31 protein-coding genes and 4 pseudogenes are annotated in these 41,755 nt (G+C 49.1%); 22 read left to right on the plus strand and 13 right to left on the minus strand.

The window, feature by feature from the left end; translation table 11 throughout:
* The 19 genes and pseudogenes from JCM12259_RS16730 to JCM12259_RS07225 all read left to right on the plus strand — a co-directional run.
* The coding region (locus tag JCM12259_RS16730) for a DUF6261 family protein (RefSeq protein WP_025065937.1) at positions 1–448 on the plus strand (448 nt) is incomplete at its 5' end.
* Positions 449–565: 117 nt separating this feature from the next.
* Positions 566–4,125, plus strand: a pseudogene (gene ileS, locus JCM12259_RS14380) (isoleucine--tRNA ligase).
* Positions 4,126–4,450: 325 nt separating this feature from the next.
* Complete coding sequence (locus JCM12259_RS07150) at positions 4,451–4,831, plus strand: TraR/DksA family transcriptional regulator (RefSeq protein ID WP_025065938.1); 381 nt, start codon at positions 4,451–4,453, stop codon at positions 4,829–4,831.
* A gap of 21 nt (positions 4,832–4,852) precedes the next feature.
* A complete protein-coding gene (locus tag JCM12259_RS14385; protein ID WP_036888708.1) occupies positions 4,853–5,485 on the plus strand; it encodes a lipoprotein signal peptidase in 633 nt (210 codons plus the stop codon).
* Complete coding sequence (locus JCM12259_RS07160; protein ID WP_081784169.1) at positions 5,482–6,417, plus strand: DUF4296 domain-containing protein; 936 nt, start codon at positions 5,482–5,484, stop codon at positions 6,415–6,417. Before JCM12259_RS14385 ends, JCM12259_RS07160 begins: the two co-directional genes overlap by 4 nt.
* Positions 6,414–6,632 (plus strand): hypothetical protein, encoded by a 219-nt coding sequence (locus tag JCM12259_RS07165; protein ID WP_025065940.1) that lies wholly within the window; start codon positions 6,414–6,416, stop codon positions 6,630–6,632. The genes JCM12259_RS07160 and JCM12259_RS07165 overlap by 4 nt, the downstream gene beginning before the upstream one ends.
* Before the next feature lie 16 nt (positions 6,633–6,648).
* The gene (locus tag JCM12259_RS17625) at positions 6,649–7,050 is read left to right on the plus strand and encodes a M23 family metallopeptidase (RefSeq protein ID WP_309546414.1); all 402 of its coding nucleotides are present in this window, start codon (positions 6,649–6,651) and stop codon (positions 7,048–7,050) included.
* A gap of 676 nt (positions 7,051–7,726) precedes the next feature.
* Positions 7,727–8,295, plus strand: a pseudogene (locus JCM12259_RS17635) (hypothetical protein).
* 15 nt (positions 8,296–8,310) lie between these two features.
* Positions 8,311–9,978, plus strand: a complete 1,668-nt coding sequence (locus JCM12259_RS07175; protein ID WP_036888710.1) for a dipeptidase — start codon at positions 8,311–8,313, stop codon at positions 9,976–9,978.
* A gap of 462 nt (positions 9,979–10,440) precedes the next feature.
* Positions 10,441–10,644, plus strand: coding sequence for a hypothetical protein (locus JCM12259_RS07180; RefSeq protein ID WP_025065942.1), 204 nt, complete (start codon positions 10,441–10,443; stop codon positions 10,642–10,644).
* Positions 10,645–10,683: 39 nt separating this feature from the next.
* Positions 10,684–12,300 carry a hypothetical protein gene (locus tag JCM12259_RS14395; protein WP_051559234.1) on the plus strand — a complete coding sequence of 539 codons (1,617 nt, stop codon included), beginning with the start codon at positions 10,684–10,686 and terminating at the stop codon, positions 12,298–12,300.
* 316 nt (positions 12,301–12,616) lie between these two features.
* Positions 12,617–13,534 (plus strand): DUF6261 family protein, encoded by a 918-nt coding sequence (locus tag JCM12259_RS07190; protein ID WP_036888712.1) that lies wholly within the window; start codon positions 12,617–12,619, stop codon positions 13,532–13,534.
* Positions 13,535–13,710: 176 nt separating this feature from the next.
* Positions 13,711–14,985 (plus strand): nucleoside permease, encoded by a 1,275-nt coding sequence (locus tag JCM12259_RS07195; RefSeq protein ID WP_025065944.1) that lies wholly within the window; start codon positions 13,711–13,713, stop codon positions 14,983–14,985.
* Positions 14,982–15,533, plus strand: a complete 552-nt coding sequence (locus tag JCM12259_RS07200; protein WP_025065945.1) for a bifunctional nuclease domain-containing protein — start codon at positions 14,982–14,984, stop codon at positions 15,531–15,533. The genes JCM12259_RS07195 and JCM12259_RS07200 overlap by 4 nt, the downstream gene beginning before the upstream one ends.
* A 5-nt stretch (positions 15,534–15,538) precedes the next feature.
* Positions 15,539–16,261, plus strand: a complete 723-nt coding sequence (locus JCM12259_RS07205) for a 16S rRNA (uracil(1498)-N(3))-methyltransferase (protein ID WP_025065946.1) — start codon at positions 15,539–15,541, stop codon at positions 16,259–16,261.
* Between the two features lie 12 nt (positions 16,262–16,273).
* On the plus strand, positions 16,274–17,632 hold the full coding sequence (locus JCM12259_RS07210; RefSeq protein ID WP_036888713.1) for a DUF4836 family protein: 1,359 nt from the start codon (positions 16,274–16,276) through the stop codon (positions 17,630–17,632).
* A 19-nt stretch (positions 17,633–17,651) separates the two neighbouring features.
* Positions 17,652–18,296: an ATP-binding cassette domain-containing protein gene (locus JCM12259_RS07215; protein ID WP_025065948.1), complete on the plus strand. Its 645-nt coding sequence runs from the start codon at positions 17,652–17,654 to the stop codon at positions 18,294–18,296.
* Positions 18,293–19,492 carry a transporter gene (locus JCM12259_RS07220; RefSeq protein ID WP_025065949.1) on the plus strand — a complete coding sequence of 400 codons (1,200 nt, stop codon included), beginning with the start codon at positions 18,293–18,295 and terminating at the stop codon, positions 19,490–19,492. The genes JCM12259_RS07215 and JCM12259_RS07220 overlap by 4 nt, the downstream gene beginning before the upstream one ends.
* Before the next feature lie 251 nt (positions 19,493–19,743).
* Positions 19,744–21,270 (plus strand): PAS domain-containing protein, encoded by a 1,527-nt coding sequence (locus tag JCM12259_RS07225; RefSeq protein ID WP_025065950.1) that lies wholly within the window; start codon positions 19,744–19,746, stop codon positions 21,268–21,270.
* A 2-nt stretch (positions 21,271–21,272) separates the two neighbouring features.
* On the opposite strand, the gene JCM12259_RS07230 is transcribed toward JCM12259_RS07225, so the two are convergent.
* Positions 21,273–22,625, minus strand: a complete 1,353-nt coding sequence (locus JCM12259_RS07230; RefSeq protein ID WP_025065951.1) for an MATE family efflux transporter — start codon at positions 22,623–22,625, stop codon at positions 21,273–21,275.
* Between the two features lie 101 nt (positions 22,626–22,726).
* On the opposite strand from JCM12259_RS07230, the gene JCM12259_RS07235 reads away from it, so the two are divergent.
* The 3 genes and pseudogenes from JCM12259_RS07235 (at position 22,727) to JCM12259_RS07245 (ending at position 25,657) form a co-directional block, all read left to right on the plus strand.
* Positions 22,727–23,647 carry a M48 family metallopeptidase gene (locus JCM12259_RS07235; RefSeq protein ID WP_025065952.1) on the plus strand — a complete coding sequence of 307 codons (921 nt, stop codon included), beginning with the start codon at positions 22,727–22,729 and terminating at the stop codon, positions 23,645–23,647.
* Positions 23,648–23,657: 10 nt separating this feature from the next.
* Positions 23,658–24,766: pseudogene (locus tag JCM12259_RS14400) on the plus strand (UDP-N-acetyl glucosamine 2-epimerase).
* A gap of 111 nt (positions 24,767–24,877) precedes the next feature.
* Complete coding sequence (locus tag JCM12259_RS07245; RefSeq protein ID WP_025065953.1) at positions 24,878–25,657, plus strand: SDR family NAD(P)-dependent oxidoreductase; 780 nt, start codon at positions 24,878–24,880, stop codon at positions 25,655–25,657.
* Positions 25,658–25,966: 309 nt separating this feature from the next.
* Here the strand turns inward: JCM12259_RS07245 and JCM12259_RS15830 are convergent, their stop codons facing one another.
* The 12 genes and pseudogenes from JCM12259_RS15830 to JCM12259_RS14425 form a co-directional block, all read right to left on the minus strand.
* Complete coding sequence (locus tag JCM12259_RS15830; RefSeq protein ID WP_081784170.1) at positions 25,967–27,310, minus strand: TlpA family protein disulfide reductase; 1,344 nt, start codon at positions 27,308–27,310, stop codon at positions 25,967–25,969.
* Positions 27,311–27,360: 50 nt separating this feature from the next.
* A complete protein-coding gene (locus tag JCM12259_RS07255) occupies positions 27,361–28,866 on the minus strand; it encodes a PKD-like family lipoprotein (RefSeq protein ID WP_081784171.1) in 1,506 nt (501 codons plus the stop codon).
* 29 nt (positions 28,867–28,895) lie between these two features.
* A complete protein-coding gene (locus JCM12259_RS07260; protein WP_025065956.1) occupies positions 28,896–29,732 on the minus strand; it encodes a DUF4843 domain-containing protein in 837 nt (278 codons plus the stop codon).
* Positions 29,733–29,754: 22 nt separating this feature from the next.
* Positions 29,755–29,943, minus strand: a complete 189-nt coding sequence (locus tag JCM12259_RS17290) for a hypothetical protein (protein WP_234396576.1) — start codon at positions 29,941–29,943, stop codon at positions 29,755–29,757.
* Positions 29,940–31,166 (minus strand): RagB/SusD family nutrient uptake outer membrane protein, encoded by a 1,227-nt coding sequence (locus JCM12259_RS14410; RefSeq protein WP_234396577.1) that lies wholly within the window; start codon positions 31,164–31,166, stop codon positions 29,940–29,942. Before JCM12259_RS14410 ends, JCM12259_RS17290 begins: the two co-directional genes overlap by 4 nt.
* Before the next feature lie 18 nt (positions 31,167–31,184).
* A complete protein-coding gene (locus tag JCM12259_RS17295; RefSeq protein WP_051559237.1) occupies positions 31,185–31,613 on the minus strand; it encodes a hypothetical protein in 429 nt (142 codons plus the stop codon).
* 5 nt (positions 31,614–31,618) lie between these two features.
* Complete coding sequence (locus JCM12259_RS14415) at positions 31,619–34,318, minus strand: SusC/RagA family TonB-linked outer membrane protein (RefSeq protein ID WP_051559240.1); 2,700 nt, start codon at positions 34,316–34,318, stop codon at positions 31,619–31,621.
* A 336-nt stretch (positions 34,319–34,654) separates the two neighbouring features.
* A complete protein-coding gene (locus JCM12259_RS07275) occupies positions 34,655–35,908 on the minus strand; it encodes a DEAD/DEAH box helicase (RefSeq protein WP_025065957.1) in 1,254 nt (417 codons plus the stop codon).
* A gap of 6 nt (positions 35,909–35,914) precedes the next feature.
* Complete coding sequence (locus JCM12259_RS07280) at positions 35,915–37,192, minus strand: LptF/LptG family permease (protein ID WP_025065958.1); 1,278 nt, start codon at positions 37,190–37,192, stop codon at positions 35,915–35,917.
* Positions 37,193–37,250: 58 nt separating this feature from the next.
* Positions 37,251–38,377: pseudogene (tgt, locus tag JCM12259_RS14420) on the minus strand (tRNA guanosine(34) transglycosylase Tgt).
* Positions 38,378–40,852 carry an endopeptidase La gene (gene lon / locus JCM12259_RS07290; RefSeq protein WP_025065959.1) on the minus strand — a complete coding sequence of 825 codons (2,475 nt, stop codon included), beginning with the start codon at positions 40,850–40,852 and terminating at the stop codon, positions 38,378–38,380.
* Positions 40,853–41,215: 363 nt separating this feature from the next.
* Positions 41,216–41,647, minus strand: a complete 432-nt coding sequence (locus tag JCM12259_RS14425; protein ID WP_036888716.1) for an HU family DNA-binding protein — start codon at positions 41,645–41,647, stop codon at positions 41,216–41,218.
* Positions 41,648–41,755 lie beyond the last annotated feature (108 nt).

Consider the following 41,755-nt stretch of genomic DNA (forward strand, 5'->3'; position numbering starts at 1 on the left):
CGACAAATGCTTCCAAGCGCGCTTCAAAAAGACGATCCCCACCGGCACGTTCGACATCAAGCAGCTCCGCGCCGCCACCGACCGGGCGCTCAACGCCGTGCTGCGCCGCATCGATTCGCTCGACGACCTCGAACCCAGCGCGAAAATTACGGCCCTCATCAACGAATACAATGCCGTGGTCGACAATCGTCACACGTTGTTGGCCAATCGTGCGGCCACCAACAAAGCCCGCGCCGAGCGCCAGCTCGAGGAGCTTCGCAAAGAACTCGACCCGCTGATCCGCAAGTTTGAGCAGGAAAACGGCATCGCCCCCAACGTCCTCGTCTTCACCGGCAAGACCAAAGGCACCGGCAAGAGCAAGGCCTATGAATTGGCTTACAGCACTGATCCGAAGCGGACGATGTGGGTTGTGCGCGAAAAGGATGAGCTGAAAGAAGTGAAAAGGTGAAGAAGTAAATAGGATAGCGCCTTGCACTTATCTTTTTATGATCGGTTAACAAACATCTGTTTGCTAACCGATCATTTTTTCGTACCTTTGCGCGCAAAATTCTATAAAGTAAAGAAAATGGCTAAGAGATTTGCCGAATACAACGGTCTGGATCTGACCAAGATCAATAACGATATCCTGAAAGAGTGGGAGAACAACGACGTCTTCCGCCGATCAATCGCCGAACGGGAAGGCTGCCCGCAATTCGTCTTCTTCGAGGGTCCGCCGTCGGCCAATGGTCATCCCGGAATCCACCACGTGCTGGCGCGCTCGATCAAGGACGCTTTCAATCGATACAAGACTATGAAAGGCTTCCAGGTGTATCGCAAAGCCGGATGGGACACCCACGGACTGCCTGTGGAGCTGGGCGTGGAGAAAGAGTTGGGCATCACCAAGAAAGATATCGACAACCGGAAATCGCCCAAATATATCTCGGTGGAAGACTATAACCGCAAGTGCCGCGAAAATGTAATGAAATTCACGGAGGAATGGCGCAAGCTGACAGAAAAGATGGGCTATTTCGTCGACTTGGATCATCCTTACATCACTTACGACAATAAGTACATCGAGACGCTCTGGTGGTTGCTGAAACAACTCCATAGCAAAGGCTTGCTATATAAAGGCTATACGATTCAGCCCTACTCTCCGGCTGCCGGAACCGGGCTCAGTTCACACGAGCTGAATCTGCCGGGCTGTTACCGTGATGTGAAAGACACCACCGTCACGGCTCTATTCAAGGTGCTCAATCCGCGGGATGAATGGACCAAATGGGGCACTCCTTATTTCACGGCCTGGACCACTACGCCATGGACGTTGCCCTCAAATACGGCGCTGTGCGTGGGTCCGAACATCCGATATGCGGCCATCGAAACCTATAACCCCTACAACGGTGAACCGATCACGGCGATCATAGCTGAGAGCCGGCTCGATGCTTACTTCAAGCCCGAAGGTAGGGATCTGCCGTTGGAAAGCTATCAACACGGCGATAAGACGGTACCTTACCGCGTGATCGGAACTTACAGCGGAACCGAACTCGTGGGGCTGACCTATCGCCAATTGATGCCTTGGGTAAAACCCTCAGCCAAGTTGGATGTCAATGCGCCTGAATTTGTCCATCGTTATGCAGCCGCACACCCCGAGAAGACTTTCATGGGCGAAAACGGTAAGGACAAGTTTGTGGAAATGGCAGAATGCGCTTTCCGCGTGATCCCCGGCGACTATGTCACCACCGAAGATGGTACGGGTATTGTGCATATTGCCCCGACTTTCGGTGCAGACGACGCCAAGGTGGCCAAAGACGCCGAAGTGCCATCGCTGTTTCTGATCAACAAAAAAGGCGAAACGCGCCCAATGGTGGATTTGCAGGGAAAATATTATCTGACGGATGAACTGGACAACAACTTCCGCACTGCGTGCGTGGATGCCAAAGCCTACGGTCATCATGCCGGCGACTATGTCAAAAATGCCTACGATCCGCGCTTCAACGTAGACGGATACGACGAAGCGGCTGCCAACAAAGCCGAAGATCTCAACATCATCATCTGCATGGAGATGAAACAGGAGGGCATCGCACTCAAAATCGAGAAACATGTGCACAACTATCCGCACTGCTGGCGGACAGACAAGCCGATCCTGTATTATCCCCTGGATAGCTGGTTTATCAAGAGCACGGCAAGGAAAGAGCGGATGGTGGAACTCAATAAAACCATCAATTGGCAACCCGAATCAACGGGTACAGGACGCTTCGGCAACTGGCTCGAGAACCTCAATGACTGGAATCTCTCCCGTTCGCGCTTCTGGGGTACGCCGCTGCCTATCTGGCGCGACGAAGACGGCAAGGAAATCTGCATCGGCAGCATAGAAGAACTCTATACCGAAATTGAGAAGAGCGTTGCAGCCGGAGTGATGTCATCCAACCCGATGAAAGACAAAGGATTCGTGCCCAATGACTTCGACAAAGAGAATTATGACAAGATCGACCTGCATCGCCCCTATGTAGACGACATCGTACTGGTGAGCGAGAGCGGCAAACCGATGCACCGCGAGACCGACCTCATCGACGTGTGGTTCGACTCCGGTTCGATGCCCTACGCCCAAGTGCATTATCCGTTCGAGCATCGCGATGCGATCGACAAGCGCACGGCATTCCCCGCAGATTTCATCAACGAGGGCGTGGATCAGACACGCGGCTGGTTCTTCACGCTGCATGCCATCGCTGCGATGGTCTTCGACAGCGTGGCATTCAAGAACGTGATTTCGACGGGACTCGTGCTCGATGCCAAAGGCAATAAGATGAGCAAACACGTGGGCAACGTGGTCGATCCTTTCGAGATGATCGACCAATATGGCGCCGATTCCGTGCGATTCTACATGATGACCAACTCCGAGCCGTGGGACAACCTGAAATTTGATGCCGGCGGTGTAGACGAAGTGCGCCGCAAATTCTTCGGCACACTTTACAACACCTACTCATTCTTCGCCCTCTATGCCAACGTAGACGGATTCGACCCGACAGAGCCTCAGATCAAGCTCGAAGATCGGCCCGAAATCGACCGCTGGATTCTCTCGTCGCTCCACACATTAATAAAAGGTGTAGATCACGAACTCCAAAGCTATGATCCCACCCGGGCCGGCCGACTCATTGACACCTTCGTCAACGACGATCTCAGCAACTGGTATGTGCGGCTCAACCGCAAACGCTTCTGGGGCAAAGAGATGAGTGCCGACAAGCGTTCTGCATACCAGACGCTCTACACCTGCCTGATGACCGTGGCCAAACTGCTGGCGCCATTCACACCGTTCTATGCCGATCAGCTGTGGAAAGACCTCGGCGGCGAACAGGCCGACAGGACCTGCTCCGTGCATCTGGTTAAATTCCCCGAAGCCGACGAACAGGCTATCGATCGCGAGCTTGAAGCGCGGATGGAGATGGCACAGAAGATCACTTCGATGACCCTGGCACTGCGCCGCAAAGTCAATATCAAAGTGCGCCAACCCCTCCAACAGATCATGATTCCCGCCATAGACACCACCCAGAAACGCCATATCGAAGCCGTAAAAGATCTTATCATCAGCGAAGTCAACGTCAAAGAACTGAACTTCGTCGAGGGTAATGGCGTGCTAATCAAGAAAGTGAAATGCAACTTCCGCACCATGGGTAAGAAGTACGGCAAGCTGATGAAAGACATCGCTGCCCAATTGAGTGCGCTCGACCAAGATCGCATCGCTGCTTTCGAGCGCAATGGGAAAATGGATCTCAACATTGCCGGCCAATCCGTAAGCGTAGATATCACCGATGTCGAGATTATCAGCGAGGATATTCCGGGATGGTTAGTGGCCAATGAGGCAATCTCACCGTAGCATTAGAGGTGGAACTCACCGATGAACTTCGCCATGAGGGAATGGCCCGCGAACTGATCAACCGCATTCAGAACATCCGTAAGGAAAGCGGGTTGGAAATCACCGACCGCATCCGTGTCACCCTTTCGCCCCATCCGCAGATCGAGGCAGCCGTGACCCGCTACGATGAATATATTCGCACACAAGTGTTGGCCGACCGAATCGACCTCGCCGATAATGGGGGCGTGGAAGCCGACTTCGATGGGTTCAAACTCCATATCGAGATTGCGAAGATCTGATGCGAAATAGAACATCCGCCACTTGGGAAAATCTGTTTTGAGCAAAAAGAAGGCTTCCCAAACATGGGAAAATCCATTTTGAACGAAAATAAGGTTTCCCAAACATGGGAAAGTCTATTTTGAACGAAAATAAGGTTTCCCAAATATGGGAAGAGCATTTTTGAACGAAAACAGAGTTTCCCAAACATGGGAAGAGCATTTTTGAACGAAAACAGAGTTTCCCAAACATGGGAAAGCTGATTTTGAACGAAAACAAGGCAAAACCTCCGAGTTACGCCGACTATTGAATAAAGAGAGTAGAAAACCATTAAACAACAAGACAACTATGGCAGAGAAAACAAGGTATAGTGATGAGGAGTTGGAAGAATTCAACGACATCATTAACGAAAAACTGAAACTGGCGCGCCGCGACTATGAGTCGATGATGCGCACACTCATGAACCAAGACAGCAACGATGTGGACGACACATCGCCCACCTATAAGGTCTTAGAGGAAGGCAGTGCCACACAGACCAAAGAAGAACTGGTGCAACTGGCCAACCGGCAGCAGAAGTTTATCCAAGGATTAGAGGCTGCTCTCATCCGAATCAAGAACAAGACCTATGGTATTGATCGGATGACAGGCGAACTGATTCCGAAAGAACGCCTACGCGCCGTGCCACACGCCACATTGAGCGTTGCATCGAAAAACGCCCGCAAACGTTAAGCACATCAAGGTCGGATATACATGAAAAGATATCGAGAGTTTTTCACCGACGGCCGCTTGTCGGTACTCATCATTGCAGCGATCTTGGTGATCGATCAGCTCATCAAGATCGCTGTCAAAACTAATATGAGCTTGGGCGAATCGATCCGTATCACCGACTGGTTTTACATCGATTTCGTTGAGAACAAGGGAATGGCTTTTGGGATGACCTTCATCAACAAACTATTTCTGAGTGTGCTGCGGCTATGCGCCATCAGCCTAATCAGCTGGTATATCTACAAACAAGTGAAAGCAGGCGCACGTACACGCTATATCGTACTGCTGTCGATGGTGGTGGCCGGTGCAGCCGGCAACATGCTGGACTCGATGTTTTACGGACTGACTTTCAGCGCATCATCACCTTTCACCGTGTCCGAATGGGTGCCTTTCGGCACAGGTTATGCAGGATTCCTGACCGGCAAGGTCGTGGATATGTTCTACTTCCCATTGATCGTCACTACGTGGCCCGAATGGGTTCCCTATTGGGGCGGCCAGGAATTTGTCTTTTTCAGTCCCGTGTTCAACTTCGCCGACTCCTGCGTGAGTGTAGGTTTTGTAGCGTTGCTCCTCTTTTGCAGACAAGAGTTGGGACAAATTTCGTTTAAGAAATCATGAAGCATCTGTTCTCCCATATCGCTCTGATCATTCTGTTGGGGAGTATATTGTCTCTGACTGTCGGTTGCAAACCCGGTGTCCCGAGTGAATATATCCAGCCGGGAGACATGGAAGACATCCTCTATGACTATCACGTCGCCGACGGAATGGCGACACAGAAATCGGGTAATCACGACTTTTACTTGCGTGCTTATCGATTGGCTGTTCTCAAAAAGCATGGTATTACGGAAGCGGAATTAGACTCTTCACTGGTATATTACACACGCCACACCGAATTGTTGCACCAAATCTACGAACACCTGGCCAAACGCTTGAGCGACGAAGCCGTAGCCCTCGGTGCGTCGGCAAGCGGTATAGACAGATACAACACGCTTTCGACAACTGGCGATACGGCCAGCATCTGGAAAGGAGAGAGTTCGGCAGTCTTCGTTCCTAAACCGCCATTCAATCAACTATCGTTTTCCGTCAAGGCCGACACGACATTTCATAAAGGCGATGTTATTTTGCTGCATTTCCGGGCACAGTTTATCTATCAAGACGGAATACGTGATGGCGTTGCTGTTTTAGCCGTTCGGTTCGGCAACGATAGCATAACCTCGCAGATGATGCGCGTCACCAGTTCGGATTCATACACTTTGCAGGTGCGAGACGACAACCATCTCGGCATCAAAGAGGTCAGCGGGTTTATCATGCTAAACAAGAGTTTGTCGCCCGACCAGCCGTCGACCACTTTACAGATGATGGCTGTCAACCGCCTGCGATTGATTCGGATTCACGAGCAAAAGAACAAAAAAGCGGATAAGGCGGCTGCCGATTCGACCAAAACCGACTCCGTACCGAAACATCAGGAGCTGCCGGCAGAACCGGCATCTTCCACAGAAGTACCTCCCGCAGAACCTTCGTCACTTCCTAACGAAATCCCCACCCGATGAGCCAAACATTTCGACGTATCGGAGCTAACAGGATCGTTGACGACAAACGCGTGCTTAAACAAGCCGTCGTAGAGATTACCCACGGACGCGTGACGAACTATTACACATTCAAAGACGAGTTGCCCGCAACGGAATGGTTAGGAGGAACCATCCGACTCCGTCAAGACACCGACGGCATTTTACGAGCTTACAGCAATGACACAGTATTAGAATAAACTCAGCATACAATCAATGAGTTGGTTGCTCAGCATACTCCTCGCGACAAATGTCGCTTTCAGTTCACCAGTCAACTATGAAATAGCTTTGGCTGGCAACTTCGGCGAACCTCGTCCGAATCATTTCCACGGCGGAGTAGACATCAAGACGGGCGGCGTCGAGGGCAAACCCATCTTCTCCATAGGCGATGGTTACATATCGCACGTGTCGGTAGGCATCGGTGGTTTCGGCAATGCGGTCTATGTACATCATCCGGAAGGCTACACAAGCGTGTATTGTCACTTGAAAAAATTCGTCCCGCAGATTGCCGCAATGGTGCGAAAATGGCAGTATGCACATCATTCTTATGTCGGCGATATGCACTTTGCTCCCACCGATCTACGTTGCCAAAGGCCAACTCATCGCCGTCAGTGGTAATTCCGGTTCATCCCAGGCCCCGCATTTGCATCTCGAAATCCACAACACACGCACATGGGAGATGCTTGATCCGCTCGACTTCATCGGTGTTGCGGTCAAAGACAAACTGCCTCCGATGGCTCATGGCTTCATGGTTTATCCCCAACCGGGAGAAGGAATGTTCTGCGGCGGAAGTTCCAAACAGTCGTTTCCGTTCACAAGTCATGACCTAACGCGCAAATTCACGGCCTGGGGCAAGGTGGGATTCGGCATCTGGGCCAATGATTATATGGAGATAACGTATAATCGTTACGGCGTTCGGAAGACCGAACTCTTCGTTGACGACCACCTCGTTTTCAGTAGCGACATCAGTCGTGTGCCTATGGAAGACAACAGAATGGTCAATGCTTGGGGCGACTATGAGCATTTCCTGCGTTACAACGTATGGTATATGCGCTCCTTCATTTCCCCTGGCGTCACACTTCCTTGCATGTCGGCCGACAGCAACCGCGGCTTGATCGACTTCAATCAAGAGCGCGATTACCACATCACTTATTCGTTGACCGACTTCAAAGGAAACAACAGCCGCTACACATTCACCGTCACCGGTAAGCGAACGGCAATCGCTCCGTCACCAGAACGCCATCCGCTACGCACGCTGTATTGGAATCAGACGAATTACGTTCAGCTTCCCGGCATGCAAATCGTGATTCCGTCGGGCTGTTTGGCCGATCATTGTGAAGTGCATCCGAAGATCGGATTCCGCCCCGGCGCACTCTCCGACGATTATCAACTGATGCGAGATCATTTCCGCTGTTCCATTATGCCAAGATCAGTCTGCGTCTGAAACACGCCGTGAAAGATCCTTCCAAACTTTACATCGTCAGCCGTTGGGGAACGGATCGATACATGGGCGGAACCTATCAGGATGGATGGATTACAGGGCATGCGCAAGAGCTTGGTGCAACTTACCGTCTTTCATACGACGAAACACCGCCAATCATCACGCCGATAACGGTTAATCGCTGGGCAACTAACCATATCTTGCAAATCGGTTTGCAAGACAAAGAGAGCGGCGTGGCTTCTTATGAAGGATACATCGACGGCAAATTTGTTCTTTTCGAGGAAGTTCCCAAAAGCCCGTGGGTGCGTTGTGATCTTGCGCAGACACCCATCAAGAAAACGGGGCAGATGCATCGCCTGACGTTTATTGCCACAGACAATCGGGCAAACAAACGCGTTTTCACCACACAAATCAAGTATTAACCTAACCAATTAGATATGAATAAACGTTCAGTACACAAGTCAAGAGTTCTGTTTTTGCTCGTTGCGGCCCTGTTTTTGTCCGTTAAGGCGAGCGCTTGTACCAATTTCATCGTGGGCAAAAAGGCCTCGACAGACGGTTCGGTCATCTGCACCTATAATGCCGATGACTACGGCATGTTTATCGGCCTTTGTCATTTCCCCGCTGCCAAACATGCGAAAGGAGAAATGCGCAAAATCATCGACTGGGATACCAAGGTGTATCATGGTGAGATTCCCGAAGCTCCCGAAACCTATAATGTCATCGGAAACATCAACGAATATCAGGTGACCATCGGCGAAACCACTTACGGCGGACGTGATGAAATGGTCGACACAACCGGCATCTTAGATTACGGCTCGCTCATTTATGTGGCCCTGCAACGCTCCAAAACAGCCCGCGAAGCCATCCGTGTGATGACCACTCTCACCCAGAAATACGGCTATTGCAGCGGTGGCGAAACCTTTACCATCTGCGATCCCAACGAGGCTTGGATCATGGAAATGATGGGGAAAGGACCTGGTTCGAAAGGAACAGTGTGGGTGGCCATGCGCATTCCCGACAACGCCATCTGCGGTCATGCCAACCAAAGTCGTATCGGCAAGTTCAACATGAAGGACAAAAACAACGTGCTTTATGCCAAAGACGTGATCTCTTTTGCGCGTAAGATGGGTTGGTTCACAGGCAAAGACGCCGACTTCTCATGGAAAAACACGTATGCAAAACCCACATTCGGCGGTCGCCGCTTCTGCGATGCACGCGTGTGGAGCTTCTTCCGCCATTTCGATGACGGCTTCGACCGTTATCTCCCGTGGGCTTTGGGCAAAGATCCCAATGCCGAAGACATGCCGTTATGGATCATTCCCAACCGGAAAGTAAGTGTGCAGGACATCGAAATGTGTATGCGCGACCACTACGAGGGCACGGCTTTGGCCATCGACAGTGCCGACATCGGTAGCGGAATCTGGCAAATGCCCTATCGCCCCACCCCACTGTCATTCACCTACAACGGCAAGAAATATTTCAACGAGCGCCCCACCAGCACGCAGCAAACCGGTTTCTCCTATGTCGCACAGATGCGCGCATGGCTTCCGAGACAGATCGGAGGCGTGCTTTGGTTCGGAAATGACGACGGAAACATGGTTGCTTACACGCCGATTTATTGCGGCAACACCACGCAACCCGAGTGTTACAACACGCCGGGAGCCGATGCGCTGACATTCTCCGACAAAAATGCTTACTGGGTTTGCAACTGGGTGAGCAACATGGTTTATCCCCGTTATGCACAGATGTTCCCCTCGTTGCGCGAAGTTCGCGACAGTCTTGAACAGTCCTATTTCGCCAACCAGTCGGCCGTGGAAGAAAAAGCGCGCAGCCTTTATGCCACCGATCCAGCTGCCGCCATCAACTATCTCAACGATTACAGCAACGAGCAAGCGCAGCAAATGTTGGTTCGCTGGAAACAACTCGCCATTTATCTCATCGTGAAATACAACGATATGATCATCAAACCCAGCCACAACGGCGTCTTCGAACGCACGTCCACAGGTCTCGGAACCAAGGTGACGCGTCCGGGTTATCCCCAAGCCTTTGCCAAAAAACTCATTGAATCCACCGGCGATAAGTTCGCTTATCCTGCCGAATAAACTCGTCTGAGACAATCCATGATGCGCAATGAATTTCCATTGCGCATCATTTTTTTCAATAGAATCTTTGTTCATTTAAGAAACTTTACTTACCTTTGCCCCCAGTTTTTCACCTTCGCCTCCTAAGTTAGGGGGATGGGGGTCTGAACAATTAAGTAGAGATGATTAAACAAGCAAATATAAACAGCCGTAGCGCGATGCAAAAGAACACCAATTCTCTTGCATCTTTTAACGCTTTATATTTGCATATCTCGGAAAAAGTCTTAACACACACACACACACACACACTCTTACCTGGCGTAGACACCTTCACGGCTTTATCTTACGCGCGCGCGTAAGGCATGCGCTAACCCCCAATAAACAAAGGGCTTCTCGGAGTTCCCTTTGTTTCCTTTTTATGCCCTTTTGCCAACCGAGCAAGAGGAAAATAAGCACGATTTATTCACTCAAAACATAGCGATTATGAACAGAAATCAATTAGAGAGTAGGGCTTATGCGAAGCCCGCAGTTGAGGCCATCCGCTTGGAGGCTCACAATGAACTGATGGACACCTCGTTCCCCAACAGTGGCGGACACAACAAGGCCGGCGACGACGGCGACGATCTGAGCGCCAAGCAAGGTTGGTTTGACGAGGAAGAAGAGGCTCCACAACAATGGGGTATTTAACAAACAAGAGAGTATAAAAATTAAAAAAGAACAAACAAGATGAAGACAAACATTTTATCATTGCTCGCCATCGCCGGCCTACTCACTTTTGCCAGCTGCGCTAACGACGATACAGCAAATAAGGACAACAACGACCAAGAGCCGGGCACCGAAGGCTTGACCAGTTTCGTTGAAGAAGACCAGACAACCCGTACTACGGGCGAATATGACGGCTCTGGCCTCAACTTCTATTGGACCGAAGACGACCGCCTATGGGTTAACACCGGCACCGCTCTGGCTCCCGTGTTAACACAAGACAGTAAGAACAATATCAACTCGACACTCGTCAACAATCCTGCAAATCCCTCTGCGGTGAAGCGGGTAGACAAGGCCAAATTCTATTTTGCCGGAACCTTCACGGCATCGAGCTATCCTGTGCGCTACACTGGTAAGAATGGAGCAAAAGATAAAGTGACGATCAAAGCTGCGCAGTCACAGACTGTGCCCAACGACGCCAGCCATATCGGTGAAGACGGCGACTTCGGGGTAGCCACAGCTACCAAGCCCGCGGGCGGAGATAAATATCATTTCACGCTCGACCACAAGGCCGCCTACATCACTTTTATGCCTTACACGACACAGGGCGTAGTAGCCGGTGCTAAGATCCAGAAGATTCGCGTCTTCACGGGCAATACATCCGACGCCCTCGCCGGCACGTTCGACTTGGCCGACAATGGTACATTAAGCAACCCGGCAGCTACTTCAAACAGCGTGACGCTTACCGTCCCCAACTTCTCTATCCCTAATACAGAAACTTACGCCACCAACGCCGCCACGATGGTTGTCAATCCCGGCACTTACAACAACGTCAGTATCGAATACACGCTTCACGACCCTGTAACATACGTCACTGGCACCATCACTAAGACTTACCCCAGCGTTACTTTCACTGCCGGCCGAAATAAAAAGGTACATACAGACTTGCAAGTAACGGAATACCCGAGCGATGATTATTACATGTGGGACGCTGCCCTTAACCAGCATTATTGGGCAGGGCACACAAGCGAGCAACCTAAAACCAATCATAAATCGGGCGATCCAACACCAACAGGCTATCCTCAAAACAACAGCGACAGTAGGTGGTATAACGAGGTGCAGGGTTACAGCGATGTCACCGGTGCTTCTCCTGCCGTCAAGGCTGAACACTCTTGCAAAGATTGTCCTAACATCAACGAACTCCTCTGGTACGTCCATAAGGATTACGGCGATCCTCATTGGGACGCGACGAGCTTTGGTCTACCATGGGTCATTTATATAAAGGTGGTATGTGGTTCAAAAAGAAAGCCGCTATTGGTAGCAGTTTTAATCCCAATCAGGCACCCGACGGAAGAGACTATACGAAGTCTACAAGCTACGTTGGTTTCTATAAACCGTCCCCAGCATTGCCACCGAGCCGCTCAGCAACCCTTCCGATTACTTCTACCTTCCGCGCTTGGCCGCTACTACAGCGGCTCGCTCAACGCTGTGGGCTGGGACGGTCTCTATTGGTCGAGTACACCCTACCCGTTTGACACGGGCTTCGCGTACGACCTGTTCTTCAGCTCGGGCTTCGTGAACATTGGCAACGGCTACATCCACAGCCGCGACTACGGGTTGAGGCGATGGGTGGCCGAGTAGCTCCCGTATTGCTTTATTGTTCGCTCCCGCCCACATGAGCCGCGCGATGGATTAAGCAATCTGTCGGGACTCCCCGACGAGCTTAAAATCAGAAAAACAGCTCGTCGGGACTCCCCGATGAGCCGTCCGGAGAGAAAATGGGCTGTCGGGGAGGCCCGAAACCCGAAAAATTGAAAATATGACGCGTCGGGGCACCCCGACGAGCAAAAAATCGAAAAAACAGCGTTTCGGGGATCCCCGACGAGCAAAAAATTAGAAAATTGCCCCGTCGGGGCACCCCGACGCTCATTTTTATAACCTAATAACAAAAAATCGAATGATGAAGACTTTGCAAAAAGATCGGCTCCAAAACATGGAGCACTTCCAGTTCGCCGGCCACGTGCTGGCCATGTGTAAATCGGCTAACATCGAGAAGCTCAATCCGCTGCTCGCACCCCTCGAAGCGGCCATCGCCAAGGAGGACGAGGCGCTCAATCTGCCGCAGAAAATGGAGGGTACGCGCGAGTTGAGCGAACTCGACAGCGCCCGCGACAAGGCCTATCGCGTGCTCACGCTGCTGCTCGACGCCTGCCTGCTCGACACCAACAAAAACATTGCGGGTCCGGCACAAATGCTGCGCGACATCCTCGATCGCTACCCCGACACGGCCGCGCAAAACTATGCCAAGGAAACGGCCATGATCCAAAACCTGCTCACCGATCTGAACACGCCCGAAGCCAAATTAAGCGTCGGCCGCACGAATCTGCAAGGCGCCGTGGCTCGCCTCACAGCCGCCAACGCCGCCTTTGACAAATGCTTCCAAGCGCGCTTCAAAAAGACGATCCCCACCGGCACGTTCGACATCAAAGCCCTGCGCGCCGCCACCGACCAGGCGCTCAACGCCGTGCTCCGCCGCATCGATTCGCTCGACGACCTCGAACCCAGCGCGAAAATTACGGCCCTCATCAGCGAATACAATGCCGTGATCGACAATCGTCACACGCTACTGGCCAACCGCGCGGCCACCAACAAAGCCCGTGCCGAGCGCCAGCTCGAGGCGCTCCGCAAGGAACTCGCCCCGTTGATCCGCAAGTTTGAGGAAGCCAACGGCATCGCCCCCAACGTTTTACAGTTCACCGGCAAGACCAAAGGGACCGGTAAGAGCAAGGCCTATGAATTGGCTTACAGCACTGACCCGAAACGCACGATGTGGGTTGTGCGCGAGAAGGATGAACTGAAAGAAGTGAAAGAATGAAAAGGGGAAAAGAGTGAATTAGATCGGGAAGGGTGAAAGGATGTTGAGACATGCTTTTCACCCTTTTACTTTGTCGGGGGACGGATAGGTGCGGGGAAGGTATTAAAAAAGGTGAGTTTATTTTGTGTTAAGCGTGATTTGCACTATCTTTGCACGGAATTATTTAGGGAAAAGATATGAATTTGAAGATTCGTTTGGCTTTGATGAACTTCCTGGAATTTGCTGTTTGGGGAGCTTATCTCACTTCAATGGGAACCTATCTTGTGCAGATCGGCATGGGGTCTGAGATCGGTTGGTTTTATGCTATTCAAGGAGTTGTGTCTATTTTTATGCCGGCGCTGATGGGGATTATTGCCGATCGCTGGATTCCTGCACAAAGGCTGTTGGGGATATGCCATCTTTTGGCTGGCGTTTTGATGTTTTTGACGGCCTATTTTAGCGTTAGAGCGACTGGGGTTAACGGTGTTTTAGCGAGTGATGGTTTTGAAGGCTCGATGATTTTTCCGATTTATTCGTTGAGTGTAGCATTTTATATGCCGACGCTGGCGCTGACTAATTCGGTGGCTTATACGGGTCTGACGCAGGCGGGAATGGACACGGTGAAAGATTTTCCGCCGATCAGGGTGTTTGGAACGATTGGTTTTATTTGTACGATGTGGCTGGTGGACTTAATGGGTTTTCAGTCTACGCATAATCAGTTTGTCACGTCGGGTGTGATGAGTCTCATCCTTTTCTTATATAGCTTTACGCTTCCGTCTTGTCCGGTGAATCGCAGCGGCGAGAAGAAGAGTCTTGTCGATGCTTTTGGGTTGCGGGCTTTTGCGCTGTTTAAGCAGAAGAAGATGGCGATATTCTTTATTTTCTCGATGTTGCTTGGTGTGAGTTTGCAGATCACCAATGGGTTTGCCAATCCTTTTATCACCAGTTTCAAGAGTATTCCCGAGTATGCGGGGACATTTGGTGTGAACCATGCGAATATTTTGATTTCGCTTTCGCAGATCAGTGAGACGTGTTGTATTCTTTTGATTCCGTTTTTTATGAAACGTTACGGCATTAAAAACGTGATGCTGATTGCGATGTTTGCATGGGTGCTTCGGTTTGGCTTGTTCGGCACGGGCAACCCGGGCAGTGGCGTTTGGATGTTTGTGCTCTCGATGCTGGTGTATGGTGTGGCATTTGATTTCTTTAATATTTCGGGTTCGCTTTTCGTAGACAATGCGACGGACGAGCATTTGCGATCGAGCGCTCAGGGATTGTTTATGCTGATGACGAATGGAATCGGTGCAACGGTGGGCACTTTGGGTGCGCAGGCTATTGTCAATGCGCACACGGTGAACGGGCAAACCGACTGGCAATCTTGCTGGTTTATCTTTGCGGGTTATGCGTTGGTTGTGGGTGTTTCGTTTGCTTTGATATTCCGTCCGCGTAAAGGAAAAGTGGCCGTATCATGAGTAGAGTTAGACTTTTATTCAAGAATGCTTCCGAGATTGTGGGTACGACGGATATCGGATTGCTGATTTTGGTGGATGAATTGCGGCAAAATCAGTTGACGATTCCTTGTGACAAGTCTCTTCTTGATCAGTTTGAACTGCGGATCAATCGTGCTCCCATTGTCAGCAAATTGCTGCCGGAAGCCCTTTGGAATGTCATTAGTTCGCAGACGGATTTGCGTTTTGAAATCGTTATCGATCATATTATAGACGGGCAATATCACGCCATTCTCTATAATTCGGAGACTTTGCAGCCTGTTGCCATGCGTGCCAGCGACGCCGTTTTGTTGGCTTATCTGGCTAAGATTCCTCTTTATGCAGAAGACAAATTGATGCGAAGTCAGAGCATGCCGTATAATAGCAACACGCCGGATGTGTCTTTGCCGGTCAACACGGTTGACGATGCGATGCTGCAAGAGGCGCTCGACAAGGCGATCAAAGATGAAGACTATGAGTTGGCTTCGAGCCTGCGCGATGAGATTTTGAGGCGTAGAAAGCAAGGAACATAAGATTAATGAAAGAGAGTCGATACTTTTACGTGCCCGATGCAGCCCATCAAACGGAGTTGCCGATGGAAGAAGCGTTGCATGCTTTGCGTGTGTTGCGTCTGCAAAGCGGCGATGAGTTGTTTCTGATGGATGGTGAGGGAACTTTTTATCGTGCAGAAGTGACCATTGCTGCAACCAAACATTGCATGTATGAAATCAAAGAAACGCTGCCGCAAGAGAAGTCATGGCGCGGCCGTATTCATTTGGCTATTGCGCCGACCAAGATGATCGACCGCATCGAATGGATGGCAGAAAAAGCAACGGAGATTGGTTTTGACGAACTCTCGTTTCTGAATTGCAAGTTTTCGGAGCGTAAAGCTATACGTGTTGTGCGTTTGAATAAAATTATCGTTGCAGCAGTCAAACAGAGTCGAAAGCCTTGGAAACCGAGGCTTACGCCGATGATTTCGTTCAAAGAGTTCATCGCTCAGCCACGTGTTGGGCATAAATTCATCGCCCATTGTTATCCCGAATTGCTTAGAAAAGATTTGTTTACCGAATTGCAGGAGCTTACCGATGATGCACCCGTTACCATCTTGATTGGTCCGGAGGGAGATTTCTCTTTGGAAGAAGTAAAGATGGCCGAAGAGAAAGGTTATCAATCTGTCACTCTCGGGAAGAGTAGACTGCGCACAGAAACGGCAGGGCTGATGGCTGTTAGCATGGCTCAGTTGGTGCTCCGTAAATAAAAGGATTTTGTTATGAGAATAAAGCGTATCATATTATTTGTTCCCTTGTTGTTGCTGGGAGTGTTGTTGTGCTTGACTTCGTGTTCTGATTCAGACTATATCAATGCCATTCCCGAAGGAAGCACAGCATTGATTTCGGTGGATCCGCTGAAAGCCGGCGTGAAAGCCAACCCCACATTGCTAAAAAGTTTATTGCGAATCAATGATCCGACCGACTGTGGTATAGATTTGACGAGCAAACTCTTTCTTTTTGAATCACCCGAAGGCAACTTAGGATTGTGTGCTAAGGTGAGCCGTGATAACAAACTTGCAGATCTGTTTGAGAGGCTTGCCAAGCAGAAGATATGCCAACCCGTGAAAGAACGTCGTGGTTTTCGCTTTACGGTATTGAAAGAATCGTGGGTCGTTGGATTTTCGGATAAGGCCCTGCTTGTGATGGGACCGGTAACGGCTTCGGCTCAGTCGGAATTGCAAAACACGATGGCCAAATATTTGAAGCAAACCGAAAGCGGTGGCATAAAGGGTACGCCCATGTTTGATAAACTGGATTCTATCGCAAGTCCGATGGCTATGGTGATTCAGGCACAAGCTTTGCCCGAGAAGATCGTGGCTCCGTTTACGATCGGAGCACCCAAAGATGCCGATGCTTCGGAGGTCTTGATAGCTGCTGCCATCAATATAGATAAAGGTTGTCTGGACATAGAAGGCGAAACATTTTCATTCAATCGGGATGTAGACAAGGCTTTGAAGAATGCCCTTAAAGACTATCGTCCGATCCGGGGACGCTATGTGAAGTCGATGTCGGTGAATGCTTTGATGGGTTTGTTTATCAATGTCGACGGGAAGAAATTTATTGATTTGTTGCACAATAATAAAGGTTTGCAGGCGTTGCTCACCGGAATCAATGCAGCGATCGATATGGATAATATCATCCGAAGCATTGATGGCGACATGTCGATTGTCATACCTCAATATACGAGCAACGATCTGAACTTATCGTTGGCAGCCGAACTCTCTAACGCTTCGTGGCTCTCCGACGTATCTTATTGGATGCGATCGTGTCCGAACGGCAGTCGAATCGTTTCGTGGGGAAAGGATGCTTATTGCTACACCAGCGGTAAAACAGCATTTTATTTCGCCGTGTCGCCAGATAAACAATTCATGAGCGGCAATAGCAAAGAGCAGGCTTTGGCTTCCATTCAACCTGCTCAACAAAGTATTCCGGCGTTGTTGCAACAGAAGATTATCGGTAGCAAACTGGCGATGGTCATTCAATTGGCCGCTGTCGAGAATGAACAGACGGCCGTTTTTACCGAAATGCTGAAACCTCTTTTCGGTCAAGTAAGCTCGATTGTATATCGGATTAAATAATCCACACATAGTTTTATAGATGGAAACGATCATTTTTCGTTCGGTTCTTCCACATGTCTTCGCTCAGAGGAGCGACTTAAATTCAGAAGTTTGGAAAGCCGATGTGAGTTTCAAACGCGGTCATCTCTATTTGATAGAGGCAAACAGCGGAAAAGGAAAAAGCACTTTTTGCAGTTATATTGTCGGTTACCGACACGATTACAGCGGTCAAATTTGCTTCGATGAGCACGATGTTTCGACTTTCAGCGTTCGCAATTGGGTAGACATGCGCAAGTCGCATATCAGCACATTGTTTCAAGAATTGCGTCTATTTCCTGAACTAACGGCGATGGAAAACGTTGAAATCAAGAATCGACTCACAGGTTTCAAATCGCGCCAAGAGATTGTTGCGTGGTTTGAACAATTAGGTATTGCCGACAAACTCGATGTGAAAGCAGGGCTGATGTCATTCGGACAGCAGCAGCGTGTGGCGATGATGCGCGCATTGGTACAGCCGTTTGACTTTCTGTTGGCTGATGAACCCATCAGCCATTTAGACGACACCAATGCCCGAATCATGGCAGAAATAATGATGACCGAAGCCCAACGACAAGGCGCCGGCGTAATAATAACCAGCATCGGCAAGCATATGGACTTGCCTTATGAAACAACTTATCGTCTATGAGTCTCGTTTGGAAATTGTTGCGGCAACATATCAGCGTGCCGCAGTTTGCCGGCTTCTTCTTCGCTAACCTCTTCGGAGTGCTCATTGTGTTGTCGGGCTTCCAGTTCTATCGCGATGTGCTACCCGTGTTTACGGCCGAAGACAGTTTCATGAAGTCAGACTACATCATCGTCAACAAGAAAATCGGAACGGCAGGAACACTCTCCGGTCGCGATAACACATTCAATCGAGCAGAGATAGACGAACTTGCCGCGCGCAAGTTTGTGAATCGAGTGGGACAGTTTACATCCACTGCCTACAAAGTCGATGCTTCGATGGGGGTGAGTGGCACGCGGGTGGTCAACTCCGAACTGTTTTTCGAAAGCATTCCCGATGCTTTTGTGGATGTTCCGTTGAAAGATTGGCATTACACACCCGGTGAACACGTCGTGCCGATCATTCTTCCGAGGAGCTATATCACCATGTATAACTTCGGCTTTGCGCAAAGTCACGCGTTGCCGAAGATCAGCGACGGACTCGTCGGGATGATCGATCTCGATATATTTATCAGCGGAAACGGTCATCAAGATCAGTTTAAAGGCAAAGTCATCGGCTTTTCGGGCAGGCTAAACTCCATTCTCGTGCCTCAATCTTTTATGGATTGGAGCAACCGACGGTATGCTCCTGACACAGAACCGGCGCCTCATCGACTGATCATAGAGGTCGGAAATCCTGCCGACGAGAATATTGCGAAATATATGGACAGCAAAGGTTATGACGTCGAAGACGGTAATCTGAATGCCGAGAAGACCACCTATTTCCTCCGGATGATGGTGTCGATGGTGGTGATTGTGGGTCTGATCATTTCGGCTCTCAGCTTTTATATTCTGATGCTGAGCATTTATCTCTTGGTGCAGAAGAATGCCTCGAAGCTCGAAAATCTGTTGTTGCTCGGTTATTCGCCCAGCCGAGTGGCTCTGCCCTATCAACTTCTGACCGTCACACTCAATGCGTCGGTACTCGTTATCGTATGGATTGCGTTGTATTTCATCAGAAGTTATTACATGGGTATCATCGAAACGCTTTTCCCCGACATCGAAGACGGATCGATTGTGCCTGCTGTTGGCTTCGGACTGTTGCTTTTCGCAGGTGTGAGTTTGCTCAATCTTTGGGTTGTCCGCCGCAAAATTATGCGGATTTGGCATCGTAAAGATTAAAAGATCACACTCATTTGAGGGTCGACCAATCGGCGGTCGGTTTCCACATAGCGACGAATAGGCCTGCAACTAACGGTTAATCGCATGACGCTTAACGGTTAGTTGCAGTGCGTTTCAGCGCTGATTGCGACACGTCTAAGCGTTTATTGCAAGCATCTTTTTGAAGTATTGAAGCTTAAAAAATGATCAATCAATAGCATATTGCATCCTTTTCATTATCTTTGTAACCCAAAAATCAAAGCAGAAAAAAGATGGATAATAAGATGAAAAACTATCTGCCGAAAATGGAATCGGCTAAGATGGAAGCGCTTTACGAGATCGAAAACGCCTATAAAGCTGGTGACTTGTCGCTCGAAGAAGCCCGAAAACAGATCCGAGAACGCGTAGGTAAGGTGAGCGCTTACCATGTGGCGTATCTCGAACAGACAATGACCGAGGAGACAGAAGACGAATGTGTGCGCGAGGATATTCATGCACTGATCCACCTTTTGGATGGTTTCCTGGATCATTCCAGACCTGATCTGCCCGCCAATCATCCCATCACGCACTATCTGAAAGAGAATGACGAGATGCGAAAACTGCTCTTGGCTGTCGAAGATCTTGTGCAATATCCGATGATCAAGAATCAGTGGCTGCAACTCTATGAGCAAATCAGTCAATATCCGATTCATTACAAGCGCAAACAAAACCAACTTTATCCCGTCTTGGAACGGAAAGGGTTTTCGCGTCCGACGACCACGATGTGGACATTCGACGATATCGTGCGTGACGAAATACGCGAGTCGGCCCGACTCTTGGAGGCCGGAGACGAGGAAAAATTCATCTCGCTGCAATCAACTTTGATCGCTCACTGCCGCGATTTGATGGAAAAAGAAGAGGTGATTCTTTATCCCACATCGCTCGCATTGATTGATGATGCCGAGTTTGAAGAGATGAAATCGGGCGATCAAGAGATCGGCTTTGCTTTCTTCTCGGTGTCGGCCGAACCTAAAACAATGCCCGGACAATCCTCAGTAGCTACTGATGGTTTTGCCAAAGACTTGCAGGCATTGCTTACAAAATATGGTTATAGTGTGGGAGAAGGCGATCAACTCAACGTGACAACAGGGAAATTGACGCTCGAACAGATCAATCTCATCTATAAACATTTGCCGATCGACATATCATTCGTGGACGAAAACGAGCTTGTTTGTTTCTATTCTGACACCGATCACCGTATATTTCCGCGCAGCAAAAACGTGATCGGACGCGAAGTGATGAACTGTCATCCGCGGAAGAGTGCCCACATCGTGCGTGAAGTGATCGACAAATTGCGTAGCGGAGAGCAAAACAAAGCCGAATTCTGGATCAATAAGCCCGGAATGTTTATTTATATCGTCTATGTGGCGGTGCGAGATGCAGCGGGAAAGTTCCGCGGTGTGCTTGAAATGATGCAAGATTGCACCCACATTCGAGCTTTGGAAGGATCGCAAACATTGCTCACTTGGTCCGACGAAACATCTCAACAAAAGGCTCAAATGCTTGTTGAAGAAATAGACGAAAATACAAATGAAACAGCACCGATCACCGAAATAACGCCTGAAACACGATTGCATGATCTGTTGAAACAATATCCTGAAATCGGTAAACGCCTCCCGGAACTGGCTCCCGAATTTAAAATGCTCAACTCACCATTGGGTAAAATCCTCGCACGTAAGGCCAATGTGCGAATGATGAGTGAGCGTTCGGGCATACCGCTTGATCAACTTCTCACCGGGATTCGCAATTTGATACAATAAAGTTATTTGTTGATGAGTCGGCCGAGATGTCGTTTAAAGGCGATGTAATACAGCAGGCCAGCCACTGTCAGACCAAACGGAAAGGCCAGCCAGATGCCCACTAATCCCATATCTAATGTGATTCCGAAGAGATAACTCAATGGAAGCGACACGACGAAATAAGCAAAGAAGGCCACATACATCAGTGGTTTGACATCCGAAAGGCCACGCAGCGCATTGGAATAAATGCACTGCAATCCGTCACCAAACTGATAAATGATGAGCACAATGATGGTCATCGCTACGAGATGACACACGGCGGTGCTGTCAGAAAACAAATAGCCGATGCTATTTCGTGATAAACCGACTGGTAATGAAACGGCAAGGGCAATGAGCAAAACCAAATGAAAACCTGCGATGGCACTGTTTCGGGCAGCTGTGTAATCGCGTTGACCGTTGAAATAACTGATTCGCACGGCCACAGCTGCTCCCATTCCATAATACACTAAAAAGAAGAATTGTGAGATCGTCAGCATGATTTGATGGGCCGCTAATGCTGTCGCACCGATCCACCCCACCATAACGCTCGACAGACTGAACGCTGCCGACTCCATCCCCATTTGTAAGGCGAGCGGCCATCCGAGTTTATTCTGCTCGGTAAAGAAAGTTCGATTTACTCTTCCTTGCTTAAAACCGACGCGATAAATATGATAACGCTTACTCAGAAAAAACATGGCTGCGAAAACGATTGTCATGATCACGCGCGATAGCGTAGTTGAAATACCAGCACCGAGAAGGCCCAGTTCGGGCAGCCCTAACTTGCCATAGATGAGCAGATAATTGCCGATAATATTGAGAATGTTGCCTCCTAACAGGATCCACATCGGTGTACGGGTATCTGTGATACCGTCGGAAAACTGTTTGAATACGTTAAACCAGCACACGAAGGGCAATGATATGAACAGCACTAACAGATAAGGACGCATCAAAGGGAGCAATTCCGTGGGTTGACCGAGGTTTCCAATGTTCGCATAAAACACTCCAACGACGACGCCGAGCAGCAATGCCAATACTGTGTTTGCCGCTAAGGCATTCTTTACGGATGCTCCGATGAGAGTCGATTGATCACGACCGAAGAGATTGCCGACGATAGGTGTGAGGCCGTAAGAGAACCCGAGACCGAAGAGCAACACCAAATTGAACATGTTGTTGACGAATGCCGCAGCAGCCAATTCATTCGTACTGTGATGTCCGATCATCAATGTGTCGGCGCAGCTGAGCAGTATTGTGCCTGTCTGTCCGATGATAATGGGTAATCCGAGGGCAGTAAGCGATCGATAATGTGTGGTGTATTGACGAACCTGAAAACGTTTCATAAGGTGTGCAAAGTTACGAAATATTGCCTGTAATCTTTCTTCCTGTCAGGAAATAATACTAATTTTGCCCTCGTTACATAAACAAATCAAGAGTAGAGCGTATGAAGACGAAATGGATAATGATGTCGTTGCTGGTTGCAGTGACAGTCTCTTGTGGTACGATCTCCACGGTGCCTGTCACCGGGCGCAAGCATTCGTTGCTTGTAAGCGACGAACAAGTGTTGAGTTTGAGTAACCAAGAGTATAAGAAATATATGCAAAGTGCGAAGCGATCGACCGACGTTGCGCATACGGCGATGGTACAACGAGTGGGCCGCCGATTGGCAAACGCAGTGGAGACTTACCTCCGCAACAACGGGATGAGCACCGAAGTGCAGAATTTCAGTTGGGAATTTAATCTTGTACAAGACAAGGCTGTCAACGCGTTCTGTATGCCCGGCGGCAAGATCGTGGTGTATGAAGGGCTGCTTCCTGTCACACGCGATGAAGCCTCATTGGCCATCGTGCTCGGTCATGAGATCGCACACGCTGTAGCGAAACATTCTGCCGAACAGATGTCTAAGCGCATCCGACAAGCTTATGGCACGCAGATCGGCGGATCGGTGTTGACTGCGTTGGGAGTTGGATCGGATGTGTCATCGGTGGCACAGGCCGCAGCGGGACAATTCTTCTCGTTTAGGAACCTGAAATATTCTCGTGACAATGAGACCGAGGCCGACCGAATGGGATTGATCTTTGCAGCCATGGCGGGATATGATCCGCGTGTTGCCGTGGGCTTTTGGCAGCGGATGGCAGCCCAGAGTGGGAGTGGCAACTCGTCGGATGTGTTCAGCGATCACCCATCAGACGCCAAGCGTATTGCTGCCATACAACGTGAGATGCCCGAAGCTATGCGCTATTATCAAGGTGGTAATGCATTTTCCAACGGGCCGCATGGTACAAAGAAGAAACAGAAGACGGTGAAGCCGGGCGGTTCCGTGTCGGCATCCGACCTTTATAAATCGTCTTCCCGAAACCGATAAACATGACATGATGGAAATATGTATTGTAGCGGGGGCGCGTCCCAATTTTATCAAGGTGGCCCCCATTGTGAGAGCGATAGAAAAAGTGAAGTCAGAGGGACAGCATATAGATTTCACGCTGGTCTATGCCGGACGTGAAGATGATCCGTCTTTGGAGTCATCAATCTTCGAAGACTTGCAGATTGAGCACCCTACTGTATATCTGGGGGTGGACTGCGAGAACCTGAACGAGCTGACCGGGCAGGTGATGTCGGCTTTCGAACATTATTTGCAGACACACAAAACAGACGTGGTGCTGGTCGTGGATGATCTCGCTTCTACACTTGCTGCGGCCATCGTAACCAAGAAGCAGGGACTGACATTGGCACACCTTGTGCCGGCACGCGATCATTCAATATTCGGATGCCCAAGGAGATTAATAGGCTCGTCATCGACGGATTGAGCGATCTGCTCTTCACTGCAGGTTTGGGAAGCAGTAGCATTGCATCGCGCGAGGGAGCCGAACTATCTAAGATCTACATGGTGGGTAATATCCTGATGGACACTCTACGATTCAACCGCAATCGTTTGCGACGTCCGGCAGTGCTCGACCAGCTTGGGACAAACGATTATCTCGTATTCACCCTTAACCGCAAGGCGCTGATAGCCAACCGGGAAAATCTTCGGCGTATGCTTGCCGGTATAGTGATGGCTGCCGAAGGATTGCCTGTTATTGCCCCGTTGCGTGTGAAAGCTGCCCAAGCTGTGCGAGAGTGCTTGCCCGGCGATACCAACTCTTTCCACATCATCGATCCGTTGAGTTATTTGGAGTTTGGTTATCTCACCGCCCATGCGCACGGCATCATCACTGATTCGGGTAATGTGGCCGAAGAAGCGACATTCAATGGTGTGCCTTGTATCACGCTCAACAGTTATACCGAGCATATCGAGACGGTGAAAGTGGGATCTAACGTGCTGGTGGGCGAAGACCCTGCACTGCTCTTCGAAGTCATGACCGATATGGTGAAAGGACGGTGGAAGAAATGCAGCATCCCCGAACGGTGGGACGGAAGGAGTGCGGAACGAATTGTGCAAAGCCTGATCAGCATGGCTTCTTCAAAGGAAGAGAGCGGCCATTAGTTCTCTTCCCGTTTTCTTGAATGATGATTTAAACCACAACAGAGCTTCCTCTCTCATCTCGTCTGCTTTGGAAGAGGCGGGAGAGAAACTCTATTTCAAAACCTGTTTTCTATGAAAAAGATTGCTTTAATCACTGGTGCGACAAGCGGAATAGGTGAGGCTTGCGCCCGAAAGTTTGCCCAAGGAGATTATGATCTGATTGTGACGGGACGCAATCAACCCAAATTGGACGCCTTGAAAGCATCCTTATCTGAATGGGGCGCCGATGTGTTGCCCCTCGTATTCGACGTGCGCGACCGGCAGGCTGCCATCGAAGCCGTTGACGTCTTGCCCGATCGGTGGCGCGATGTGGATGTGCTCATCAACAATGCCGGCCTGGCTTTGGGCTTGGAAAAAGAATATGAGGGGCGCTTCGATGATTGGGAGACGATGATTGACACCAATATCAAAGGATTGCTCACAATGACTCGGCTTATTGTTCCGCACATGGTGGAGCGCAATCGAGGTCATATCATCAACATCGGCAGTGTTGCCGGCGATGCGGCTTATGCCGGTGGCAACGTTTATTGCGCCACGAAGGCGGCTGTGAAAGCCATTACCGACGGGCTACGGATCGATTTGGTGGACACGCGTATCAGGGTAACCAATCTGAAGCCCGGCCTTGTGGAGACCAATTTCAGTGTTACTCGCTTCCATGGCAACAAAGCGCAGGCCGACAATGTCTACCGCGGTATTCATCCGCTGACGGGCGCCGACATCGCCGACACGGCTTTCTTTGCAGCGAGTGCGCCCGAGCATGTGCAGATAGCCGAAGTCTTGATCCTCGCCACACACCAGGCCAATGGAACCGTTTGCAGCAAAGATCCCGACCGAGAGGAATCTCTCTCGTAGTCGACTGCGTGTTTGATATGTCGGGAAAAGAATCGGGGATGATCCGGGTATCGACACACTGACAAGACAATGAGACCTATGGGACTGCTGCCGCACAAGTCCCATAGGTCTCATTGTCTTGTATAAGGGTTCTTAATTGATAGTAAGAGCCATCTAAAACTCACAAATAGAGATCTTCTTGTCTCGAAATCAAACTTATCTGTTGCTTAATCGTCACTTTTTCTATTAAATTTGCAGCACCATTTGGTTCTTGGTAGCTGTGAGATTGGAGATCCCGGCATTGGTGTTCACTGACACTCTCAAGGTGCACTATTGCAAGGTTTTGAGAATCATCTCTTTCAGTTCGGGGTGTGTGGGAGCCGGTGCGGCGAAAGACACCATGCGCCCTTCTCGGTCGATGATCATAAAACGAGGAACGCCGGTGACATGGTAGTCGACAGCAAATCCCTTGGTCCAACTGTCTATAAAGATGAGATTACCGGAGAGCTGGTGCTCCTTGATGAGTTTTTCCCATCGCTCGTTTTCCACCCACACACCCACACAGACGCTAAGAAAGGTGAGATCGGGCGACTCCAGTTCTTTCTCCAATTTTTTGAAGTAGGGGATCATTCGGATGCAGGGTGCACACCAAGTTGCCCACACATCTACCACAACCACCTTTCCGCGCAGATCGCTTAGAGACAGCGTGGAACCATCGGGGCGAACTCCCTTGAAGTCGATAGCCGGTTGGCCGAGCTTCGACCATGCCAGTCGTGCTTCAATGGGTTTTAAGGCTTGTTGCAAACCGGCAGACAATGATACATTGCCCATGGCATGGCGCAAAGTCTCATATTTTTCGTAATAGGATAGCTCGCAGGCCACTTGATACAGATAGGCCTCACGCAATGGCTGTGTCGAGAGAAAAGCCATCCGCTTGGCATAATCTTCGCGGCGGATGCCTTGTTTTTCTGCCCGATAGTCTACATAGAGCACCAACATTTCAGACGCATGAGGCAGGCGCAACAGATCGGCATGGGCAAAGAGTTGTTCGTAGGTTTGCAGATCCGTGTCAGTGATAAAGTCTTCGGCTATGTCGGCTACGTGATTCTTCCAATAGGCTAACTTGAAGAATGCCTGGTCGGCATCGATTTTCAATCGCAGTAGTTCGGCAACAGCTCCCTTACCCACGAGTTGCCGTTTCAGAGCTGTGGCCGACTGTTTTAGAAGATTCATCTCCTGCGCGAACTGATAGGGCTTGACGCTCTTCCCACCGGGAATGAGGTTGTAAAGATAGGCGTGGAAAGCTGCTGTGGCACTCTTGGATGCCCACCATGCGAAATGTTTTTCGGCACCATCGACACCGGCTGTCAGATCCAATCGCTCGTTGCTGTATCGCACAGTGAGTTGTTGGCCATCTTTCAGATAAATACCGTGTTTCACGTTTCCGCCGGTAGAGAGCAGGTAATAACCGTTGTAGGGCAATCTCGCACGCAAGGTGAACTTTCCGCCGACAGAGGCTTGCACCGTGGTGTATAGGCTGTCGATTCCCTGATCAATGGTGTAAAGATGGATCTTATTGCCCGTTTCGGGCGCGATGACACCTCTGATCACCACCTCGGCAGATGCTGTCAGGCAGAGGAACAAGCTCATGATTACTGTTATCGTTTTTCTCATATAGTCTTTCGATTTTACGTGTGTCCTTTTATGATTTTCCTCCTCGTCTTTTAGAATAGTGTCGAGGTATAGATGCCGGTTTTGGTCTGGCTCATAAAGCAGGCACGTTTCACCCGTCCTTTTCCTTCCAGCACTTTAACGGCAGCCTGCACCTTGCCTGCATTCACAGGGTAAAGGTAGAGTTTATAGTTGCCGTTTGTGGTAGTCGCCACCGCGAGATAGTCAAACCATGTGCTGTCGAAGCCGTAGGGTGAGTATTTCAAGAATTCCATATAGGTGATAGTCTCGTTGGCCCCCCAACTGATATCCTGTGCAGTCTCAACCTTGTTGTCGAGATTGCAGGAATAGAGTTTATTGTCTTTTGCGAAGTAAATGATTCTGTTATTTTGGTTCAATGTCCGATAGTCGGCTTGTAACATGTTCAGTGAGCCATCCAGACTCTCAACAGTCTTAATGGGATTCAGGTCCATCGTGCTCGGTTGTCCGTTGAGTGTCAGTAGAGAATATTTACCTGTATCTTTCTGTTTCACGATGGCCATGGCCACATCCCCCTGGTTGTAAGCAGAGGTGGTGGATCCGCCCATAAAGAGCAGGTCTATATTCATGTTCTTAGGAGATAGGGGACCTGTTCCGTCAACGAAGTAATTAACGGAGGCCGAGGTGCGGCTGACGCTACAAAACGAGCTGTTCTTCTTGTTGAAAAGCAAGGGCAATGATCTGCCTGAATGACGAATCGGAGAGATGTCGTAGTCACCCAGTGTTTTGATGACAAACTGCTTGTAGACATCATAGCGTGAGTTGAACAGCGTATAGATGTTATCTCCCACGTAGACATGCACATCCGACGGACCGGCAAACATATCGCGTACTTCACGGCGCGAGGGTGCTTCAATGAAGAGATGATCGTAGTCTCGGATGATCTTACCGGTGAAATAGTCGAGTGCGGCCAAGTCTTTGCTGCTGGCCACAAACACGGCATTGACGCGTTTGTCACGCTGAGCAGATTCGTCGAAATCCCAATAGTTGAATGTGAAGTAGAGGTTTTGACCCGTTCCCTGCAAGTGATGCCCGTTGGCGGCTTGCACAATGTTCGGTTTGGTCTTCGTGTCTGAGAAGAAGTCGATATCCGCACTGTCGTTCTCGCTTTTCAGCACCCACCAGCCTATGCCCATGTCGGTGGTTACATACAGATCGTATTCCTCGTAGGCGAATACGCCTGTCGAACGGTCTGTGGCACAGAGTCGTAACTTGTAGTTGCCTACGCTCAGATTGACCTTGTAGTTCAAATCACGTTGATGCGAAATGGTGTCGACCTGCTCGTTCCACGATGCCGAAGAAGGTACCACGAGCCAAAAGAAGTCGTATTGCCGGTCTTCGGGATACACCTTTGGACTGATCTGCAATCTATCCCCCGTCGGGCTTACCGTATAGTTGGCTTGTACGCCTTCGATACGGATATTGATCGGATCCTTATAGTCATAGTTCCCTTTGTCAGAGAAACAACTGCTCAGCAAGAGAACCGCCATTAAGGCTGAAAATATATATAGTTTTCTCATCTGTTTCTGTGTTTGTTAATATAAGCCGGTTATACATTCGAGGGGAATGTTACTAATGCACTGTTGGGATCGGAAGGATCTTCGCGCATCGGCGCTAATCCCGAAGCAATGTTGGCAGGATCGCTATTGAACGCATCCAAAGCCTCGATGAACTTGCTACGCCAGTAAACGGCAAACGATTTGCTTTTGTTTGCCTCTTCAATCCATGCGTTGTCCACTTTATTACCCACAACCTGTAACATCAGTTGGTGTTTAGGTTTGCTGTATTTACCGAGATAGGCCTTTGTGGTGTAGTTCCAGTTGGATGGCATTTCTAATTTGTCAGAAATGATAATCGTCTGTCCCAGCAGGCGTCTTTCGCCGAGGCCGAAGTCTCCATTGGCTTTCAGACGCAAGCGCAGCCTGACACTTCCGGTCTTTAAGGATGCGTCGCGTAATACCACGATACCGACGTTATCGCTGATGCGTCCTGCCCGGATCGTAAACAGAGGCTGTATCGCTTCATCCGAGAGCGCCACATAATGCTTACCGGCTATGGCCTTGTCGGTGCGTTCTGTCACGGTAGAATCTTTTACCCTGCCGGTATTGTCGTAAGTATAGGTGATGTTGTATTCGCTCACTTGCTCGAATGTCACATGACGATCGACATTTGATGAGCCGCCGATGACACGGACGGGTATATACACGGTGTCGCGATCTCTCGATGCGCTGCCCCAGACAAAAGAATAGGAATAGTCGGCAGGCGGATTTTTATCGCGACTGACCAACTCTGCTCGTGCTTTGTCGTTATAAAGTAGTTTCTCATCTTCCTTACAGCCCTGTATGAGCAGGATGAACAGTAAGGCTGTATATAATATTTTCTTCATAGTTTTGTTTCTATTAGTTTGCTTAGTTCACATACGCAGCTTCGTTTTTCGGCAACGGAATGACATACGTCTCCACCGAACCGGGAACGCTAGCCCAATAAATGTCGTTTACAGCCAATCGCTTATAGGCATAGAACGCCTGTCCTTCTCCATAAAATTCTTTATTATACTCCTGCACGAGTATCTTGGTGCGCTGTGCTTCGTCGGTCATGGTGCAGGCGTGATGTCGCGGGCCGTACAGAAAGTGGTATAATATGAATTGGCGTCTGTCAGCGAACTGCATTCGATGGCGATCAAATACATTTCGGAAAGCCTTATCAGCGGGATGACATTCTTAGCGAGAGTAGGCATCTTGTCGCTCTGAACGTATTTCTGGAAATAAAACGGCTTGTTGTAGTAACTGATATTGACTTCTTCCCACATGTTTACGAAGCGAATGTCAGACGTACCGGCATCGTAAAGACGTGCTGTGAGTTCGGTCTTCGGTTTCTGATAACTTCTTCCCGAACCGATGGTAGCAGTCAGGTTGTTGACTTTCAAATCCATAATATGCTCTGCTGATAGGGTCTTGTCACCTCGGGCACAGTCGTTCCTGGTACCCAAGCGGAAAGTCTTGCTCCCCTCCGGGGTGGCTGCGTCTATCACCAGTTTGGCATATTCCAGTGCTTTCGCTTTGTTGCCTATCCACAGATAAACACGTGCCTTCAAAGCACACACCGCGTAATAGTTCATACGTATTTGTCGGAAACCGAAGAAGTTATCTTCTGAGGCTAATGTCTTATTGAGGGCTTCGATAGACTTCGTCCGGATGGGGTCTGTTTTCAGAAGAGATTCCGCTTCATCCAGATCTTTCAGCAGTTGTGTCGTATATTCAGAGTAGGTGACGAATGCGTTGGGCCGGTTAGCCACCACAGTGACATAAGGAAGAACCTTAGAGGCAGGCACGTTGCCGGGCATAGGACCAAAGAGACGTAGCACATCGAAATGGCAGAATGCACGTAAGCCCAATGCTTCTCCTCTTATCAGATTATAGTTGGTATCATCGAGCACGTTTCTATGGCTTTCTATACCGCTCAACAAGCCGTTTACATCAGCCACCGTTTTATAAAGATTGTTGTAGATCTGCTCCATGGCATTTTCCACGACACTGGCCTTATAGTCGTATTTTTTTAAGTACTCGCCGATGCTGCCCGACGTATAGGTCCAATGTTGTGCCAGATGCTCCACCGTGCCGCACACCATCTCTTGGCCATACAAGTTGGTTTGTTTCATTCGGATATAACTTCCGATCAGCACACTCCGACAACCGTCTACGGTAGAGAACATCTTATCTTTTTCCTGCTCAGTAGAAGGAAGCACATCAAGGTAGTCATTGCAGGCCGTTGTCACATGCAATATGAGTAGCGCTGCGATTATATGTTTGCAGTATTTCATTGCTTTGGGATTTATGTTTTAGAAACTAAGGGATAGCGTAAACGAGAAACGACGGGAGTAAGGATAAGAAAGGCCACGCTCCTGTTTCACGCTCGATAGATAGAACAGATCGCTCAGGTCTCCGCTCAATGTCAGAATCTGTACACCCAGGTTGTGCTTCAACCAAGGATTGTTGCTAAACATATAGCTCAAATGGATATTCTGGCAGGTGAGTGTCCGCTCATCCTGTACGAATCTTGTTGTTGCATAGGTTTTGGTCTCGTTATTCAAGCCTTTAAAGAAGGTGTGGTCGTCTTTCTTTTGCCAACGATCATAAAACACTCTTCTGTCCACATTATAGTGTTTGTCGGCATTCTCTATGCGGTTAGCCAAGGTCGAATTATAGATTTGACCACCGAAGCGATAGCCGAAGGCAATGTTGGCCGTGAAGTCTTTCCAACGAATCATGGTGCTCAGCGTGCTCGGTACTTCGGTTGGCTGATGCCGCAAGCCACTCGATCTGCAGCACTCCAATTGTGAGTCACTTCTCCATTCTTTTTCAAGAAAAGCTCGTTACCGGTGCTGGGATCGATGCCTAATGAACGAACGGCATAGATCGTATATTGCGACTCGCCTTCGCGGATCACCTTATTGGGCGTCGTCCCACCAGTGAGGAGTCGTTTGGCATATTCGTCTTTCAATGCCTGCGACAGCTTCACCACCTTGTCTTTATTGTGTGCGATAGAACCCGTCATCGACCATGCTAACCTTTTGCTCGTGTTTCGCAACAAGAAAGCGGTGGCCTTCACTTCGAAACCACGATTCTCCACCTTTCCTATATTCTCAATAAATGATGTGAAGCCATTGGAAAGCGGAAGATTCAGGGAGGAGAGCAGATTAGAGGTCTTGTCGAGATAAATGTCGGCTACGACATTCAGTCGATTATCAAACATGTTGAGCTCCACTCCGGCATTCCATTTATCCGTCTTCTGCCATTCGAGATTAGGATTTTCCAGTGCTTTCTGATAAGCTCCCGTCCATTGGTTGTAACGGTCGTCCAGATAGTAAGAATAGGTGGCAATGGCTTGGTAAGCACTGAATTTCTGTGAGCCGGTCTGTCCGAAAGAGGCTCTTAGCTTGAGCCGATCAATGAAGCGCACGTCTTTCATGAACGTCTCATTGTGCACGTTCCATCCGAGACCCATAGAATAGAATGGGGCGAACCTGCGATTCTTACCGAATTGTGAAGAGCCGTCGATACGGTATGCCAAATCGGTATAATAGCGGTTGTCATACGAGTAGTTAGCGTTCATCACCAACCCTACAGCCCTTGTGCGTGATTCTCCGCCAGAAGGCTTGCCGCCCTTTTGATATTGCAGGGCATTGGAAGGGAAGTCGAGTTTTTCATCGGTAAACCCTTCAAACACGAAGTTGTAATTGCGTGCGAAATTAGACGTAACATTCCAGTTAGCTGCTGCATATAGCAAGTGTTTCTCGGCAAAGAGTTTTGAATAACTCGCTGTGAGGGCCACCTCATAATTCGTCAGTTTACCCGTCCCGTAGTCATAACGTCCTTTGCGCAGACTTCCTTCGTCGGTCTGATACTCGTCTGCCTCGAACATCGTGTGCTTAGCAGGTTTATATAGGTCGCTCTCGTTGGTGCGCCAGGTAAACCCGACACGACCTCGGGTGATAAACCCTTCGAACGGGCGCCATTCAATAGAGAAATTATCGGTAATATCGGTATATTGTTGGCTGTTTTTCTGGTTGAGCATGGCATTATACAGCGGGTTGGAGGGCAGATTGCTGAAACCTCCGTAGAAGTTCACGTCGTCGTCAAACATTTTGTTCAGTTTGCCGTTGTCGTCATAAGGGCGCCAATAAGGGTTCAACTTCGTATAGTCTGAGAAAGAACCATAAGGCGACTCATCAGACATGGTGTGCCCGATATTGAGGTCGTTGGTGAAGATCAGACCGCGATGCCGGTAAGACAACGTGATGCCGCCGTTGAAGCTTTCGCGATCAGAACCTTTCATCACACCGGCAATACGGTTGTATTGCAACGAAGCCGAGTAACGGAAACTCTCATCGCCACCTTCCAAACGGATGTTGTGCCGCTGACCGACACCTGTTCGCAATGGTTTGGCCATCCAGTCGGTATCGACACCGCGAGCCACGTCTTGCAGTATCTGCGAATACTTCTTCTTTAATTTGAAGTCACGCATCGGATCGGTGCTGCTATAATATCCCGAACGTTTTTCCAACTCCAATTTTTCGGCTGCATTCAGCAGATCATAGTCAGACAAGTCGGGGGCCTCGATGTTTAGGCTTCCCGTATAAGAAAAACGCAATCTTCCCGATTGGGGCGTCTTCCGCTTGATGACAATCACACCGTTGGCGCCACGTGAACCGTAGATGGCTGTGGCAGAACCGTCTTTCAGCAGCGTGATCGACTCCACTTCGTCTTCGTTGAGATCCATCATGCGAGATAGACTGATCTCGAATCCGTCCATAATGATCAACGGCGTATTCAAGTCGGTGCGTGTGTTGTCTTGCAGATTGGTGATGGTTGGCAGATTGGCACTTCCGCGGATCTGGATATCGGGCAGATGGTTAGGGTCTGAACCGTACTGGTTGTTGACCAGCATATTGAACGAAGGGTCGATATTGGCAATAGAGGTGAGCAGATTCTTGTTACCGAACTCTTTCAGCTCTTTGTTGGTGATCGTGGCTACCGATCCTGTGAAAGCATCTTTATTCTTTTGGAAAATACCTGTCACCACGACATCCTTCAGCGTGTTGTTGGATTGCATGGTGAGATCATGCACCACATCATCCGTACCCGGCTCGATTGTGATGCTGGTTGGTTTCATACCTACATAAGTAAAGCGGATTGTTGTTCGCTTTGTCGGTATCTTGATTTGATACATACCGTCCGTATTCGTTACGCCACTGATTTTGCCATCGGCGCCATACACGGTGACACCGATCAAGATTTCGCCATAGTCGTCTTTCACTTGGCCTTTGACCGTTCGCGTGTCTCTGGCCGGTTGTTGTTGCGAACTAAGCGGGGTTCCGGCATTTTGTGCATACGTTGCAGACTGTGGCGATCCGCTCCACCAGGCAAATGCCAGGAGCATCATGACTCGCCAAAAATGTTTGCGTCTTCTCATAAAAGATCCTTAATTATATTATTGACTTCAAAGGTTATCGTTCTTAGAAATAGATCTCGTTTTTTCATAAACGACATGGGTTATCTTATTTAGGAGGCAAAGATAATAAAAGATTTATATAAACGAAGAAGATTGTGGAAAAACGTATATAAAATAAAGTTAGAAAATGATAGAAAATATAAATTTACAACTGTCTCATCGACCGAAGATTATGGGACGATATTTGTGCCAAACGAGAAGTATGGGAGTAGTCAAGGAGAAGTCCCATAGGTGTGGGGCAGACCTATGGGACTTCTCATCATCCGCAATGGGAGATGTTCATGAGTGGTGAGTGAGTTATTCTTTTTTCCTCGGTTTGCGGTGTTGCTTTTTCTTCGGAGGATGTTGTTTGCCGCGCATGGGTTTTCGGCCTCTCTTGGCGGCAGGTTTCGGTGCGGCGTTATAGTCAGGACCAGAGCCGAGCCGGGAGGGGAGTGGCAGTTTGTCAATGGTTTTGCCCAAGAACTTTTCGATCTGTCGGAAATAGATAAAGTCGGCCTCGCAAATCAGCGTGATGGCTTGACCGTCGCGATCGGCACGGGCAGTGCGACCGATGCGATGCACGTAATCCTCCACATCATGTGGAACATCATAGTTGACTACCATCGAAATGTCATCGATATCAATGCCACGGGAGAGAATGTCGGTGGCGACGAGCACGTCGATCTGTCCGCTCTTGAAGCGGAACATCATCTCATCACGCTCGGCTTGGGTGAGGTCGGAGTGCATCTCGCCACTATTGATTTTCAGGCGTAGGAGTGCACGATTGATCTCTTTTACTCGCTGCTTTTTCCCGCAGAAGATGATGACACGCTTGATGTCTCTGTCTTGGAAGATGGTCTCGATGAGGCCAAGCTTCTGTGCGTCGTGACACACGTAGGCGCTTTGTTTGATCTTCTCGGCAGGACGACTCACGGCGAGTTTCACCTCGACAGGGCGTTTGAGGAGTGTCTTGGCCAGTTGCTCGATTCTTACGGGCATTGTGGCCGAGAACATGATGGTCTGGCAGGTCTTGGGCAATTGTTTTGCAATGGTGAGAATATCTTCCGAGAAGCCCATGTCAAGCATTCTGTCGGCCTCGTCTAAGACAAAAAAGGAAACTCTACTCATGTCCACATTGCCTAAGCTGAGATGGGAGATGAGGCGGCCGGGCGTGGCAATCACCACGTCTGCACCTAACCTGAGTGACCGGATCTCTTGATCGTAACGGTTGCCGTCGTTGCCTCCGTAAACGGCCACGCTGCTCACATTGTCGAGGTAGTAGCCGAAGCCTTGCATGGCCTGGTCGATCTGCTGTGCCAGTTCACGTGTGGGCGACATGATGATGCAGTTGATGGCATCCTTGGGGTAACCTCCATCGTCGAGCATCGATAAGATGGGGAGCAGATAAGCGGCAGTTTTTCCCGTGCCAGTCTGTGCAACACCCATCACGTCATGCCCGTTGAGGATTTCGGGAATGCACTTTTCCTGTACGGGCGTACATACGTCGAAGTGCATGTCATAGAGGGCGTCTAATACGTTATCGTTTAAATCTAATTGGTCGAAATACATGTCTTGTTAATTGGGTGCATTGCGATAGCAGAAGTAGGCCACCACGGCGAAGATGAAGTTAGGAATCCATGCTGCCAGTATCGGCGGCAGGTTGGCGTTGATGGCGAAAGTGGAAGAGACCGTCTGTAACATGATATAACCGAAACTCAGGGCAAGTCCGATACCGAGGTATAGACCCATTCCCCCTTTGCGTTTACGCGACGATAGAGAAAAACCTATGGTTGTGAGGATGAATGATGCAAAGGATGCGGCAATGCGTTTGTGGTACTCCACTTGATATTGCACGACGTTGCCGCTGCCTCGGTCTATCTGTTTGGAGATATAAGCACGAAGTTCGGGGCTGGTAAAGGTTTCTTGCTGTCCTTTGGAGTAGACAAGATCGGTAGGCTCCATCTGAATCAGGGTGTCTTTCTGCATGCCGCTGGTGATGACCTCGCGCAATCCTTTGAGCCGTCTCAGTTTCCAGTTGGTCATCTTCCAGTGATTTTTGGAGTCGGAGATCGTGTCGTATTGCACTTCCATCGCTGTGAGGTGACTCACAAGTTTCTTGTTTTCAAACTTGTCGAGGCAGAATCCATAGCCTTTTTTCAGGTTGTTGTCATAGTGCTGAATATAAGCGATGACGCCAGCTCCCACTTGCAGTTGTACATTATCGGCAGAGGTGTTCTTGGTCTTGTTCTTATAGATGGCCTCAAAGTTCTGTCGGATAACGGTGCCGTGCGGGATGACATATGCGCTTAGGAAGAAAGACATGAGCGAGATAACTATGCACGAAATCATATAGGGCCGCATCAGACGTTTGAATGAAACGCCAGCTGCCAGCATCGAGATTATTTCCGAATTGCCTGCCAATTTGGAGGTGAAGAAGATCACAGCGATGAAAACAAAGAGGGGGCTAAAGAGATTGGCGAAGTAAGGTACGAAGTTGAGGTAATAATCGAAGACTATAGCCTGCAACGGCGCATGAGACTCGGTGAATTTAGCTAAGTTCTCGTTGATGTCGAACACGATGCTGATGGATATGATCAGCATGATGGAATAAATGTAAGTACCGATAAACTTCTTGATGATATACCAGTCGAGTATCTTGATGTATCTCAACGGATTCAGAACACGCATCCATTGCATCCGTTGTCTCATCCATCCGAAAGCCCGTCTGAATCCACTCGTGTGACGATATACCCAATTCAGAAATCGGTGTAGCCATATTGGATGTCGGCTCAGCCATCTGGCTATCTTGTAACGGCGACGATGCCGCTTGATCTGTCGATAGGATTTGTTCATCTTTCTGCTTGCTTACACATTATTATATATGCCATCCTGATTGTTGGGTCGGCAGGTCTCATATACGCCGCCCAAGTAGGTCGATGACCGAGCGTTTCCAAGCCACGAAGTCTCCCTGTTCTATGTGCTGCCGGGCATCTGTCACTAAACGTAGGTAGAAAGCTAAGTTGTGGATGCTGGCAATCTGCATCGCCAAGAGCTCTTGCGCCTTGAAAAGATGGTGGAGATAGGCTTTCGTGTAGAGGCGGTCGGTCTCGCAGCCATCGGGATCAATCGGGGTGAAGTCGGTCTCCCATTTCTTGTTACGCATATTCATCGTACCGTCGTAAGTGAAAAGCATCGCATTGCGCCCGTTGCGTGTAGGCATCACACAGTCGAACATATCTACGCCGCGCTCGATGGCCTCGAGAATGTTTTGCGGCGTACCTACACCCATCAAATAACGGGGTTTGTCTTTGGGCAGAATTTCATTGACAACTTCAATCATCTCATACATCACCTCGGTGGGTTCGCCCACTGCCAGTCCGCCGATCGCATTGCCTTCGGCTCCTTTGTCGGCTACGAATTTAGCGGCTTCTTGCCTTAAATCCTTGAACGTACATCCCTGAACGATGGGGAAGAGTGCTTGTTTGTAACCGTAAAGTGGTTCTGTTTCATTGAAACGTCGGATGCACCTGTCCAGCCAGCGCTGTGTGAGTCCGAGGCTTTTCTTAGCATACTGGTAATCGCTTTGTCCCGGCGGACATTCGTCGAGAGCATGATGATATCGGCTCCGATCACTCGCTCGGTGTCTATCACATTCTCCGGGGTGAAGATATGCTTCGAACCGTCTATGTGTGAACGAAATTCGCAGCCCTCTTCACGCAGCTTTCGGATGCCGGTCAGCGAGAATACCTGATATCCTCCGGAGTCGGTCAGAATGGGATGCGACCAGCCGTTGAACTTGTGTAGACCTCCGGCGGCACGCAAAACATCAAGACCCGGCCTGAGATAGAGGTGATAAGTATTGCCAAGAATAATCTGTGCCTTGACTTGTTCTTCCAATTCGCGGAAGTGAACGGCTTTAACGCTTCCGCAGGTGCCCACCGGCATGAAAATCGGAGTCTTGATAACGCCGTGGTCGGTTGTGATGAGTCCCGTCCTTGCTTCGGATGCGTTGTCCGTGTGTTGTAATTCAAATGTCATTTATTCGGCTCTCTTTGATTGATCCTTTTCCTCTTCGATGGCAAACGTTACGGGATGCTCCACCAATTCATCTGTCAAGGCAAAGTCCCATACTTCCTGTACGTTCTCTACGAAATGGAAATTAACGTCTTTGAGATAGATCATCGGGATCTCGTCGATATCTTTCTTGTTGTCCTTGCACATCACGATATCTGTGATGCCGGCTCGCTTGGCTGCGAGGATCTTCTCTTTTATTCCGCCTACGGGAAGCACTTTACCGCGAAGCGTTATCTCGCCGGTCATTGCCGTGTTCTTGCGTACTTTGCGTTGCGTAAGGGCCGAAGCAATAGATGTTGCGATAGTAATGCCCGCCGAAGGACCGTCTTTCGGCGTAGCGCCTTCGGGCACGTGGATGTGTATATGCCATTGTTCAAAGATGCGATAATCGACATCCAATTTGTCGATATGAGCCTTGACATACTCCAAAGCGATGATAGCACTCTCTTTCATCACGTCGCCCAAGTTACCCGTCAGCGTCAGTTTGCCGGCTCGTCCTTTGCTCAACGACGTCTCAATGAATAGTATTTCGCCGCCGACACTGGTCCACGCCAGTCCCGTAACAACTCCGGCATAAGCATTTCCTTGGTAAATGTCGCGATAGAAAGGCGGCTTACCTAAGAGGTCTTCAAGTTCACGCGGTGTTATTTTATAGTTTTCGAGCACACCGTCACGGGCTTTTATAAATGCCAACTTGCGCAAAGCCTTGTTGATTTGTTTCTCTAACTGTCGCACACCACTTTCTCTGGTGTATTGTTCGATTATCTTTTCTAATGCGGCTTTGTTGAGTGTGGGCTGCAACTTCTCCTTATCGAATCCCGTGTTGGCAAGTTCTCGTGGAACAAGATGACGTTTAGCGATCTCCGTTTTCTCTTCTGTGATATATCCGCTCACTTCAATCACCTCCATTCTGTCGAGCAATGGACGCGGAATCGTGTTGAGATCGTTGGCAGTGGCAATGAACATAACCTTTGAAAGATCGTAATCTACATCCAAATAATTATCGTGAAATGCGTTGTTTTGTTCCGGATCGAGTACTTCCAAGAGTGCGGATGAAGGATCGCCGTTGATGGTTTGCTGCGTCACTTTGTCTATTTCGTCGAGGATAAAGACTGGATTCGACGAACCGGCTTTCTGTATACTCTTGATGATTCGTCCCGGCATCGCGCCTATATAGGTGCGTCTGTGTCCGCGAATTTCTGATTCATCGTGCAAGCCTCCAAGTGAAACGCGCACATATTTACGCTTCATCGCGGCCGCAATACTTTTACCCAGACTGGTCTTTCCTACTCCCGGGGGACCGTACAGACAGAGAATGGGCGATTTGAGATTGCCTCTGAGTTGCAGAACGGCCATATATTCGAGGATACGTTCTTTTACTTTCTCCATTCCGTAATGGTCTCTGTCGAGTATTTTCTGTGCTCTTTTGATGTTGAGGTCATCCTTGGTGTATTCGTTCCAAGGCAGATTGACCATCGTTTGCAGGTAAGTCAGTTGCACACTGTATTCTGGACTCTGCTGGTTCATCAGTTCCAATTTGTCTAATTCCTTAGCAAACACTTTCTTCACATCATCCGACCAGTGTTTCTTTGCGGCTTGTTTTTCTAATTCCTGACGCTCGATAGATCCCTCGCCATTACCTAATTCTTCCTTGATATTTCTGATTTGCTGTTGCAGGAAGTACTCGCGCTGTTGCTCATCAATATCTTCACGAGTTTTAGAACGTATGTTCATCTTCAACTGAAGCAATTGAATCTCCTTGTTGAGCGTTTTCAATGCCTCAAAAGCGCGTGCTGTCATCGTGTCGGCTTTCAGCATATTGATCTTGTCGGCCGTATTGAAAGGCAAGTTAGAACAGATGAAATCCACAACGATCACATTATTTTTGATATTGCCGAGAGCAAATTGCGATTCGTCGGGAATCTCATCATTCTGCCTGATATATTCTGTTGTGGCCTGCCGAAGATCATCGACAGCCGTGTGAAACTCTTTGTCTTTGGCGTCGGGAATCACTTCATGGACCGGCGTTGTCGTACCGATGAGGTAGGGAGTATGTTGTTTGAGACTATCCAAACGACATCGCCCCAATCCTTGAACGATGGCCGTGAGATTATGACCAGGCCCCGGCAATTCAAGTACTCGAATCAGTTTGGCATATACGCCGATGTTATATAAATCTCGTTTTGTAGGCTCTTCGACGTCAGGATTCTTCTGACAGAACACCGCAAAAGGCATATCCGGATCCTTGGTCAGCTGATTGATCAGGCTCAGACTTGATTGCCGACCAACCATAATGGGCAGTATTACCCCCGGAAACAATACAAGATTGCGCGTAGCCAAGATTGGAATACCGCCGTTCACTTCTGTTTCGAAAAGGGTTTTGATGTCGCCTTCATAATCGGCAATCATCTGAATGGATGTATTGGGTTTGTTACTCATTTGTTTTCTGACAAAACTTTTGAAGTGCAAAGTTACGGTTTTAAATCGAAAACGATCCCTCCCTCACCAATATTTTTCCCCAGACCGTCCTCCCCCCATACAATACACAACCACCATGCCTACAAAACCTACCGCATCTACCAAACCTACTCACACAGCAAAAGGGCGAAAAGACGCGCCAGCCATCTTTTCACCCTTTCACTTTTTCACCTTTTCACCTTTAATTCACTCTTTCCGCCTAATTCCCCCACCTACCGCACCTACTAAACCTACTCACACAGTAAAAGGGTGAAAAGAAGCTTGCCAGCCACCTTTTCACCCTTTCACCTTTTCACTTTTTCACCTTTTCACTTTTTCACCTTTTCACGCTGTTCCGCCTCCTTCTTTCTTTTTCTTCTCCTTTTCTTTTTCTTCTTCCTCCTTGTCTTTCATTGTCTCATAGGAATTGTCGCGCAGGGCTGCCTTCAACTCCACGCCCGGCGTGAACGTCACACGCGGCTTGATGGTATCGGTATTAAACGCTTTGGCCGTCTCTGCGCCTTTGCTCGACAACGTCAGGCGAACCGTGCCGAACTCGCCCAACTGCACACTGAAACCGTCGCGCAGGTAAGATGGAAGGCAATCGATGAAGTTCGACAACACGTTTTCGATGTCACCCCTCGTGAGCGAAGAGCGCCCCGCAATGTCACGTGCAATATCGTGGAGCGTCTTCTTGCCAAGGTTAACAGCGTTGGCATACAATTTCACTTCGGTCTTGTTCTGCGGATTCTTCCGCGCCACTAATCTGATTCTCATACTATTACATGTTTATTTTAAGTGAATAATTTATTACATAAAGAGGTTCCCCTCATCTTTATATCCGATATAATTTTGCGGCTTCCTCATCTTTTAAAATTTATATAC

This window comes from Hoylesella enoeca JCM 12259 (assembly GCF_000613405.1).
Lineage (GTDB): Bacteria > Bacteroidota > Bacteroidia > Bacteroidales > Bacteroidaceae > Prevotella > Prevotella enoeca.

What these genes read in the sequence shown, in the direction of transcription:
- JCM12259_RS07150 (WP_025065938.1), top strand. Translation starts at nt 4,451, where the DNA reads ATGGCAGAGAAAACAAGGTATAGTGATGAGGAGTTGGAAGAATTCAAC.
- JCM12259_RS14385 (WP_036888708.1), top strand. Translation starts at nt 4,853, where the DNA reads ATGAAAAGATATCGAGAGTTTTTCACCGACGGCCGCTTGTCGGTACTC.
- JCM12259_RS07160 (WP_081784169.1), top strand. Translation starts at nt 5,482, where the DNA reads ATGAAGCATCTGTTCTCCCATATCGCTCTGATCATTCTGTTGGGGAGT.
- JCM12259_RS07165 (WP_025065940.1), top strand. Translation starts at nt 6,414, where the DNA reads ATGAGCCAAACATTTCGACGTATCGGAGCTAACAGGATCGTTGACGAC.
- JCM12259_RS17625 (WP_309546414.1), top strand. Translation starts at nt 6,649, where the DNA reads ATGAGTTGGTTGCTCAGCATACTCCTCGCGACAAATGTCGCTTTCAGT.
- JCM12259_RS07175 (WP_036888710.1), top strand. Translation starts at nt 8,311, where the DNA reads ATGAATAAACGTTCAGTACACAAGTCAAGAGTTCTGTTTTTGCTCGTT.
- JCM12259_RS07180 (WP_025065942.1), top strand. Translation starts at nt 10,441, where the DNA reads ATGAACAGAAATCAATTAGAGAGTAGGGCTTATGCGAAGCCCGCAGTT.
- JCM12259_RS14395 (WP_051559234.1), top strand. Translation starts at nt 10,684, where the DNA reads ATGAAGACAAACATTTTATCATTGCTCGCCATCGCCGGCCTACTCACT.
- JCM12259_RS07190 (WP_036888712.1), top strand. Translation starts at nt 12,617, where the DNA reads ATGATGAAGACTTTGCAAAAAGATCGGCTCCAAAACATGGAGCACTTC.
- JCM12259_RS07195 (WP_025065944.1), top strand. Translation starts at nt 13,711, where the DNA reads ATGAATTTGAAGATTCGTTTGGCTTTGATGAACTTCCTGGAATTTGCT.
- JCM12259_RS07200 (WP_025065945.1), top strand. Translation starts at nt 14,982, where the DNA reads ATGAGTAGAGTTAGACTTTTATTCAAGAATGCTTCCGAGATTGTGGGT.
- JCM12259_RS07205 (WP_025065946.1), top strand. Translation starts at nt 15,539, where the DNA reads ATGAAAGAGAGTCGATACTTTTACGTGCCCGATGCAGCCCATCAAACG.
- JCM12259_RS07210 (WP_036888713.1), top strand. Translation starts at nt 16,274, where the DNA reads ATGAGAATAAAGCGTATCATATTATTTGTTCCCTTGTTGTTGCTGGGA.
- JCM12259_RS07215 (WP_025065948.1), top strand. Translation starts at nt 17,652, where the DNA reads ATGGAAACGATCATTTTTCGTTCGGTTCTTCCACATGTCTTCGCTCAG.
- JCM12259_RS07220 (WP_025065949.1), top strand. Translation starts at nt 18,293, where the DNA reads ATGAGTCTCGTTTGGAAATTGTTGCGGCAACATATCAGCGTGCCGCAG.
- JCM12259_RS07225 (WP_025065950.1), top strand. Translation starts at nt 19,744, where the DNA reads ATGGATAATAAGATGAAAAACTATCTGCCGAAAATGGAATCGGCTAAG.
- JCM12259_RS07230 (WP_025065951.1), bottom strand. Translation starts at nt 22,625, where the DNA reads ATGAAACGTTTTCAGGTTCGTCAATACACCACACATTATCGATCGCTT.
- JCM12259_RS07235 (WP_025065952.1), top strand. Translation starts at nt 22,727, where the DNA reads ATGAAGACGAAATGGATAATGATGTCGTTGCTGGTTGCAGTGACAGTC.
- JCM12259_RS07245 (WP_025065953.1), top strand. Translation starts at nt 24,878, where the DNA reads ATGAAAAAGATTGCTTTAATCACTGGTGCGACAAGCGGAATAGGTGAG.
- JCM12259_RS15830 (WP_081784170.1), bottom strand. Translation starts at nt 27,310, where the DNA reads ATGAGAAAAACGATAACAGTAATCATGAGCTTGTTCCTCTGCCTGACA.
- JCM12259_RS07255 (WP_081784171.1), bottom strand. Translation starts at nt 28,866, where the DNA reads ATGAGAAAACTATATATATTTTCAGCCTTAATGGCGGTTCTCTTGCTG.
- JCM12259_RS07260 (WP_025065956.1), bottom strand. Translation starts at nt 29,732, where the DNA reads ATGAAGAAAATATTATATACAGCCTTACTGTTCATCCTGCTCATACAG.
- JCM12259_RS17290 (WP_234396576.1), bottom strand. Translation starts at nt 29,943, where the DNA reads ATGACCGACGAAGCACAGCGCACCAAGATACTCGTGCAGGAGTATAAT.
- JCM12259_RS14410 (WP_234396577.1), bottom strand. Translation starts at nt 31,166, where the DNA reads ATGAAATACTGCAAACATATAATCGCAGCGCTACTCATATTGCATGTG.
- JCM12259_RS17295 (WP_051559237.1), bottom strand. Translation starts at nt 31,613, where the DNA reads ATGATTCGTTGGAAAGACTTCACGGCCAACATTGCCTTCGGCTATCGC.
- JCM12259_RS14415 (WP_051559240.1), bottom strand. Translation starts at nt 34,318, where the DNA reads ATGAGAAGACGCAAACATTTTTGGCGAGTCATGATGCTCCTGGCATTT.
- JCM12259_RS07275 (WP_025065957.1), bottom strand. Translation starts at nt 35,908, where the DNA reads ATGTATTTCGACCAATTAGATTTAAACGATAACGTATTAGACGCCCTC.
- JCM12259_RS07280 (WP_025065958.1), bottom strand. Translation starts at nt 37,192, where the DNA reads ATGAACAAATCCTATCGACAGATCAAGCGGCATCGTCGCCGTTACAAG.
- lon (WP_025065959.1), bottom strand. Translation starts at nt 40,852, where the DNA reads ATGAGTAACAAACCCAATACATCCATTCAGATGATTGCCGATTATGAA.
- JCM12259_RS14425 (WP_036888716.1), bottom strand. Translation starts at nt 41,647, where the DNA reads ATGAGAATCAGATTAGTGGCGCGGAAGAATCCGCAGAACAAGACCGAA.